Below are 56,304 nucleotides of genomic sequence, written 5' to 3' on the forward strand. Positions count from 1 at the left end.
GAGGGTGTTGCAAAACTCATAAATATCCAAAAATGAATGCATAAAGAAACCCGTTTTCCTGGAAGAATGATAGTATCCTAAAACTATCTCCAGAAAGGACGGATTTACTAGTATGATAACCAATTTTGATCAAAATCAATCCATTTTACAAATTTTATTTGCCTACGTAGACAGTTTAACCATTGGAGGCGTTCCGCCTATGACAGGCCGCCCACCCATCTGTAGAAAAGCTTTACTCAAATGTTTTTTTATAAAAACGGTATTCCAGATCAATTCATTACGTAAGTTAACTCGTTTTTTACATCAATATCCTTCATTTCGTGTATCTTGTGGCCTTTCGCTTGTTCCTCATATATCTACTTTTTCACGTGTAGGCACTTGGTTTCGCAACGAAGAAATTCCGTTGCTTCATAAACAAATTCTTCAAGAAAAGAATTTAGGGTTAATTCCGTGCGTTTTAATTGATAGTACAGCCTTACGGAGTAGTTTATATGATTCTCAAGCGAAATGGGGAAAATCTACTCGCTATGGTTGGTATAAGGGATATAAAACTCATGTCTGTTCTACACCAGAAGGTGTTATATTGTCGTATGCATTTACAACCGCAAATGTACATGATAGTAAAATAGCTCCTGCATTGCTTCGGGATATACAAAACCAAAATGTGTTATTTTCCGTTGCAGATGCCGCTTATGATAGTCAGCACATTCATGAAATTGCCGGAGCATGTGATATCTTTGCGATCAATCCAATTAACCCGCGTAATAGCGGACCAATCAAAAGTACACATCGTCGTGTAGTGTCTCATTTTCTACAAACTACCTTTGGCAAACAGTTGATGAAAGAGCGTGGAAAAATTGAACAACAGTTTAGTCATCTCAAAGATAAAGGGCTGGAACAGCCACGTTGGTATGGTCAAAATCGCTATCTATTGCATGTTCAGCTAGTTTTTCTGATTCATAACATTGCATATTTATTTTAGTTTTGCAACACCCTCGAACTAATAGTGGAGATTTTTCTAGTAGTTCAATAGAAAAAATTATGTCTAGCAAGTGGTACGGAACCATAAATAATAGCACTACGGGGGGGAGTAATGGAAATTCAGGAGATGGATTGAGCATTGGAGATATTCTTTTAATGCTTGCAACGAAAGGAACAGTTATAACTGGAAAAATGGGATTCGTATTAGGAGCATTAAATTTTGTTCAAAATGCTAAACCTAAACGTACTGATCTTATTGATATTCAAAAAGGTTTCTTAGCGAATGGAAAAATCGCGAATACATGGAGTAAATGGCTTAAAGGGGTAAATTCAGCGTTCTCTGTAGCAAGTTCTAAGAGTCTTTTTGGGAAAGGGCTAAAGGAAATTCCATTAGTCGGGAAGGCAGTTACAACTATGGGGAAAGTTGCACAAGAATTTTCCACAATTGAGAAAGTAGCTGCAAAAGTAGGGAATTTAAATCACTCATTACCTGAGAACAGTATTAAAGCAATTAATGTTCCAAAACATATAATAAAAAATTTGAAACCTTTTGGTATACCGGCGGTATTAATAAACTCTGCATTTGAAGTAGGTGAACTTCATACAGCTCTTAAATCAGACAAAACCGGGGTTGAGCAGGCAACCGACGTCACTTATTCTGTAGCAAAAGTTGCAGGTAATACTTACTTTTCGTGGGCTGGAGGTGTAGGTGGTGTAGAAGCGGGAGGTGCATTAGGTACACTAATTTGCCCTGGTATCGGTACTGCTGTTGGAGCTATTGCAGGTGGAATAATTGGAGCTACTGTAGGAAGTACAGTGTTTAGTAAAGCATTTGAATATATTGCACCACGAAAAAAAATGAAAGAATATGCATCGAATTTTACAAAATCTATAAAAAAATGGTTTGAATAAACTTATTAAAGAAAAGAGGGGAATAAAAGTCTTTTAACTAGACTTTTTAACAGTTATGGAAAAAAAATATACGTTTTCTTTAGAAGAATTAGCATTCCTATTAAATTATAAAGATAATCAACCCTTTGCCAAATCACTATTACAAATAGTTTATGATGAGCTTAAAGAAACGGAAACAGAAAAGATCTTTTTAACAGCAGCACATTCCTTATTAGCAAGGAATTTACTAACATTTGATGAACAAAAACAAGAAGTATTCCCAAAGCCTGATGTAGAAATATTATTTAATATTTTTAATCGTCCATCTATTTCTATTTTATTGCAAAAAATTGATTTTCAAAATGATATAACAATCACTGGTAATATTTATAATCAAGGTGACTTTAATATTTCATATCAAAGTACGAATGGAATTGTACATACAATTAAAAATTTATCAGATTATGAATTGTATGCAGAAGCAAAAAATCTATTGCAAATTGAGATTGAAAAACAAAATATAAATATTGATTTAGAAGAAACTTTACCAAATCATGTAGTACAAGAAATTGGTAATCTTATTACTTTGTCTATTGAAGAGGGGAAAAATATTTTAATTGAGAACGGTGTAAAACCTTCACATGCAGAAGTTTTCCTAAATGATATAAAAACAACAAAAAGTATATACAGTGTTATGCGACTTGATACACAAGACAAAGGTGAGGTTATTTCAGATAAAGGTTTCTTTATTATTGAAACAGCACATACACAATGGATATTATCTCATTTAGAAGATAGTACTATATTTGATTTATCACAACTAGACGATAATAGTACATTTACTTTATCTCAATTATCAAAAGGGAATTTTGAAAATGGAATGAAAACATTATTTATAAGTTAAATAGTAGAGAGAGGAATGTAACGCCTTGGATAAAGATCCTAAAACTGCAAAAACAGAAAAAGGTTTATTTGAAAGTGTAATAGCACCTATTATTGTCGGGATTATGTTTATTTTTTTAATTTTATATAAAGTAGCAGAGTTTCTGGGGAAATGGCTCATTATCTTGTCAATACCGAGCTTTATTGTTACTATGTTTATTTTTTTATATCAGAAAGAATATGGAGGTGTATTGGTTGGTGGGATAGGCTTAATAATAATGCTATCGATGTATTTTGTGTTTGTTAGAAAAAGTAAAAAGGGTTAATTCTATGTTGCAAACTAAAAAAGCTTTTTGTGTGGCGTTAAATTTATCTACAAAAATATAATTATTACATGAACGAAGTGAAAATAAAAAAAGTCTATTAAAAGACAGATAATCACCTATTATTTGTGGTTGATTATCTTCTTTTGTCTGTATATCGGTTTGGCTTTTAATCATTATTTAAAGTATGTCATACACCCTACTGTCCAGCTATACGTATCTGATCTTAGCCCGTTCCTTCATTTTTTATCTTAGAAATAGCATGGGCAGAAAGAGCGATAGTTTAAACATGTCGGGAGATTAAGTAGGAGTTACATGATGATAGGATAAATCAAGAACGTGTTGTGATGTAGAGGCACAAATCAAAATAGATTTATAATACCGAAATTAATAGGAGAATCATATGGAAAAATATTATATTTATGAATCGAAAGTTAAATTAATCAGAAGGTTTTTTTTATTCGTTGTAATTGAAGTTTTGTTGCTTATTTTTGTTATATTCACTTTCTCGTCTGAGGAAGCTTACTATGTAAGGGGGGCTATAGTTGGGATCGGTGCATTAATCATGTTAGTTGCTTTGTGGAAAATATTTAAGAAGATTATGAATAGAACACCAGTAGCCATTTTAGAATCAGAGTATATTACGGTTATTAATGATGCTAAATATCCTGTGAAAATCGCTTTAAAAGATGTAAATAGTATTTTACCCTATAAAATTCGCAGGCAGTCGTTCTTAGGAGTTTTGATAGAGGATGATGTTGAAGAGCAATATATAGCTTCTTTACCAACGAAAGCGCAACGGATGTATCGAATTAATAAGCGTACTGGATTTGTACCGTTTAATATTCATATGAACTTATTAGAAATAGACAGAGAAACATTAGTTGCTAAGCTAGAAGAATATCATATGAACGTTTTAGCTCCAGAAGATGAAGCGCAGTAATATAATAGGAGCAGTAACTTGATTTCATTTTTGAAAAATTTTTTATCTGTTATAAATGAAGCATCTCAAAAGAGATAGTTTTGAATAGTATAAAGCTATATGGTGCCAATAGAACCTTCTCTTTTCATGTAAATGAGAAGGTTTTTATTTTAAATCTACATGATTTAAGTAAAGGTAGTTAAAGGTGGGAAACTTGGATGTGGGATATAAAAGAAGAAGATTTAGATGAATTTAAAATTACATGTAGAAATCGTTTAAGTCCTGAGGCTGCTGTAGGTTTTATGTTAGGTTCAATCATATACACCTCATTAATAATGTTAGGTGTAATTTATGGTTTGGTGAAATTTGGTTGGTCCGTATATCCTAGTTTACTAGATGAAGCAATTATTAAAATAGAGTTATGTTTGTATAGCATACAAATCATTTTTCTTATTGTATATTTATTTCCCAAAACTCGTTTTAAATTGCAAAAGTTACAAGCTATAGTTATATTGCTATATGCACTTCAACTTGCGACTATAGGATTTGTAACAGTAGTTGTTTCGAGTATTTTCGGTTATTCAAATGATCGTGTTACATTGACTTATGGAGCCTTATTATTGTTAGGAGCCTTTATTATTCATATTTTTACAACAATTAATACCTTTAAGCAAGCTAGCGAAGGCGCATTTAGTAAGTGGGAAAATTCAGTTTCATTTTTTAGTAAGACAAAAGATTTATTAATGATTGCCTCTATACTATATGTATTAACTCTCTTAATCTTAATTTATATTAATAATGATTATACGATGGGGCAAATAGGTTGGTATGCCATATTGACCCTTATACTATATTCGGTAGCCATAGGCGCAGCTGAATTCCAATTATTAGCCTATTGTAGATTTAAATTTCCATCATTTTATATTTCGTGGGAGGAACATGAAAGGGAACGTCAGAAAAGACTAAAGCTTTATGAAGAGAAGGAAAAAAGAAAACTAAAGAAATAAAATAAGTTTTGTGTCGAAATGAGGAAAGATGAATGCTTAAAATAAAGGAAGAAGATTTAGGTTTTTTCAAAATTGAAAATAAAAATCGATTAAGTCCGGATTATATAAGAATCTTTTGTGGGGGAGTTTTTGCATATACTTCTATACCCATGCTTATTATGTTTTTAGCTTTTTTGTTGAACGGTGACAAGATTTCTCTAAATCCTTTTGAAAAGATAGTTGTACAAACTGAGGTTAAGTTGTATGTTTTGGAGTTCATTTTTTTAATATTATTCATGTCTAAAAAGATTGCTTTTAAATTACAGAAACTACAAACAATCGTAACTGTATTTTATGCTTTTCAGTTAGCGACATTACCTTTCATAGTTATGGTTGTTGAAGGAATATATGATTTTCCATGTGACAATAAAACATTGGTTTATATCGGTTTAATACTATTAGGAGCAATCTGTACCCACATTGTAGCAACGATCGATGTTTTTAGAAAAGCAAAGCATGGAGGATATAAATTAGAAGGACCGGCTGTCTCATTTTTTACTAACACGAAATTATATTTATTGATCGGAATAACGATCGGTGTAATAGTTCTACTTGTATTAATTTTTTTAAACCTTAATTATACATTTGATGAAATGGCAATTTATGTGACACAAACAATAATATTATATATATTCGCTGTAGTATCAGCAGAATTCGTCCTATTGGTGTATTGTCGCTTTAAATTTCCATCATTTAATATTACGTGGGAACAACATGAAAAGGAACGCCAAGAATTTATAGCAAATAGAAAAAGAATAAGAGAGAAAGAACAAAAGCGAAACAAAAACTGAAAAGAAAGTTATAAATGATACTCGTAAACTTATATTGAAGATAGAATGAATACATTATTCATAAATTAACTAGTAAAGGGAGGAATGTAATATCTTGAATAAAGATTCTAAAGCTGTAAAAAAAGAAAAAGGTTTATTTGAAAGTGTAATAGCACCTATTATTGTTGGGATTATATTTATCTTTTTAATTCTATATAAAGTAGTAGAGTTTCTGGGGAAGTGGATTGTTATCTTCTGAATAATATTTTTTATTGGTAGTATATTTCTTGCATATATCTAGAAGAATATGGAGGGGTGTTGGGCGGTGGGACAGGGTTAATATCGATGTTATTGTTATATTTTATGTTTATTAGAAAAAGTAAAAAAGGCTAGTTTAATATGAAATGCCAAAAAATTTATTCACTCCTAGTTTGTTTACAAATATAGAGTTATTACATGATTTTAGAAAAGATGGTGTAATTATATGTGGAAAATAAAAGAAGAAGATTTAGATGAATTTAGGATGACATGTAATAATCGTTTAAGTCCTGAGGGTGCTATGGTTTTCTTTATTGGAGGGATAGTTTATACTTCAGTATTTATGTTTTTTATTTTTATGGGGGGCTTGGAGTATTATAATGCTTTCTTTGACAAAACAATTGTTAAAATTGAAATTGTTTTATATAGCTTACAATTCATCTTTTTAATTCTATATTCATTTCCAAAAGCACGTTCTCATTTTTCAGTAAAACAAAAGGCAATGTGATGAAGTGGGCTACAATATATGCGCTAATCCTGCTTATTTTGATATATATTCATAATGGTTATGGAATTGATGTTTTAGTTCTTTATGCGGTAGGTATTGTTTTACTATATACAGTAGCCATTGGTGCAACTGAATTTCAGCTATTAATGTATTGTAGATTTAAATTCAAGTCATTTCATATGTCATGGGAAGAGAATGAGAGAATGCGTGGGAGAATTCGAAAGCGAAATAAGAAATTCAAAACGAAAAATAAATAAGAGTGAAATAGAATTGAAGTGAATGAAAATTATTTAAACTGTATAGAAGGTGAAAAGTCAGGATGTGGAATATAAAAGAGGAAGATTTAGAAGCATTTCGGATGACATGCAGAAGGCGTTTAAGTCCTGAAGGTGCGACGGGATTTATGATAGGAACAATAATTATCGATTCATTAATGATGCTATTTATTATAGGAGCATTAGTGAAGTTTGGTTGGGGTTTTTATATTACTATGTTTGAAAAAACACTGGTTAGTATTGAAATTGTGTTGTATGGCTTGCAGATAATTTTTCTAATACTATATTCCTTTCCAAAAGCACGTTATAAATTTCAAAAGTTACAAACGCTCGTTGTATTATTATATGCATTTCAATTAGGAACAATTACATTTACAATGTTAGTTCTTCCTGGAATGACTGACTATTCAATTGATCGAATGACTTTAATTTGTGTAGGGTTATTATTTATAGGAGCAGTGATATTTCATATTGTGACAACAATTGATACGTTTAAGCAAGCAAGTGAAGGTGCGTTTAGCATGGATGAGAGGTCTCGTTCATTTTTTAGTGAAACAAAAGGAAGAATGATAAAAGGTAGCATGATATATATATCAGTTCTTCTTATAATCATTTATTTTCATAATGATTATAACTTTAATACATTAATTTTATATGTTGTAGGGACAATTTTAATGTATGCAGTGGCCATAGGAGCAGCTGAATTCCAGCCTAAGGGCTGCTTCTTCTTTTAGATAAGCGAATACTTGTTCATGATCTTTCTTTGTTAATTTTCGCATCATAACGAATCGACCTCTTTTTTTATTTTTCTAAATATTACAACTTAAGTTTTTTGAAATCAATATAAAATTTTATGTTTAGTTCACAAACTTTCGGAAAAACTAGGAAAGATATGACAAAGGAGGTTATGAACGGTGGATCATCCAATTCAAGGGTTAATGAAAGCAGCAATGGAAAATTTAAAAGAAATGGTCGATGTAAATACGATTGTTGGAGAGCCTGTTCAAACGGCTGACGGTGGTGTAGTGTTAACGGTTTCTAAAGTAGCGTTCGGTTTTGGAGCAGGAGGTTCTGATTTCCAAACGAATGATGGACAAAGAGCGAACGGTAACCCTGCATTTGGTGGCGGTAGCGCGGGTGGTGTTTCGATTACACCAGTAGCATTTCTTGTGGTGAATAAAGATGGAGTAAATATTCTACATCTACAAAATGCGACACATTTAGCAGAAAAAATGATTGAATTAGCTCCACAAACAATTGATAAAATTCAATCGATGTTCCAAAAAGAAGAAAAGAAAGAGGGAAATCATCATCCTCAAAACCCTGATGAAATCCTTTAAAAACGCCTGCTTATGAGCAGGCGTTTTTTCTTGTAATCACTATGTAATAAAACACATGAAATTGTAAATAGTTTTTGAAGTTTTTTCTATGTTTCTAAAATTTTTCATGTTAAAATATGCTATAGAATTGAAACATATAAAACGAAGGTGGCTAGGTGCTTTGTCTGGAGGATCTGACCAAGTAAAGAATATGATATATATTAATGGTAATCGTCGAGGTCATTGTTTTATTACATCAGGAATTACGTTTAAAGAGTTTGCGAGTAACATCCCTTCACCGCTTCATCAAGTGTTGCTTTTGAAGCACAACTTTGAATGGACGGATTTTCATTATCATACTTTATTTGAATATGTTGAGGAAGAAAATATACATAAGTTAATTCAAGCAGAGATTGATGAATTTGATGAATTTTGTTGGGTAGATTTTGATGATGCAAGCGATTTAGATGAATTAGAGCCGAAAGAAATTGCAGAATTATTATATTTGGCTCACAAAAAAGAACCACTTGCAAGAACATTCTTTCCGCTGTTGAAAAATAGATTTGTTTATTTTTCACATGATGACGGATGGTACAACAAAGTGTATTATCGTAGAATTGCTGATTTTGTAGGAATGTTAAGTAAAGTCATTCCGTATAAACTCGGTGCTTTCGGTAAGAAACGTTTTTCTTTCTTCCAAAAATCAAAAATTTTCCCAGCGATTTCAAAAGAATTGATTATGGGACTTATTCCACTAATGGAAGATGGTCTTTACATAGATTTAGCAGGGAAGATTGAGTCAAGAAGAGGTCTTGAAATTCCGGTATATGTAGTTGGTTCGTATGAAAGTACGGATGAGGTGTTAGATAATATCGATGAATTGAAAGAGGAAGCAACAGAAACAGGTTGGCTCATTTTTGATAAGAAAGAACAAGAGTGGCAATGGGTTGTTGACTAAGAAAACTTGGCGTATGAAGTCAAGTTTTCTTGTCATTTGAAAGGAGTACAAATGAAGAAATATTATACAATTGTGGGTATTATAAGTATTATTCTCGTGGCAATATTACTTATAACTTGTCCGAAAGAATCAGATTTTAAAGTGTATGTACAGGATAAGTATGCGTTGAATTGTAATGAGAGTAGTTTTGAATGCACGCAAAATGTAGATGGTAAAAAAGAAAAACTACAATTTGAAAGTACAGATGCACGAAATGGTGTATTCTTTATGACTGTAAAGCAAACATTTAAAACAGAAGCTGGTGTTTCAAAAGAATATAGCGGAGTAGGAATGTTTGGTACATTTCTTTTTGTTTCAGAGAAGACTTTCTAGTAATAGAAGGTCTTTTTTTTATGCTTATGTTCATATAGATGAAGTAAGACAAGCATAGGAGGGGTATTGATGAAGAACACATGTATTGTTTGTGGCGGTGAGGAGTTTTTTTCCTCAACGTTATATGCACGTACGAAACAAGATTGGGCATATGCACCAAACATGTATCGATTTGAAAAAGTATTTATTGAGCATCGAGATGAAGAAAATTATCCAGTGTTTCAAGAAATTACAGCGAAACATTGTTGTGGATGCGGCCATATTATGTTGTATCATGAATGAACACACCAAGCATAACTTGGTGTGTTTTTTTAAAACGCTGACAAAGCAAGCGGATAAAATAAAGTGAATAAAACAGAAAAACTACCAAAACCAATTGCTGTATATCCAAGTGTTCTTGCTCCGAAATTGACAGCTAATAGGCCAACTAAAATTGCTAGGGAGCCGAGCGTAACTGGATAAAAAGCAATGGAGAATAACGAAAGAAATAAAGCGACATAGCCTACCATTGCACCGGTATTTGTACCTTCTATCTCATTTGTAATTTCTTTACGCTTATGTCTAATTGGAATGCCAGCTGGTGATATTTCAGCTGCATACTCTTCGTTTTTTTCACCACTTTTAAAATGATGATTTCTTTTTCTTCGCATGTACATCCCTCTCTTTCAATTGGGTGTACCTATAGTATCTTTCATAAAGAGAAGAACATGAGTATGAGTTAAACCCAAGTAAAGCAAAAAATGGAGAATACGTATTCCATCGTTAACATATCCATCTCCTATTGAAGATAAAGTGAGGGATTTTTTCCATCACGACTGATTATCAGCCAGCAACAATTGGATTTTTATGAGCAGTTCTCTCCCATTAACTGGTCCGCATCCATTGAATTTTGAGGTAGGTGTCTTACTGCAAGCGGGATAAAACAGGAATTTTGGAAAATGATGTAGAATGAAATGAGTGATAAAGCGTGAAGGTAGGGGAATGCATGACGAAATTTAATTGGCATGAATCAGCAGAAAAGAAATGGGATAGTAGCGCAGAGTTTTGGAATCAAAATAGTCAAGAGATGTGGGACAGTGGTAGCAGAAGTACAATTATTCCGTTTTTTGAACAATACGTAAAGAAAGAAGCACAAGTGCTCGATGTTGGTTGTGGTGATGGGTACGGTACATATAAATTAAGTAGCGCAGGCTATAAAGCAGTGGGAGTAGATTTATCGGAAGTGATGATTCAAAAAGGTAAGGAGCGCGGAGAAGGACCGAATTTATCTTTTATAAAAGGCGATCTTTCTGCATTACCATTTGAAAATGAGCAATTTGAATCAATTATGGCAATTAATTCTTTAGAATGGACGGAAGAGCCATTACGAGCGTTAAATGAAATAAAGCGTGTGTTAAAGAAAGATGGATATGCATGTATTGCAATTTTAGGACCGACAGCAAAGCCACGAGAGAACAGTTATCCTCGCTTGTATGGAAAAGACGTTGTTTGTAATACGATGATGCCTTGGGAATTTGAACAGTTAGCGAAAGAACAAGGTTTTAAAGTTATAGATGGCATCGGCGTATATAAGCGCGGAGTAAATGAGAAGATGTTAGGTCAACTACCTACAGAGTTACAACAATCGTTAACATTCTTATGGGTATTTATGTTAAAAAACGTATAAAGAAATGAAAGAATTTTTAGGAGGTAAATAAGTGCAGAAAATACAAAAAACTGATACAATATCATCAGAACCAATTAAAGGGGGACTAGGGTATATGACAACTACTACAACAGTGAAATCCGATATTGAAATCGCACAAGAAGCGAGTATGAAGAAGATTCAAGAAATTGCAGCTGATTTAAATATTTTAGAAGATGAATTAGAGCCATACGGACATTATAAAGGTAAGTTATCTCTTGATATTTTTAAGCGCTTACAAGATGAGGAAGACGGTAAAGTTGTTTTAGTAACAGCGATTAACCCAACTCCAGCTGGAGAAGGTAAATCAACAGTAACAGTTGGTTTAGGTCAAGCTTTTAACAAAATTGGTAAGAAAACAGTAATTGCACTTCGCGAACCATCTCTTGGACCAACGATGGGATTAAAAGGCGGAGCAGCAGGTGGCGGTTTTTCACAAGTCGTACCAATGGAAGACATTAACCTTCACTTTACTGGAGATATCCATGCGATCACAACTGCCAATAACGCATTAGCAGCGTTTATTGATAATCATATCCAACAAGGAAACACACTTGGAATTGATACGCGTAAAATCGTTTGGAAACGCTGTGTTGACTTAAATGATCGTGCCCTTCGTAACGTAGTAATTGGTCTTGGTGGACCTGTACAAGGTGTACCACGTGAAGACGGTTTTGACATTACAGTAGCATCTGAAATTATGGCCGTGTTCTGCCTTGCAACAGATATTCAAGACTTAAAAGCGCGTCTATCTCGCATCGTAGTTGCTTATAACTTTGCAAATCAACCTGTAACGGTTAAAGATTTAGGTGTAGAAGGTGCGTTAACACTATTATTAAAAGACGCATTAAAGCCGAACTTAGTACAAACGTTAGAAAATACACCAGCTATCATTCATGGCGGACCATTTGCGAATATCGCTCACGGTTGTAACAGTGTTATCGCTACAACAATGGCAGCAAAATTAGGTGATTATGTTATTACAGAGGCTGGATTCGGTGCTGATTTAGGCGCTGAGAAGTTTTTAGATATTAAAGCTCGTGCAGCTGGCATTAAACCAGAAGCAGTTGTTATTGTTGCGACGATTCGTGCGCTTAAAATGCATGGCGGCGTTGCAAAAGATCAATTAAAAGAAGAAAATGTAGATGCATTAGCAAAAGGTATGGAAAACTTACAGAAGCATGTTGAAACAATTCAAAGCTTTGGAGTGCCTTTCGTAATTGCAATTAATAAATTCATTACAGATACAGATGCAGAAGTTACATACTTACAAGAGTGGTGTAATGAGCGTGGCTATGCAGTATCCTTAACAGAAGTTTGGGAGAAAGGTGGCCAAGGCGGAGTTGACCTTGCTGAAAAAGTACTAAAAGAAATCGAAAAAGGTGAAAACAACTACGCACCACTTTATGAATTAGAATTACCATTAGAAGAAAAAATTCGTACAATTGCTCAAAAAGTATATGGCGCAAAAGATATTGAATTTGCTCCGAAAGCACGTAAGCAATTAGCTCAATATGAAGGAGAAGGTTGGAGTAATCTACCAGTTTGTATGGCGAAAACACAATACTCTCTTTCTGACGATGCAACAAAATTAGGTCGTCCATCTGACTTTATCGTTACAATTCGTGAGTTAAAACCATCTATCGGTGCAGGCTTTATCGTTGCGTTAACAGGTACAATGTTAACAATGCCAGGTCTTCCAAAACAGCCAGCAGCACTTCAAATGGATGTAAATGAAGATGGAAAAGCAGTAGGTTTATTCTAAAAGGTTGTAATTCATCTCGTTTATCTGTAAACTATATATACATCAAGTGGCGCCTTTCCATCGAAAGGCGCCTGTTTTTTGGAGGAAATTATGTTTGATCCAACTGCTTTTGACAATTTAAAAGTAATCGTAGAAGGTGCTGTGTATGATTTTGATCTACATGGAGATATTCTTGTAACAGATCGAAAAGATATGATGGATCTTGCTTCATTAAGTCGTATATATCATATCTCATTTCAATTAACAGAACCGTTTGAACCATTAGTAGAAGCAACATTTTCATTATCTGTGGATGCAAAGAACTTGTCTGGTGAAATACTAGAAGTGCCTCAGTTTACACCAGGTTGTGAAATGAAGCTAGCATTTTCATTCCCGTTAGAACAACCAGAAGTAAAATGCGAAGAAATTGAAACATTAATGCGTTCTATATGGGGAAAAGAAAGAATGATTATGCAGAAAGTTTCATACGAATATAATAAGCAAGCGATTTCATATCATAATAAGGTAGAGGTTCTATTTCAAAAAGCGATTACAGAAGACCATGTTGATGATTTAATAGCTGTTATTTCACACATGATAGAAACGGTGCGAACAATACAGCATTTTCTTCAAAAATAGAGATAAAGGAGAAAAACAAATGATAAAAGATATGCAACCATTTTTACAACAAGCTTGGGAGAAGGCTGGTTTTAAAGAGTTAACTGAAATTCAAAAACAAGCGATTCCAACTATTTTAGAAGGACAAGACGTTATAGCTGAATCTCCAACTGGAACAGGAAAAACATTAGCGTACTTATTACCCCTTTTACATAAAATTAATCCTGAAGTAAAACAGCCACAAGTTGTTGTTTTAGCGCCAACACGTGAACTTGTAATGCAAATTCATGAAGAGGTTCAAAAGTTTACAGCAGGAACTGAAATTTCAGGTGCATCTTTAATTGGTGGTGCAGATATTAAGCGCCAAGTTGAAAAATTAAAGAAACACCCAAGAGTAATTGTCGGTTCACCAGGCCGTATTTTAGAATTAATTCGTATGAAAAAGCTAAAAATGCATGAAGTAAAAACAATTGTATTTGATGAGTTTGATCAAATTGTAAAGCAAAAAATGATGGGCGCAGTGCAAGATGTAATTAAATCAACGATGCGCGATCGTCAATTAGTATTCTTCTCGGCGACAATGACAAAAGCGGCAGAAGATGCGGCACGTGATTTAGCAGTGGAACCACAATTAGTACGTGTAACACGTGCAGAATCAAAAAGCTTAGTTGAGCATACGTATATCATTTGTGAGCGACGCGAAAAAAATGATTACGTAAGAAGAATTATGCATATGGGCGATGTAAAAGCAGTTGCGTTCTTAAACGACCCATTCCGTTTAGATGAAATTACTGAGAAATTGAAATTCCGTAAAATGAAAGCAGCAGCTCTTCATGCAGAAGCAAGTAAACAAGAGCGTGAAGCGACAATGCGTGCTTTCCGCGGAGGGAAATTAGAAATTCTACTTGCTACTGATATTGCAGCACGCGGTATCGATATTGACGATTTAACACACGTAATTCATTTAGAGTTACCAGACACAGTAGACCAATATATTCACCGCTCAGGACGTACTGGACGTATGGGTAAAGAAGGAACTGTCGTGTCTCTTGTAACACCACAAGAAGAGCGTAAATTACTACAATTTGCGAAAAAACTAGGCATCGTATTTACGAAGCAAGAAATGTTCAAGGGATCATTTGTAGAAACGAAACCGAAAGCACCAAAGAAAAAGAAACCAGCATTTACTGGGAAGAAAAAGCCTAGATAAATGATAGGGAAGGCGTAACTATTTGTAGTTACGTCTTTTTTGTTTGTAAACAAGCGATAATGGGAATTGTATTAGTGTTTTTAATGTGCCTATCATATATATGCTTCTACTGGGAGTATCGAAAAAAGGGTAGTTTATTTATTTGGTTTATACGAGGAAATAATATAAAAAAAGTCGAATATTAAACTGACACGAAATAATAAAAAGAAGGTACACATATGGATAGGAAATTAGGAATGTTTTTAAATACGAAACATATTGAAGTAAACGAAGGAATACAAAAAGCAAGGGAATGGGATTTAGAATATATTCAATTATATGCTATGAATCCGACTTTCAACTTAGCTAACATCTCAAAGATACAATGGAATACATTAAAAGAAAACTTATCTTTTAATGAGATTCAAGTCCCATCATTAGCAATTAGCTTCGGAGAAAATGGAATAATAGGAACTGAAGCTGAATGTGTAATAGAGAGTTTTAAATATATTACTGATAAAGGGTTAAGGTTAGGAGCTAACATAGTAACAGCTCATATTGGGAAAGTTCCAGATGATGAAAAAAGTGCCTACTATGATAAAATGCTACGTGTTTGTTATGAGATAGGGGAATTAGCGTTCAAATTTGGAGGATTCTTCGCCATTGAAACGGGATCTGAAAAAGCAATAGTATTAAAACGATTTTTAGAAACTGCAAACTCGAAAGGACTAGCTGTTAACTTTGACCCAGCAAATTTAATAAGTGATGTAAATGAAAATCCGGGAGAAGGTTTATTACTATTAAAAGATTATATAGTACAAACTCATATTAAAGATTGTAAAGAAGTGAAAAGTGATCGTTCAACTAAGTATATAGAAGTCGCAGCAGGGAATGGTGAAGTAGATTTCGATATATTCTTCAAAGTATTAGATAAAATTGGATTCGACGGATATAACATGATTGAAAGAAATGATTATTTTGATGAACTGGATGGGATGAGTCAGTCGATAAATTTTGCAAAGAAGTACATACCAACTCAAAAGGAATAACGATAGCATCTATAGAAAGTTACATAGAATATAAAAACAATAGGAGGAATACAAATGATTCATAAGGTCGGACAAATTATGTTATATGTAAATAATCAAGATGAGGCAGTAAATTTTTGGACGGAAAAGGTAGGGTTTCATGTAGTTGCAGAGGAAGATAATAAGCAAGGAATGAGATGGATTGAAATCGCTCCGAAAAGCGGTGCGGAAACGAGCATTATATTACATAATAAAGAAGTTATTTCGAAAATGAGCCCAGAATTGAATCTTGATACACCGTCTTTAATGTTCTTCTCAGAAAATCTTGATCAACTATATACAGATTTAACAAATAAAAATGTTACTGTTGGAGAAATGGTAACTATGCCTTCTGGTAAAGTGTTTAACTTTGCTGATAGCGAAGGGAATTATTTTGCGGTTATGGAGAAGAACCAATAATAATATTGCTATGTGAAAATCCCCCTCAAATATATTTGAAGGGGATTAAATTTTTGAAGTGGATTTTTCATTAGAGAGTTGTTTAATAAAAAATACTCCTTTTTCAATAGCTGTCTCAATATAGCCAACAATTTGGTCAAACGTAAATACTTGTAAGTCTTCATGCAAGTGTTGCTTTGGATATAACATATCTTCAAAAAGATACTTTCGAAATTCTAAAACGTTTTCTTTAGAAACCTCTTCAATATCCACAATGTGAGCCTCTTGATTGAGAAGAGAGAAAAGCTGTTGTTCTTGATCGTAATGATGAAGCAACTTTGCATTTAACAATTTAAAATCGTTATAGTACAGGGGTGCGATCGTTTCGTCATTCTCTATTCTATTTTTTAGCCAAGGTAGAAAAAATCCACTTAGCCAATTATCATCGGCAATGAGGTGGGTATAATAGCCTAAAATAAACGGGGAATCTATATGTGATTCATATTTATGAAAAAATGAATCATAATCTATTCTTCTCGTATAGTTGTTCGTTGTACCGTCATAAAAATGTGAGGTTCCTTTTTCTTTTTTTGAATGAACAGCATCAGGGGCTACAGCTCCAAGTAAGAAAGAAGTCTTATCGTGAATAGATAGTTTCTCAGCAATACCGTTAGCGATAATAACATGCATAATTCGTGATCCCATGAATGCCACCTCTGTTTCCAGTATTCATTTCAGGAAGAGGACTGAACAGTTAGTATTACTTTCCCTGTACTTTTTCTACTTTCGACCCATTCATGTGCTTTCCCTGCATCTTGAAGTGGAAAAGATTTCGTAGCCTTAATTTGTAAACGTCCGTCACGCAAATAACGGAAAACTTCATTTGCAGTTTCTTGGAGCAGTTCAGGACGCTTTTTTCGTGTGGTTCCAAAGCTAAAACCGAGTATAGAGCGGCAACTTGCATGTAAATCTTTCGTTTGAAAGTTACCAATTTCACCGCTAGCATTACCGAAATGAACGAGGCGACCGTAAAAAGCAAGGCAGTTTAAACTTCTTTCAGAAACAGTTCCAGAAATAGAGTCCAAAATAATATTCACTCCTTCTCCGTTTGTCAGCTCATTGACTTTCTCTACAAAATCTTCAGTTTGATGACAAATAACATAATCAGCTCCAGCATCTAAAGCGATTTTTCTTTTCGTTTCACTTCCGATAGTACCGATAACTGTTCTAGCCCCTAATAGTTTTGCAAATTGAATTGCGGTAGTACCAATCCCGCCAGCAGCTGCATGAATGAGTACAGATTCACCTTTTTGAATCCTTGCAACATTTGCGAGTAAATTATAGCTTGTAAAAGATACGATCGGACAAGCGGCTGCAGTGTGAAAGTCAACTTCATGGGGTAATACGAAAGTAAGATTTTCATTTGCAACAACGTATTCTGCGTAAGATCCATTTTGAGGAAAAGCAATGACACGTTGTCCAGGGTGAATATTTTTCACATGAGAACCGACACGTTCTACAATACCAGTGGCATCTATACCTGGAATAAAAGGTAGTGCTTTATTTCCTTTTTTACCATAACGTGATTTAATATCAGCGAAATTTACACTAGTAGCAACTACGCGAATTAAAACTTGATCTTCTGAAATAGCCGGTATATCAAAATCTGTATATTTCATCACTTCAGGACCACCGAACGACGTTACAACGATAGCTTTCATTATATGTCCTCCTAAATTTGACTATATAAATTATTTTAAATCTTTATCAGAAATTGGAAAATTATATAATAGTTATGTGTGGTTATAAGTGAAGCTTATGAACTCAGTGGATCATTATATTAATTTATATAAAAAACTTTTTCGGAAAAATCGAACGAAATATGAATTACCTGCCAATATATAGTGTAAGACAAAGGAGGGCTGGAATATGAAGGATGAAATAGATTACGCACATTTAATTCAATTAACTTTATCAGGCAATAAAGAAGCGTATAGCGAATTGTATGATGTAACGATTCAAGAAGTATATAAAACAGCACATTTTTTAATTGAAGATAAAACGGATGTAGATGATGTCGTTCAAGAAGTATACATACAGCTATATGAATCGCTTCGTAAATATGATAGCGAGAAGCCATTTCGCCCTTGGCTAATTGGGCTTGCGATTAAACAAATTCATTCTTATAGAAGAAAGAGGTGGATGCGACTACGAATTATAAAAAAAGCAGAAGAGCAAAGAAAGCCAGTGCAAATTGATTTTTCTAACGATGTTGTAAGTAAAATATCAAACCAAAAACTAATCGAACTCATTCATAAATTACCGTATAAATTGAAACAAGTTATTATCTTAAGATACTTACACGATTATTCAGAAGAAGAAGTAGCACAAATATTACATATTCCAATCGGTACAGTGAAATCTAGAATTCATGCGGCATTAAAGAAACTACGTCAAAAAGAGCAAGTAGAAGAAATTTTTTTAGGAGAGGTAGGGAATGTGAAATGAGTTTAGATTGTAGAGTTAGGGAATCTATACAAGAAGAAGCAAAGGGTATTGTTGCCCCGCCGGATTTAAAAGAAAAAGTAATCGTGCAAATAAAAATGAAGCACGGCGAGAGTAAGAGGAAGAAACGCCTTATCGCAGGAGTACTTGCAGCAGCTCTTTTAATCCCGACGACAGGTTTTGCGTATCAATCTATTATGGCGGATGGTATATATGGATCTTTTGAGAATTTAAAAAAACATGCCGGAGCAATGACATTAGAAACGTATATGCGTTTTAATGCAAAATTATCAGAAGCGAAAGATGAAATGGGTGCAAAGGAATATGAAGAGTTTACAAAAGAACTGAAAAAATTAACTAATGCAAAGCTTGCGTACGGAGATTCGAACGGTAATATAGATTATGATCAATTATCACCAGCTAAAAAAGAGGAATTGAAAAAGGTAGTAATGGAGCTTCATCCGTATTTTGATAAATTAAATGGCCATAAATCTAGTAAAGAAGTACTAACTCCTGAAGAGTATGAACAATATATGGAGGCATTAATGTCACATCAAACTGTGTTAGTAAAAACGAAATCGAGTGGAGGGATAACAGTAGAAGAAGTACCTGAGGCGTACAAAGAAAGATTTATTAAAGCAGAGCAGTTTATGGAGTATGTAAATGAAAAGGTGCGATAAGTAAAAAGCTCAAAGCTTTAGCTTCGAGCTTTTTTTATTGAAAGAAAATAAAGTATTCAATTATATTTTTTCATCGTTGCATGATCCTTTTGTATAAAACAATCTAAAAGGGAATAACCAGCTATTAAACTAATAATCGTAACAAAAGTTGTATTTATTAGAATAATATTAACTAAATAAGGTAGGTATTCGGCAAGTGGTGAAAAGAGTAGTGCTGGGGAAAAGGAAATGAATAGTGTAGGCACTGTAATAGCAATAAATTTATCCGGTTGAAAGCTCCAGTTTTGTTTACTCGTTTCGCGATTAATAGATTGAAGGAATCGTAATAAAATGCCAACTATAAGAGGGAAGAGTGTAAAGTAGAATAATCTTGGATAAACGTTAAAGTTCACTTGTGCATCTGTATCTAAATAAAATTGAATTTTTACTCCTACAAATAATAATAAGACGATAAATAATGTGAAGCAGAGGTATAGCATCAATTTTTGCATTATATTCCACCATCCTTTACTCAAAATATATTCAAAAAAAGAAGAGATATACAATAACTACTGTTGTATATCTCTTCTTTTACTGTTAGTTAATAGTGGAGTTTGCTTTTTCTTGCTTCGTGAAATAATCAATAATGCCCATTGCGCTAATTTCTATATCTAAATGTAAAATATTATAAACGGAATGATCTGATGGAACGTTTAACTTTGTAAGATGAGAAGAGATTTTATCCATTAACAAAGTTTGTAAAGCTTTAGTCGCTTCATCGAAATCATTATACTTTTCAAAGACTTCCTTACCAGTCCGAACGAAAATAGGTAGCCAATGTTCCAATTGATTGTATACTTCTGTAACATGAGAGGATGCGCCGTAATGACCGAAATAAATAGTATCTACATTCATGCTTTGAATGTGATTTTTAGAAGCAATCATCGCATCTGGTTGGAATTGTGAAGGGGACGTTGATGGTAGATATAACTCTACATCAACGTCTGCGAGTTCTCTATAATAAATTCCAATTGTATCGCCAGTAAAAATCCCGTTTGTTAATGAATCGTGAATGCTAATATGGTGCTTCGCATGTCCTGGTGTATCATAAAATGTAAGGGTGCGGTCTTTTGCAATTTTTAACGTATCACCATGTTGTACAATATGAACACGTTCTTCTTCAATTGGAAGAATTGGGTCAAAGAGTTTATCGAAATCTTCTTTGTAGACAGCTTTTGCACCTAAAATAAGTTTTGTTGGATCAATCATATGACGAGCACCACGAGAATGCACATATAACGTAGCATTTGGACACTGTTCCATCATTAAACCAGCTGCGCCAGCGTGATCTAAATGCACATGTGTAACGATAATGTTTTTAACATCGTTTAAATCAATATGTAATTGTTGTAAGCCGTCTAAAATATACGGAAGAGAAGGGGCTGCACAAGTTTCAATTAAAGTAATATCGTCACCTAATAAAACATACGTACCTGTTCGTTCATTATGCTGTAAATCGAAATCATCAATAAGATATAGGTGAGAAGATAATTGCTCTACTTTTTTCATATTTACCACTCCTTATATACTGCATGTTTCTATTATACGCTAAAATAGAAACAAGGCAGAAAACGAAAGCTCGTCTTCTGCCTTTTTGTAATATTATTATTTCGTTTGTTGTTTATTAATAGACATAATGAACAGTCCAACAATCCCGCCTACTAATGGAAGCATAATTTCTCCTGCTAAATTAAAGTAGGAGCTTAAGAATAAACCATTAACATCGATTACCCAGCCAGTAACATACAATAACATCATATATAGTACGAAATAAAACTCGCGATTTGAAATCGTTCCATGTTGTGCAGTTTTCATAATGGACACCATCCTTTTCTTTTATAATGGAATATAAACTGTCACATTTTGTTCACATTTCAATTGTAAAACTTTCCATCATAAAAGTCTAGTGGTATGTGTCGAATTTTGAATGGAAATAAAGCGCTATCATTATATCTTATAAGTACGTAATAAGAGCTGTATATTCACGAATATAGTATAGTATAAATATAGAATGATAATGAAGAGAGGGGCAAAGACAATGACAGTTTATGATTTTTCAGCTAAAACAATTACAGGTGAAGAAAAATCGTTAAAAGATTACGAAGGAAAAGCACTTCTTATTGTCAATGTAGCTAGCAAATGTGGTTTTACACCACAATATAAAGGATTACAAGAGGTGTATGATAAATATAAAGACCAAGGACTCGAAATACTCGGATTCCCTTGTAACCAATTCGGGGGACAAGAACCAGGTACAGAAGCGGATATTACTAGTTTTTGTGAATTAAACTACGGTGTAAACTTCCCAATGTTTGCAAAGGTTGATGTGAAAGGTGATAAGGCTCATCCTTTATATACATACATGACAGAACAAGCACCAGGTTTACTCGGTATGAAAGCAGTAAAATGGAATTTTACGAAGTTTTTAATCGGAAAAGACGGGAAAGTAGTAGGGCGTTTTGCGCCGCAGACGAAGCCGGTAGATTTAGAAGTTGAGATTGAGAAGGTACTTGGAGAATAATTAGGAGTTTCACTTTATTAAAAAACGTCTCAAAGAACAATGTAGTTCTTTGAGACGTTTTCTTTAAACTCACATTTTCAAGATTAAATAACTGTATCAAAGCCATCTGATTTAGGTAGAGAAGCTGCTTTTTTCATAAGCACTTCCCATAAGTGTACAGATTTCTTCCATTCTTCTGCAGCCTGCCCATGTTTATACATAGCGTTCTCATAACTGGCAGTAAGTTGTTGCATATCGGCCGAGTTGTAAAGTGTATCGATATGGAGAGCGTATTCTCGGAATGTTTGACTTTCACTCCGTGGTATGCCAATTCTCGCAAATTGTTTTAAAAGTGCACCGTAAGCTTTTTGATAAACAGCATCATTTTTTCGGTATTTATAGAAATGAATAATAAGAAATGTCATCCATTTCATTCTAGTGGTGAAGAGAATGTATCCTATAATACTAATTAGTATCGTAGAGAGGAATACGTACCACCAAGAAAAACTAGTTTTAGAATTTGTGACCTTTTTAGTAGAAGCTTCTTCTGTATTTTCTATTAAACTTTTAAGTTTTGCTTCATTATTTCGTTGTTGTATTTGCTCGTTATTAGAATTATTTGCTTCGCTATTTTGTGAAATAGGAGCAGGCGTATTATTTATAAAATTATAGGGATTGGTAAAACCTTTTGTTGGTTCGAATGGAATCCATCCGTATCCTGGGAAATATACTTCGACCCAAGAGTGTGCGTTATCGTTCGTGATTGTATAAACATCCGCACCTTCTGCAGAGGCAAGCGTATTGTCAAGAGTTCCTTCTGTATAGCCTTTTACCCAGCGAGCAGGAATCCCGGCAGAACGAAGTAGTACAATCATAGACGTCGAAAAATTATTACAGTAGCCGCTTTTTGTATCGAAAAGGAATTGATCTACATAATCTTGGCTTTTGGCAGGGAATAAGACATTCGTTGATTCGTATGTAAAAGAGTTGTCTGTGAAGTAATTTTCAATAGCTAATACTTTATCATATCGGTTGTCTTTATCATTTGTAAGATTGACAGCCAAGTCTTTTACGCGCTGTGGTAATGACTCGGGAAGTTGTGTGTACTTTGTCATAAAATAAGGGTTTGTTTCTTGACCTTCATTTGTTTTTACAGCTTTCAAGTTTTCTATGGAAAACTCAGGGATCTCATATGTTACTTTATACGAATGTAAAGTAGTAGAAGAGTCTCCATTCATTGTATAAATTTTTTCTGAAAACGGGTCAACACTGTATGATACATCAGAAGAAGCCTCAACTGATACTAATCCTGCTGGATAGGTAAGGTGAGGGTAACTTTTTTGCATGGTAATTGTTGCCTCAGTCGTTTCCGTTTTTGTATTTTGTTCGTACCAGCTTACGACGTCGTTTTTATTTTTAAAAGAAATCTTTTTCGGATTTTCAGAAATTTCCCAGCCTTTTCCTGTATAGAAATCTTTTGTTTCTACTCTCCAATATTGTTTGTTTTGCGTTCGTGCTGTGAAAACAATTGTAGGATCCGCCTTAAAAGGACCACCTAATCGCGAGTCATCTAAACCATACCCAATTGTAGAAACTTTTTGTTCTTTACTTGCTTCAGATGTGTTGAATTTTAAAAAATCCATTGGGTTTGGCCATTGAGGGCCAAATTTTGGAGCAAAGTATGCGATGGTTGCTAATAATACAATAAATATTGTAAGTGGTCTAAGTAATTTTGAGATTTCCCTAGCATAATTTTGTAAGTGTTCACGCTCTTTTATTCGTTCTACTTGAAGAAGACTAAGCATAAAAAATCCGATGACAACAGTTCGAATAATAGCGTAGTTTGCATTGTATAAATGTAAGTTATGAAAAGTTGCGATATAAATAATAGTCAATACAAGAAATAGAAACCCACGTTTTTTATGAATAATCCAAAATGAAGTGAAAGAACTCAAAAACCAAAATGAGAGAAAAAATAAAACCGTCGGAAAAACTGGAGAAATATCTAGTAAATTCCCTTGGAAAAATAGGGAGGAATTTCGAGACATATCAGAAAAGAATGTTGTTAGCCAAGATGGATTTATAAAAGCATTTTTATAATATAGGGAATGAATGATAAATAGGACTGTGACAATTTTTATTGGAATCTGCCACCTCGTTTGAAAAAAAGAGAGAGCGAAGCAAATTCCTATAAATGTTACGAAAATATCTAATCTACCTACATTTGTAATACCTATAAGAGGTCTTAGCCATTCTAGTAAAAGAAGAAATACACATGCATGCATAAAGAATCTGTTCGTATCCCACTTGTATTTTGTTTGTAATGTTATCATTTGCTCACCTCAAAAAACACGTTTGTATACCGGTTTTCATAAACCGTGTTTACAAATATTTGTCGTTTTTTTAGAGTTTCTATTATACTGATTTCTCGGTGTGAAAGTTGATTCGCTTTTTCTTTCACGACAAAAACCATACATTTTCTATTTTTTATAGCAGCACAATCAGCCGCCTTTTGAATATCGGGAGAAAGATTACTGGTCACGAGTATAACCGTGACGGGCTCATAAATTTTTCTTAGTTCCATGTCTACACTCTGGGAGAGCGGGAATACACTGTCTGCTTGCACTTTTGCTAAATGACAAAGGATTTGTTGTAACTGCGTATCTCCATTGTCTAAAGGGAAAATAGTTTGTTCTTTTCCGATAGACACGAATGATGCTGGTGAATTTTGTTTCAAGACAGCCCTTACGATAGAGGCAGTAAATGTGACGACTGATTCGAATAGAGGAGACTCGGTTCTGTCTATGAATATCATGACATTATGGCTGCGCTGTTGTTCAAACTCTTTTGTCATAATATTGCTTGTTCGTGCAGTTGCTTTCCAATCAATCCATGAAAAGCGATCACCAGGTTTATAGTCTCTGACACCGACAGAGATTGTAGAGTCTTTTGCTGAATTTATATTTGCTGAAAGCGCTCCTTGTTCGAAATGATTTTCCAATTGTCGATATGCTATATCTACATACTGGGGATAGACTAAAAATGTATCTGGAACTGAAAAAGTTACTTCTTTCTCTATCATGCCGAATAAATCGCCAGTTTTGACACGAACGCTTGAAAAAGCGTGCTCGCCTCTAGAGATTGTGTCAATAACATATTGAAACGAAATATTTCGTTTCAATCCTGGGAAGAGTACTACCTTATTCATCTTTGTTTGTTTACAACTTATAAATTGTGGTGGCAGTTCATCTTCTATAACTAAATAAAGTAAGGGAAAAGGAAATTTTCTTTTTATTGTAATCGTGCTTACAAATTGTTCTCCTACTACATATCCATTCTGATTTGTTATTCGCTTTACTTCAGCGTCCCGTAAAGCGTAGAAGGGGAGTAGTAGCGAATAAAGAGCAATGGGAATTATGCTGTAAAACAAAAACCAACTGACAAACCCGCCTTGAAACATAGCGTACACAAATGTTAAGACTAGGCATAAAGGGAGTAGCAATAACTTCATAACGTGATATAGCGCTCGCAGCATTCGTTTCATCAAGGGTTCATCGTCCTTTGAGTAGGCACGGTAGTTCGTGCAACGATTTTTGCGATAACTTGTTCGCCAGTTATTCCTTCAAATTTTGCTTCCATTTTTAGAATGAGTCTATGTGCTAAAACGTAAGGAGCTAAAAATTTAACATCGTCTGGAATAACATAATTCCTGCCATGGATAAATGCATAAGCTTGTGAAGCTTTCATTAAAGCAATCGAGCCACGTGGACTTGCACCTAACTGTATAGAACTGTACGTACGAGTCTGATTAACAAGCTTTACAATGTAATGCTTAATTGCTTTGTCCATACTTACTACCCGTACGCTTTGTTGTAAATAAAGTAAATCTTTTATTGTAGTAATGGTTTGTAATTGAGAGAGTGGATTTGTTTTTTCCATCCGGTTTAAAATTTCAAATTCTTCCTCTGGTGTAGGATATCCCATTTTTAGTTTCAATAAGAAACGATCGAGCTGAGCTTCTGGTAGAGAATATGTTCCTTCATATTCGACCGGATTTTGTGTAGCCATGACAAAGAACGGCTTTGGTAAAGGTCTTGTAATACCATCTATTGTAATATTGCCTTCTTCCATACATTCAAGTAAAGCAGATTGTGTCTTTGGAGATGTACGATTAATTTCATCAGCAAGTACAAAATTCCCCATAATTGGTCCAGGCTTGAACTCAAATTGGAGCTCTTTCGGATTATAAATAGAAACTCCTGTTACATCTGACGGCAATAAATCAGGTGTAAATTGAATTCGCTTATAATCAGCATCAATGGATTTAGAAAGAGCACGTACTAGCATTGTTTTCCCGACACCAGGAACATCTTCTAATAGCACATGACCTTCAGCTAAGAGAGCTGTCAAAGCTAAGATTGTTTCTTTTCGTTTTCCGACCATTATTTTTTCAATATTATTGATTATTTTTTCTACAGTGGGATGTAATGAATCAAGCTGGGGCATCGTAATCCTCCTAATGTTATTATCGTTTTCTAATCAATTTAGTGGACATATTTCTAATTCTATATGTAGATAGTAAAACTTCTACCTTTAATTCTGAGAATATTCAGATTATTTATTTCGATTACATCTAGTATAATTGTTTCCGTAACTAAGGGCAATACAGTAAATAATGATTTGTAGTTTTATGTAAAATAAGACTCGATATAAAATAATAACATTGGGAAAAATATTTTTACATACAATTTATACTCTTTTCCTTATGGCAGTTTTGAAATAATATCAAAACTCTTTTTCTTTTGCAAAATAGTCGATACCTCAAAATACCATTCTCCTAATAATTAAGATTAACCATAATCTTCACAACGGAACACAAGATTTTCTCACAAACTTATTTTCTACTGAATTTTTGACAATCTCTTGAACTGTGCGAAATGTCACATCTGTATTTTACAACCTCTGTTATGAAGTGACCTTTGTCAATAGTTTTTTACCCATAATATTTTTTCTTGATGGCATACATAAACTTCAGAAATANCGAATATCCATCAGTTTGTAAATTTGTTATATGTTTTGCTAATATCGCACCTTGTTCATAAAGAGGAGCAACAAGTCCATATGCGATACCGTCATGCTCTGCACATTCTCCAACTGCATAAATGGACTCATCATTTGTTAGCATATAGTCATTGACTACAATACCGCGATTTACAATTAGACCAGCATCTTTTGCTATTTGCGTATTTGGGCGTATTCCGACAGCCATTACGATTAAATCACAATCTACAACTTCACCGTCTTCAAATTGAATGCCCTCAACATGGTCTGTACCAAGAATTTTTACAGTTTTCTTTTCCATTAAAAACTTCATGCCTTGTGCTTCTAAATCTTCACGCAGAAGAGCAGCTGCTTTCGTATCTAGTTGTTGCTCCATTAAGCTAGGCATTAAATGAACAACATGTACGTCCATTCCTAAATCAATTAGACCTCGTGCTGCTTCTAAACCGAGTAAACCGCCACCAATAACAACGGCCTTTTTCTTTTCTTTAGCGGTATCTATCATAAATTGTGTATCTTCAATAGTTCGAAATCCTGTTACACCAGAAAGTGCGGAACCTTCAACAGGTAAAATAAAAGCACTAGAACCTGTTGCGATAATGAGCTTGTCGTATGTAAGAGTACGCTTCTTTTCTGTAATAATAATTTTTTCTTCTCGGTTAATACTTTGAACTCTTTCATTCGTATACAAAGTTATTTCGTTTTCTTCATACCAACTGTATTCATTCATAATGATATCTTGCATATTTGTTTTGCCTTGTAAAACATGAGAGAGCATAATACGGTTGTAGTTTGGATGCGGTTCATCTCCAAAAATAGTAATCTCATATGAATCACTATCATGTTTTAAGATTTCTTCCATACAGCGAATGCCAGCCATACCATTTCCGATCATAACTAAACGTTTTTTCATTTTCGTTTCCCCTTTTTATGTGAAATATTGAACAAAGGATTATATTTTTATTATAGAAAATCAAATAAGGGGGAGATGTGATATTTATCACATTTTTATAATGATTCACAAATTGTTAAAATTCGGTTTTATGTGAAGGGGATGTGAATATTTTTCGCGAAACGAAAAAGCAGGCCATAAGTATTTACACTCATGTCCTGCACTTGATTTATGCTTTCGTAATGGCACGCGGAAATAAAATATTATTTTCTAAATGAATATGCTCAAATAAATCAGACTCTAGCGCTTCGAGGCGTTGGTAAACAAGTCGATAAGTACCGCAAGCACCTTCTGGAGGAGTAAAGTCATTTGTCACTTTACGAAGTTCTTTTATAATATTTCCAGCATGATTGTGCTCATTTTCTAGTTCATTTACTACTTTACGTAACTTAGCATAGTTTTCATTAGTTGGATTTTGTTCAAATTCTAAAATTAATGGAAAATCTTCCATTTCTTCTTTAATTAAATGCTGTTCTAATTCCATTTTAAGTTCATGAAATAGCTTATGAATTTGAGCTAAATGAGGCTGACTTGCCCCATGAACACGTAATACTTTTGTCACATATGGACTTAACTGTGGTAATTCTTCATTTAAATAGCGGTGATGCTTATTTATAACATAATCAATCAATTCACGATAAGAAGCATTTTTCCAATCAATTTTCGATTCATTTAATCGTTTCGTATTATGATAAAGCGTATTTAACTCTGTAAGCACTTCAGTAGCTGATAAATTTCTTTCATGAATTGCATCAATAAGTGGCTTATTACCGCCACAACAAAAATCTATTCTATATGATTAAAAAAGATCACTAGCTTTCGGAAATTGTGTAACAATCTCACCAACAATTGAAGTTTCAGTAAATGTATGTTCCATATGAATGCCTCCATAAAGTTTTAATGTAATATCTGAATTAAAAATAGCGATAAATGAAAAACAATGTGGTGATTGAAATCACTTATAATGTGTCAATTTTGAGGATAATAAGATGAGTTTTATAAAAGGAAGAGGGGGAGGGGGAATTCGTCATAATAGTTTCTGATAATAAAAAAGAAGCTTACTAGAAGCTTCTTTTTTACTACTATTTTTCACATGCAACTCCATCGCCATCACGATCAAGATGTGAGTCATAACCTGGTTGTCCTTTATATAGAGGAGCTTTCCCGGCAGCTCTAACTGCGGCACAATTTTTGTAATATGCACTACTAGTATTTCCTGAAGCAGGTTGTGTTTGAGCTTGCTGTGCTTTTGCTCTTCTTGTTGTTTACGAGCTTGTTCATCAGCCTGACGTTTTTGTTCTTCTTGTTGTTTACGAGCTTGTTCATCAGCCTGACGTTTTTCATCCTCTTGCTTACGAGCTTGTTCTTCGGCTAGACGCTTCTCATCTTCTTGCTTTTGAGTTTTTTCGTCCGCCTCTTTCTTTTCTAGCTCTTTTTTCTGTTCGCTATCTTTTGGCTCTTCATTATTAGAGGCAACTTTTGTACTAGTTGCTGTCGTTTTTTCAGAAGAAGGATCTGAAATACCTGATAGCGCAACAAAAATGACAAATAATACGGCTGTAATAATAAATTGTTTTTTCGCTACACCTGTTTTCTTAATAACAGATAAGATTGCTAGAACAAGGAAGAATATAAATAGAATGAAACTTAAAGTAGAAAAAAACTCGACGACGGGGTGTTCCGATTTTGTTGTACCGGCCGTTATTAATATAATAGAAATCATAAAAAGAATAACGGTAGGACGTCCATATTGTTTTGCTTTTCCATTTTTCTTAAAGAATGAAATGATACATAAGATTAAAAGAATAAAAGCAATAAAAAATAAAGCTGCACCAATATTACTTAAAATCGACATTTTCATACCTCCATTTGTAAGATTCTTCTTATTGATTATATAGGAATTTATTGGATATTACACGTTTTGTATAAATTTAGAAAATTAATATTTTTAATGGACTTATAAACATTTATTTTATATATAAGGAAAAATGGATGTATTTCCTATTACTTTTTGAAAGAGATTTCATAAATTATAGTATATCGATTGAAAGGAGGAGATTTGAATGGAATTTCAATTGTTGGTAACTTGTATATTACAAGAAGGTAATGCTTACTTTTTAGTAACGAAGGTAGATGATGTTATTACGTTAAAAGTACCGATTACTGCGGGAGTAGCAGGTTTATTTTTAGCTTTAGGTGTACCAAGATGTTCTTAATTTAAATCTCTATAGTAGAAGGGGAAGGGACATGCCTTCCTTTTCTACTATTACATAATATAATTATGTAAACTCAAATATCATATTTGTGATAGCACGTTTGAAATGGACATGCATATACTATAATGTTTCATTGGATGTTAGCGGTGAAAGGTAGTTTTAATAAGTGCATCCAGTGATGTTGTTAAGCTATGAAAATAAAGAGGTGCTATTATATATGAAAAGAAAAACATTGGATATTCCAGTTACATTGCGAAGAGAGTGGTTTTTAATAGAGTTAGCTCATTTAACGAAAAAATATGGAATTGAAATTGCAACTAGCAAAATGGATGCTGCACCGTTTTTAAGAGATCAAGTTACGGAGTCAAAGATAGGGGAAGGGCTACAATATGATAAATATGATGATGAATATATAATTGAAAATTAAAGGGTAACAACAAAATTAAATTAATTTATAACAAAGTATAAAATAAAGCAGATTCTAAATATAGAATCTGCTTTATTATGAAATACTTGTAGTCAACTAACCTCTTTCTAGTGTTTTTCCTACATATTTCTCTTGCGTTATTCCAAAAGATTCACGAAGAATGCGAGCATAATCTTTAGATTCTATTGGTCGTTTATTTTTAGTGCCTTTAAAGGTTTCTGTATAATTTTTATTTGTTAATGATATGTGACCATAAGTAGTTAATTTACAAGTGATAGCCCCTTTATTAAAAGGAGATTCTTTATGCTCTACAATCACTTTTTGAATGTTATTCACTTTTTTCTCATCTATTGGATCTACAGTGAAAGCATAGCCTATTTTCCATTCGTTTGAAGGTTCAGATTGTAAGAAACTTGTAGATTCCCCGTTAGCTCCTTTTCTCATTTCTAAAATATGCGTACCTTTTCGAGTATTTCGCTTACGAATCCGATATTCTCCTGTTTGAGAGGAGATGACTTCTCCGTTAAAAGGGACTGGATGTAAAGGGAGATGAGATGCAAAACCTGCATCCACAACATAATCTTTATCCTCATGACTTAATATGATAATGACATGACCATCATCGGGTTTCCATTTATTATCGTACAGATCATAAACAGTACCGGCTACTTTGTATACTTGAAACCCACAATCAATTAAAAAATAATACAATAAGGAGTTTAATTCATAACAAAGTCCACCTCGTTTTTGAATAAGTAACTTTTCTATTAAGTTATCTTTTGAGATATTTTTAATAGTACCAGCCATAATATCAAGATTTTCATAGGGGAGAATCATTCCCATTTTTAAGAGAATTTCATCTAAATCATCAAATGTTATTTCTTTTGCAGGAATTTTTAAGCGTTTAAAAAACTCCTTTTGTAAATTGGTCATCATAAAGTATTCTCCTTTCTTTTTACAGAATTTTCTTCTGCTCACCGATAGGTTAGTACTTCTAAAAAGTTAATTCAAGTGCGCGGAAATTATCATAATATATGTTTCTGGAAATGTGATTTTCTATTCTGAAATTTCAGTTTAATTTTTAATCGTAGGAAAGTCTTATAATATAAGCTCCTTTAAAATTAGTTTGTATTTAATGAAAAGAAAGTACATATCTTTATTATATTTTTAAATAACTAACTAGTAATAAAATGTTTTTTCACTAAAATTTTTTTCAAGATTTGTATGCTTTATATAAACAATATTGATTTAAAAAATATCTGGATGTAGCTAAGTAAACAATTATTGAGAAACTTTTTTGTCGTATTCTATCAAAAGGAAGAGGTAGAAACAAAGAGAATAACGAGAGTTAAGAAAGAGGGTATACAACTAGTAACCTTCTAAAAATAGGGCTAACATCTTTTTAAAATAAAAGATTAGCTATTATTAAGGAAGGGAAAATATAAAATATTATAAAGAACACCTTCTTTCAAAAAAATAGGGGGAGTAATATGCGACTGATGAGAAGATGTGTGGCCTTACTAATTGTATTTTTTATCATGGCTCCAACGATTAGCACAAATGTACAGGCAGAAGTTGTAAAAGAGCTTGGAAAGGGGTTTCCTGATACAGAAGTATTCACACCTGGAGAATGGTTTTTAGGCCAAAAACCTGCTAATTATGATGAGAATAAACCGCCAATTCTCTTTGTACAAGGAAGAAATGGTAATGCTGATAGTTGGTATGGAAAGACAGTATATCATGATATAAATGATATGTATGATTATGCTTTAAAAGCAGGCTATCAAACAGTGTTTATACAATTGTATGATGCAGCGGGGAAAGGTTCGGCTAGTCAGTGGGATAACGGAAAATTGTTGGCACAAAAACTTGAAGAAATATATAATCATTTTGGTAAGAAAGTTAATATTGTAGCGCATAGTAAAGGTGGAATTGATACACAAGCTGCATTAGTTGAATATGGTGCGAATCGATTTGTTGGAAATGTTATTACACTTGCTACACCGCATCATGGCTCAAATTTAGCAGATTTGTCATATAGTTGGTGGGCAGGGTGGCTTGCTTCTATATTAGGTCAAAAAGATGATGGTACGTATTCGTTACAAATAGGTGAAATGGCAAAGTTTCGTTCAATAATAGATAACAACCCAGCAGCTAAATTAAACCGTTACTATACGGCTACTGGGACTAGCTGGGGACCAACATTTTCTGCATTATCTATGGGCGGGTTATATTTATCATCGTACGGTTCAAATGATGGACTAGTAAATGAATGGAGTGCGAAGCTATCGTACGGTACACATTTATTTACAGATTCCAGATTTGATCATGACAATATAAGAAAAGGATCAGCTGTTTTTGCACGAATTGAACCATATTTACGTACGACAAATGTGGGGTTACCAGCTTTAGTAGCATCCAGCACTAGTTCAAATGAAAATCTAGAACAATTAAATACAACTTCAAATCAAAATATTTTAGGAGGCGAATTACCACAAAATCAGTGGATAGAGCAAAGTATTTCTGTTGATAAAAAGGCTGAAGGAATAGTTTCTGTACTAACTGCTTCTTCTGATGTAGAAGTACAAATGGTATCTCCAAAAGGAGAAATCTATGCAAACAAAGATAGCGCTATAACTACTGGTGAAGGCGAATCTTTCTTTAATGGGGCGACAATTAGAACATTTAAGTTTGATAAATTGGAAGTAGGCGAATGGAAAATCAAAATGATGGCGAAGCAGTCGAAAGATGCATATTTAGTTGTAAGCGATTACAATAATAGCGCGCCATTTGTTCTTCAAATGCCTACAAAAGTTAAAGTAAATAAACCTGAGTATAAACTGAAAAAATCACCAGTGGCACCTGAAATGAAAGGGGATCTTTCCATAACAGTAAGAGTCGTTAATAAAGAAGGTAAGTTAGTCTCTGAATTTAATGAATTACAAAATGTTAATACGAATACATTTACAGGTGCTTTGAAAGATATAAAACAACCGGGAGTATATAACGTTACGATGGATATAAAAGGGATGAATAAAGAAGGAAAACCATATAATCGTACGATTGTTAAGTCGGTTTATGTAGAGAAATAAGGAAGAATAAATAAGCATAATATAAAAGTGCAGAAATCTTGTGTTAGAAAGAATTCTGCACTTTTTTTGCGTGATGAAAGATAATAAAAGTCGAAGAAAACTGTTATTCAATAAAAAAAGATGCTGAAATAGCATCTGAATGTAAAGAAATAATATTAACTTAGTTTTGTAACTGTTAATTCAACTGAATTTATACCATTGTCACAAGTTACAATACTTTGACGATTAAAGCCACTATTATTTCTAAGTTGAAGAGTTGAATTAGCTGGCACTGTAACAATCGTTTCGCCAATGAGTTGAAGACATTCGTTATTTGATGAAGTATTCATTTGAATAGCGAAGTCACCTTGACTATTAGCAAGTGGATTGTTATTTAAAAATATAGTTATGACTGGGATATGTGGAAATACAGGATTTAAAGTAGTATTAATACTGGAAATGAACGAAACTCTATAATCACCAGCTTGTCTAAATTGTATAGTAGTAGGGTTTAGTAAGGAAACGCCTCCTGCTAAAGGTCCAACGTGATTAAATGGAAAAGGGTTGCCAAAAGGAACAGTTATAAATTCAGTTTGCCAAAAAGTTCCGTATGCAGGACAGCTTCGTTTATGTGAATGGTCACATGAACATTTTTTATTTGAACTGGAAGAAGATTTACATGAGCATTTTTTATACGAGTTTGAAGAATGATAGTATGAACCCAATATATTACCTCCTATTCTTAATAAATGTAAAACACATAATAGTTTATGAAAATGAATCAAAATTGGCGTGTATGCTTGTACTATAAAAGGAGATAGATGTGGAATATAAAGTGCTCAAATGATGAAATATAGTATTGGGGTATTACCTGTAACACTTTTTGAAGATGATAAGGTTCATGATTTGATAGAAAAATGAATGGGATTTCTAAATGGATTAAAGTAACGAGGAAACGTTTATCCCGCTATTTTCCGAGCAGTAAGACCCCACCTCAAAATTCAGTGAAAGCAAAGAAGTTAGTTGGGGGATGAACAAAACCCCCACTGAGTAAAGTTTCACTTTACTATATTAATTTCGTCTGACAAACAGCAATATTATCTTTTGCTGTATGGATGTTATTGTTTGGTGAAGTTATGATATTTAATCGTATATATATTAGATTATTTAGTTTATTTTTTTATTTGTGTAGCTGGGCAGGAAGAAGTCAGAAAATATAGAATAAATGTACATATGAAGCATCGTTTGTTTTTGGTGTGAATAGTAATTAAAGATACGCTAAAATATTTAAAATTGTAACGAAAGAGAGATTAAATAATAGAAGGAGCAACTTACATGGAAAATATATTAAAGGTATCTTCAAAATCAAGCCCAAATTCAGTCGCGGGTGCAATAGCAGGAGTGCTAAGAACAAGTGGTAATGTGGAAATTCAAGCGATTGGGGCTGGAGCTATAAATCAAGCGATTAAAGCAATTGCGATTGCAAGAGGGTTCGTCGCTCCAAGTGGTATTGACTTAGCCTTCGTACCAGCATTTCAAGAGATTTCTATCAATAATGAAGAAAGAACAGCGATTAAATTAATTGTAGGTCCTAGAAAGAAAAGGTCTTAGTAGAAGAGAGTGTTACTATAAGGGGAAAAGACCAATAGACTTCCCATGTTAGATACGTTATTTTATGTAACCGATCCTTGGGTGTGGACATGGCATTATGCCGGACGCATGTCTGTTAATTTCTCCTTAAATTTAGCGTGTGTTCTAGATACTTAAAAATGCCAAATCCTTTGTGATATAAGGGATTTGGTATTTTTGATGTTTTTAAAAATAAACAACCCTAAAACTGCTCATTTAGAAGATTTAGTTTTAGTAGCGGCCATTGAACGTTTTTATGATAGTTTACCTGATAAATAGAAGAGTTTACCAATGAAAAGTAACTGGGGGATTCAAAAAATGAATCAAACTATTTTAGAGAAAGTCCTAAAATTTCGGGATGATAGGAACTGGAAGCAGTTCCACAATCCTAAAGATTTAGCTATTTCTCTTTCTTTAGAGGCGAGTGAGTTGTTGGAGAATTTTCAGTGGAAAAGCAGTGAGGAAGCTGTAGAAACAAAAAAAGAAGACATGAAAGATGAGTTGGCAGATCAATTGGATATTGACTTAGAAGAGATTATTATAAACAAAATAGAAAAAATAATAAAAAATATCCAGTAGAGAAATCTCGAGACTCTAAAAAGAAATATAATGAAATTTAAAAAAGGTGGAATTAAATATGTTATATCTTTTTACTGCAAGTAATGATAGTGCTATAAAAAATTTGGAAGCTACTATTGAAAAAACATATCCTATTTCTACATGTTTAGCAGATTTAGATGCCGATACAGTAACTAAACTTAAAGATAATGAATTACATGAGAATGTATGTATGTGGGGAGCAACTCCTGGTTCTTCAAATGTTGATAGATGGGAAAAGTTAAAAGAGGGTGACGGGATTTTAGCATATTCTAAAGGGGAATTTAAGTTTTTCGGGACAATTTTTGCTAAGACTCATAACCCAGATGTGGCTAGAAAAATTTAGAAAACAAACGATAATGATGAAACTTGGGAATACATCTATTTTATTAAGGACCTAAAACCTGTAAACATTAAAGCAATCGAATTTGCAGCTTTCTTTGGCTACAAATTGAACCATACACCACAAGGATTTACTAATATTGATTCGGATTTTAGTAAAGTAAAGATTGCAGAAGAAGAGAAATCGGAAAATCGAAAAAAAACTAAAATGGAATCTGGTAGGGAAGTATGGCCTCGTGATCCGAAAAAAGCTAAACAAGCTATTAAACAGGCAGAATTTAAATGTGAAATAGATGACACACATGAAACATTTGTATCGGAAGCCAGCCGAAAAAATTATATGGAGGCCCATCATCTAATACCGTTAAGAATGCAACATGATTTTGAAAATAGTTTAGATGTTGTTGGAAATATAGTTAGTATATGTCCGAACTGTCATAGGTTGATTCATTATGGAAGAGACAAAGATAAGAAAAAAGTTTTAGAACTTCTCTTTGAACAAAGAAAAGATTCTTTGAAGAAGTTCGGTATTGAGGTATCTCTCAAAGAGCTATTTGGATACTATGGAATTCTAAAATAAGAATATTCATAGCTATAGTGAAGGTAGAATGTTTCATACTTAAACATAGCTATTATTGTGATGGAAATTTAAATTTCGTCTTTTGAAAGTATCAATAATTTGTATTATTTTCATAGGGTTATATATTTTTCTTTTGCTCTGCTGTATAGCAGAGCTCTTTTTTTGTCGTACAAAAGCCACTTCAGTCCTGTCGGGCGGCTTCTTTTAATTTATATTCACCAATTCATCAAACTTAAACTTAGTATTCAAACCAAAGGCATCTGTACAATATATAGTTTTCGTCATCGGTTCAATATGTAATACATTTATGTACATGTCTTGCACCATTCCATCACGATAGTATGAGATATGTATTTCTTCTTCCTCGTGAAAAGATTGCATTAACGCTCTTTCTATTCGTTCCATAGTATCTTGTGTTAAAAAAGGTTTAGGTACTTTATATTGTTCCTCAAACATTCTATGTATTTCCTCGTATTGCTCCGGTATTGAAGCAAACGGATTCCATTTCACCATACCTCTTCCACGTACTACAGGAAAGCTGTTATATCCCATGATGTAATACCTCACTTTTGTTTTTTTAACTCCACTACAAACAAACGTGTGTTCTTTTTTAAGGTTTGAAAAGGGACCATTTTGTTAACATGAATATTCAAAAATAATTTTTTCAAGTTAGAATATTCAAAAACTTATTTATGCAAACAAGCATGTCATGATAACATTTAACAAAAGGGGGTAGAAGTAGATGAGTGTTGACATTATTTCTAAAGAAGAAATCACAAAATTATTAAACGAATGGTATCAAGCTATGATTTCACAACGTGTATTACAGTCTCAGAAAATAAAAGAAGATATTGCAAATAAAATCAATAATATTAAGGAAGACCAAACAATATTAGTCTACTACGCTTTATTGAATGCACGGTATAAACTGCTAATTCGGGATATGGATAGTACAAAAGATATTCTGGACAAAATCGAGCCTTTACCAGAGTCTACAGAAACATTTTTAGAGTACTATCATCATTTGAGGGTGTTGCAAAACTCATAAATATCCAAAAATGAATGCATAAAAAAATCCGTTTTCCTGGAAAAATGATAGTAACCGAAACTATCTCCAGAAAGGACGGATTTACTAGTATGATAACCAAATTTGATGAAAATCAATCCATTTTACAGATTTTATTTGCATACGTAGACAGTTTAACTATTGAAGGCGTTCCGCCTGTGACAGGTCGCCCACCAATCTGTAGAAAAGCCTTACTGAAATGCTTTTTCTTGAAAACTGTATTTCAAATTGATTCTTTACGCAAATTAACACGTTTTTTGCATCAATATCCTTCATTTCGNATTTATGAAATTGCACGAACATGTAACATCTTTGCCATGAATCCAATCAATCCTAGGAATGGTGAACAAAATAAGAGTACACATCGTCGTGTATTATCTCATTTTATACAAACTATCTTTGGTAAACAATTGATGAAAGAACGTAGGAAAATTGAACAACAGTTTAGTAAACTCAAAGATAAAGGGTTGGAACAGCCACGTTGGTATGGTCAAAATCGCTATCTATTGCATGTTCAGCTAGTTTTTCTGATTCATAACATTGCATGTTTATTTTAGTTTTGCAACACCCTCCATTTATTTAAAGCAATTTACGCTATTAATAAAGCAAACCATAGTGAAGCAAGAATGCAATTTGAAAAAGCTGAAACGTTTTTAGAATACATGCATGATGAAATTGAAAAAGCAGAATTTAATTATTGGCTTGCAGTCCATTACTATCACGTATTAAAACCGATCCTAGCAGTTCAATTTGCTACAAAGGCGAATGAAGTATTTTCAATTAGTCCAGGGTATGAATTAAAAACTGCAGCATGCTTAAATACTTTAGGAATGGCACACATTCGACTAAATGAATTCGAAAGTGCAGAGGAATATTTACTTTCAGCACTAGGTACCTTCCAAAAATCTAATGATGAACTTCTTATTAAACGAGTTAAGCATAATTTAGGACTTTTATACGCAAGTCAAAACATGCCAGAGTTAGCAATTAAACACTTAGAGGATTCATTAGAAAATAACGCTAAAACTATGTTTCTTTTAGCAAGAGAACATTTTAAGTTAGGTTATAGTGATATCGCTAATGAATATATTGAGAATGGCTATAAGATTAGCGACTTATGTTATCGTCATCATTTCCGAATTTTAAAAGCAGTACATAACTATGTACCGCAAGAAGAATTAGAAAATGTGGTTATAGAAGGTATTTCATATTTTGAAAAAGAAGAATTATATGATTGGGTAAAAGAATATGCTTCTCTTTTAGGTGAAATATTCTATGGTTCAGAAAATCATAGAAAAGCAAGCAAGTATTTGCACATCGCTTTAGATGCAGACAAAAAGAGCATAGAAAGAAGGGCGCTAAAATGAAAAAAGCAATCTTATTAATGATGATGTTATCCGCTGTTTTTACTTTTGGTCTTACTAATGCAAAAGACATACCACAAAACGAAGCAATTGAAGTGTTTATGGATCATGGAGAACATATTTAAAACCTAAGGAAGAGGGCGCTTATAGTGTCCTCTTTTTAATATCTATTATTTATATGATGAGGTTGCAGGTACGTCTTTTGGTTATTGTTTGATAAACGTAAGATGTTTCTAAAAATGTGTATACAAAGGTGTATTTTTGTACTGTATATGTTCACGTACTATATAAAAAAGTATGAAAATCTATAAAAATAATTATTTCAATAAAATTTGTTTTAGATATTAAAAAGTGCCAAAACCCTTGTGGTATAAGGGGTTTGGCACTTTTGTGTTTTTTATATTTTATCAAATAAACAACCCTAAAACTGCTCATTCTTCTCCCAAGATTCAACGATATAATGTGCAATCGTCGGATTGAAGCCTTTACCAACTAAAAACATAATCGCAGCAACTTCTGTTAATGCGTGTTCGTGTGATGTATGTTTTGCTTCATTTAAACCGTAATCTACCCATGGTTTTACGAAATCTAGTACAGGTTTCTTGAAAGGTAAAAATTGTGTACCGACAACTTGTTGAATTTGTGGTTGTGTTGGTTCAGTAATTGGTCCAGGTGGTAAGATTTGTGGTTGTGTAATGTCTAGTGTTGGTCCGGGCGGTAAAATTTGTGGTTGTGTTGGATCTATTGTTGGTGGTTTAGGTGGTGAGACACGTGCGTCGTAGTTTGGTTGATACATTTGTTGTTGATATTGCGGTTGTTGTGGCTGAGTTGTGTATGGGTTTTGTGGTGCTACATATGGATTTTGTGGATATTGTTGTTCTTGGTTTTGTGGTGCTACATATGGATTTTGTGGATATTGTTGTTCTTGGTTTTGTGGTATTACATATGGATTTTGAGGATATCGCTGTTCTTGATTTTGTGGTGCTGCATATGGATTTTGAGGATATTCATAATTTGGACGTGTGTCATATGGATTTTGTTGAAATTCAGTTTCTTGGTTTTGCGTTGTTGCATATGGGTTTTCGTCATGTTGTTGCTCTTGCTGTTGTAACTCTTGTTCTTCGTATTGTTCTGTGTATCTCTGTTCTTGTTGTTGAGGATACAATGGTTGCCTTGGATAAGGCGGTTGATTATTATAGAACATGTTTATTCCTCCTTCATGATGATGCCTACCACCTAGTGTATGGGCGGACAAGAAAATATGTGATGAAAAAATGCGGGCGTGTTACAATAAGTAACTGGGTGAAGATAAAATGACAAAACAAGAAAAAATTCAAAAAACAATTACTTTTGTAAAACATATTTTAGAAAAAGATGCGAGTGGGCATGATTGGTATCATATTGAACGTGTACATAAAATGGCGATTTCTTTATCTGAGCAAGAAGGTGGAAATCGTTTTATAATTGAAATGGCAGCATTACTTCACGATGTGGCAGATGAAAAGCTAAATGAAAGTGAAGAAGCAGGAATGAAAAAAGTTTCTGATTGGTTAGAAGAGCTACGTGTTGAAGAAGAGGAAAGTAAACATATTCTTCATATCATCGCCAATATGTCTTATAAAGGTGGCCATGGCGGCACAGTAGAGTCACTTGAAGGGAAAATTGTTCAAGATGCGGATCGTTTAGATGCTCTTGGTGCAATAGGAATTGCTCGTACATTTGCATATGGCGGGGCGAAAGGGAGATTAATGTATGACCCAACTATTCCGCCGCGTGAAGAAATGACGAAAGAAGAGTATAGAAAAAATAATGATCCATCTTTAAATCATTTTTATGAAAAACTTTTGAAATTAAAAGATTTAATGAATACGAATGCAGCAAAACAAGAGGCTGAAATTCGTCATCTTTATATGGAACAGTTTATTGAACAATTTATGAAAGAGTGGAATGCACAAATATGAAAATGTTAACTGTGGAGAACTTATCAAAATCATATGGAGAAAAGCCGTTATTTGATGGATTATCATGTAGTATTACAGAAGGACAACGTGTCGGAATTATTGGTGTAAACGGAACTGGTAAATCGACATTATTAAAAATTATTGCGGGATTAGAAACTCCTGATACAGGTGATATGACGCATTCACGTGGGTATACAATTAGTTATTTATCACAGCAACCAGAGTTTGATGAAAAACTGACAGTATTAGAGCAAGTGTTCCATGGCGATACACCTTTAATTCGTCTTCTTCGTGATTATGAAAAAGCACTATTAAATATTGAAAAAGATCCAAGTAATGAAAAAGTACAGGAACAATTATTTGCAGTGCAGCAACGTATGGATGCAATGAGTGCATGGGAAGCAAATGCAAATGCGAAATCTCTTTTAACGAAATTAGGAATTACGGACTTCACTGCAATTGTTGGGAATTTATCTGGTGGACAGAAAAAACGTATCGCAATGGCACAATGTTTTATTGAAACACCGGATTTATTAATTTTAGACGAGCCTACGAACCATCTTGACCACGAGACAGTTGAATGGTTAGAAGAATATTTAGCGAGATATACAGGTTCGGTATTACTTGTAACCCATGATCGTTATTTCTTAGATCGTGTGACGAATCGTATTTTTGAATTAGATAATGGTAAACTATATAGCTACGAAGGAAACTATAGTACATTTTTAGAAGCGAAAGCACTTCGTGAAGAGCAAGAATTGGCACAAGAATCGAAACGCCAAAATTTATATCGTCGTGAACTTGCTTGGATTCGTCGTGGTGCAAAAGCCCGTTCTACGAAACAAAAGGCGCGTATTCAGCGTTTTGATGAGCTAAAGGCACAAGAAGGACCAGCTGCAAAACAGTCAGTTGATATTGCACTAAGCGGAAGTCGTCTAGGAAAGAAAGTACTTGAGTTAAAAGATGTAACGAAAAAATTTGGCGATAAGACGGTATTACATAATTTTAATCATATTGTGAAACCGGGTGATCGTATCGGAATTATTGGGGCGAATGGAAGCGGGAAATCTTCCCTATTAAATATGCTTGCAGGTAAGTTATCTCCTGATAGTGGTGAAGTGGAAGTAGGGCAAACTGTAAAAGTTGCTTATTATACGCAAGAAAATGAAGAGATGAATTTAAATCAGCGTATGATTGAATACATTAAAGAGATTGCAGAAGTTATTCATACGACAGATGGAAAAGTAATTGGTGCATCTCAAATGTTAGAACGTTTCTTATTCCCGACTCATTCACATGGTACACCGCTTGGTAAACTATCTGGTGGTGAAAGAAGACGTTTATATTTATTACGTATTTTAATGGGAGAACCAAACGTACTTTTACTTGATGAACCTACGAATGATCTAGATACACAAACATTAACAGTACTAGAAGATTATTTAGAAGATTTCCCAGGTGTCGTTTTAACTGTATCGCATGACCGTTACTTCTTAGATAAAGTAGTAGATGAACTGTTCATCTTTACTGGCGGAGGCGAAGTGCGTGAGTTTCTAGGTAGTTATACAGATTATTTAGAAATGGAAAAAACGAGAGAACTTATGGAGAAAGCGGAAGTTCAAAAAGAGAAAAAAGTTGTAGAAGAAGCGCCAAAACAACAACGTAAACGTAAACTTTCATACAATGAACAGCGTGAATGGGAAACGATTGAAGATACAATTGCCGAACTTGAAGAGAAAATTGAGTCAATTGGAGAAGAACTTGCGAAAGTTGGATCTGACTTCACAAAGGCACAAGAATTATCTGAAGCACAGCAGAAAACAGAAGAAGAGCTAGAAAAAAAGATGGAAAGATGGAGTGAACTATCAGACATCGTTGAAGGATTAAAATAAAAACAAGCTGCATATATTGAAAAGTAAAGAGAAAAACTTTACACTATTGGTAGAACCTATTTTAGGAGGGGAAAAATGAGAACATCTAATCCAATGTTGAAAAAAGAGGCATTCCGTAAAGAGGGAGCAAGTGCTTCTGCGATGACGATTGGCGGAACAGTAGGCAAAACGTTCATTATGCTTATCTTGCTACTTGCAACGTCTGTCTATTCATACATACAGATGATGCAGGGGACGATGAAGATGCCAGTATTAATTGGTGCTTTAATCGTTGCGGCAATCATCGCATTTGCGTCTATGTTCTTCCCACGTATTTCACCTTTTGGTGCACCAATCTATGCAGCGGTAGAAGGGGTTGTGTTAGGAAGTATTTCAGCAGTTTATACAATGAAATTTGGCGATTCTATCGTTTTAAATGCTGTATTACTAACAATCTCAATTCTATTTGCAATGTTAGTGTTATATGCAACACGCGTAGTAAAAGTAACGGATAAATTCCGTACAGGCGTGATGGCAGCAACACTTGGAATTATGGTTATGTATTTAGTCGTATTCCTACTAAATATGTTTGGTGTAACTGTTCCATACATTCACCAAGGTGGTACAATCGGTATTATTATTAGTGCAGTTGTTATTGTAGTTGCTGCATTAAACTTATTACTAGATTTCGATTTAATCGAAAATGGTGTACGTAGTCAAGCTCCGAAATATATGGAGTGGTATACTGCGATGGGACTAATGCTTACATTAGTATGGTTATACTTAGAAATTCTTCGTTTCGTTTCTTACTTTACGAAAAATGACTAATAAAAAAATCCTGCATGAAAAATGCAGGATTTTTTTATTTTCAAAGATATATTGAATGTATGGTATAATATGGATGATAGCAACTTGAAGTGAAGGAGATGGAATATGATGAAAGAGAAGAAGGGGATTATGAAAAAACTATTTTCTAAAAGTTTTTTCATAGAACTAGATGAAGCTTTAACGTATCCATCATCAAAAGTTATTACTTCAGCGATTGAAGGATATGCAGCTGAATGCAATGAAAGACTAAAATTTGAGAGTAAAGTTAAACCGATTACTTTCTACTTAGAAAATGCAATGTACCGTGCTGAAATAAAGATGGCTCGCGGAGGATATTACATATCTTGTACTGAAGTGTAATAAATTTTGAAACCATACATGTTTGAACTATGTATGGTTTCTTTTTTTGTTTTGTAAGGTCTAAAATAATACTTTTTACTTACGGATATATCATTTTGTGCTTTTTACCATTCAAACATTTCTCCTTACAATGAAGAAAAACATGTGAGGTGGTATAACTTATGATGAATCGAGTTGTATTAATCGGTAGATTGACAAAGGAGCCAGAATTATACTACACAAAACAAGGCGTCGCTTATGCACGAATATGTGTTGCGGTGAATAGAGGATTTCGAAATAGTTTAGGTGAACAACAAGTCGATTTTATTAATTGTGTCATATGGCGCAAATCGGCTGAGAATGTAACTGAATATTGTAAAAAGGGATCACTCGTTGGGATTACAGGGCGTATTCAGACTAGTAATTACGATAATGAACAAGGCAAGAGAATATATAGAACTGAAGTTGTGATTGAGAGTATTACCTTTTTGGAGAGAAGGCGGGAGGGGGCATCGTAATAAAAGGTGATTTGAAGTAATAGCTTCGGAAAAAATTGTGGAAAGTATTTTAATAAACTTAAAGAGGGGATACCGCCAGCTTTTTTGAAAAAACAAGTAAAGAGTATACAAAATTTTATAACGTTTTTTGGCTAATCCAGTAACAAACGAGAACCGTAAAACCCATCACAGGATAGGAATGTATAAAAAGATGAATCGAGTGATAGAAAATAAAAAAGGGATTCCTTCTGAGAGTAAGGAATCCTCCTTTTTGTTGCTACCGATAATAGGACGTTATGTTAATTAGAAATGTATACGATATTCATAAAATCCGAACTGTTCAATTTGTTAAAAAAAACTATAGTTGAAATTCTTTCTTTATAATTTCAGCTACTTCTGTAGCATTTAAATTCGTATTATTGATCCTTATATAATTTTTCTCTGTAATTTCTCCTTCTCTTGAATTTAATCTAAAATTTTCAAATGTGCTTAATAAATTTTGTTCAGATTGTTCAATCTTTCTTTTCGTTGGCTTATGTTCAAGTCGATGAGGTGTTTTATTTCGTTGAAGTCTTTCTTCTACATCAGCTTCTAATTCAACAAAATAAATATCAACCCCTTGGGAACGAAAAATATTACATATACTTTCAACATCATCCCAATCTTTCTTTTCATTAAACGCCCATACGTATGTAAAAATCATTCCATAATGTTCACTCTTTGAAAATGATTGAAATATTTCCTTTCGAAAAAGATGTGTTAATCGCCACATTTCCGAAGAGAATCCATACAATGGCTCCAATAAATCAATTGTCATATGGTTATGAAATAATTTTAAATCAGTCATCTTTGCTAGTTCTTGTCCAACTGTCATTTTCCCAACTGCTTGTGGCCCAAATATCAAAACAAACTTTTTCATCGAATTCCCTCCAAAAAATAATAAGACATTAATTACAAAATAAGAGATTCTGTAAATGTATCACAATCAAAATATTTTGTAGAATCTATATACTTTTCTGCCTTTTGTATTTATAAAAATAGTTGTCTTCCAATAACGAAAATTATGTAAATAAGCTATCCATATGGATAGCTTAATATATTTTTTTGCTTAGCGTGTTTTTTTTTTATACTGGTGGTACCTCAAGAAATGGATAAAAAATAAAAATCATCGGAAACGAAAGCTTTTAAAATCCCGTTCCTAATTTAAAATGTAAAAAGAATGAAATAGTATGGTAGCGGGAAGAAAGTAGTAAAATTAAGCATCCCAGTAGGAGTATAGAGTGATAACATGTTACAATACAGCTAAGAACACGCAATAAAGGAGAGTTTTTTACGTGAAGATTAAAGCAATTGAACCGACGCCAAGTCCAAATACAATGAAAGTTATTTTGAATGAAGTATTACCATCAGGAGCACGTAATAATTATACAAATGAAAATAAAGAACAAGCACCAATGCAAGTGCAAGAAATTTTGAAAATTGAAGGCATTAAAGGTGTATATCATGTAGCCGACTTTTTAGCAGTGGAGCGAAATGCGAAGTATGACTGGAAAGTTTTATTACAACAAGTTCGTGCTGTTTTCGGCGAAGAAGTATTGGAAGAAAGTGAAGAACAACAACTGTCTCATTTTGGAGAAGTGAAAGTGTTTGTTCAAATGTTCTTTACAATTCCAATGCAAGTAAAGTTAACAGATGGAACATCGGAAGAACGTGTTGGCTTACCAGATCGTTTTAAAGAATCAATTATGAAAGTGCAAATGTCTGCACCAAACGTTGTAAAAGAGCGTAAATGGGTAGAACAAAGTACACGTTACGGTAATTTTGAAGAAATTGGGAAAGAAGTAGTGGAAGAGATTGTTGCTGCTTATTCAGAAGAACGTGTAAATGAAACGGTTAAAGAATTATTAAATCAAGCAGGTGCTGTTGAAGTAACGATTCAAAAGCGTGAGCCATATAAAGTAACAGAAGAGATGATGAAAGATTCTGACTGGAAAAATCGTTTTGCAGCATTAGAACAAATGGATCCTACTGAAGAAGATATTCCAGTGTTGAAGATGGCGTTAGATGATGAAAAAGTTTCAATACGCCGTTTAGCAACAGCTTATTTAGGTATGGTAAAAGGTGATGAAGTATTACCGTTATTATATAAAGCTTTGTTAGATCGCTCTGTAAGTGTTCGCCGTACTGCAGGAGATTGTTTATCAGATGTAGGTGATCCGGCAGCGATGTTCGTTATGATTAAATCTCTGAAAGATCCAAGTAAATTAGTACGCTGGCGTGCAGCGATGTTCTTATTTGAACTTGGAGATGAAAGTGCGATTCCAGCATTAAAAGCAGCGCAAGATGATCCAGAGTTTGAAGTAGCCATGCAAGCACGTCTAGCATTAGAGCGTATTGAAGGCGGAGAAGAAGCAAAAGGTTCTGTATGGAAACAAATGACGGAGTCTCGTAAAGGGGAATAATGTATGATTGTTTTCTATGATAGTTGGTGTCCGATGTGTACGGCCGTTGCAGAACGTACGAAAAAATTAGATAAAAAGGGTAAGATGAAATTTGTTTCATTTCGAAATGAAGATGTAGTTGAGAAGTATGAGCTTTCTCAAGAACTACAAAGTAAGATGGAACAAAGACTGTATATTTTTAAAAATAATAAGTGGTATGACGGTATTCAGAGCATAGATGTATTAGCAAAGGTCGTTCCATCTTATTGGTTTGCAGTTCCTTTTATAAAGCTATCTATCGTACTTGGTTTTGGAAGTAAAGTATACGATTATATCGCTAATAATAGAAAACTTGTTCCAGTGGGACATTGCCGCGGTGGGGTTTGTGAAATCCCTACAAAAAAATGAAATCATCGTTATCTTTCTTTTGCACCTATTAATAGAGCGTGATATGATGAATTTGGAATGAAAGTTGAAGGAGAGATTACAAGATGTCAAATGCTTATGAAGAATACATGCGCCAAATGGTAATCCCAATGCGCCAAGAGTTAGTGCGTTCTGGGTTTGAAGAGTTAACTACAGAAGAAGCTGTAACAGAATTTATGGAAAATACATCAGGTACAACTTTAGTAGTTGTAAACTCTGTTTGTGGTTGTGCAGCTGGTTTAGCACGTCCATCAGCAGGTCAAGCGGTTGTTCGTGCTGAAAAACAACCTGATCATCTTGTAACTGTATTCGCAGGTCAAGATAAAGATGCTACTGCAAAAATGCGTGAATACTTCGGAGAAATTCCTCCATCTTCACCATCTATGGCATTATTAAAAGGAAAAGAAGTTGTTCACTTTATTCACCGTCATGAAATTGAAGGTGCAACTATGGACGAAATTATTACGAACTTAGAACAAGCTTTCGAAAAGAATTGCTAAAGAAGGGGGAGAGTAAATCTCCCTCTTTTCTTTATATAGAGGTGAAACAATGATCGTAACAACAGCAGGAAGAACGAACAAAGAAATGACAGATTATGCAAACGAGGTAGCAGCAGAATTAAATGCTTCTTTCGTTAAACGTAATGACATACCGGTACATAAGCTACATGAGCAGTATGAACAAGATGTGCTTGTCGTAGGGAAGAACCGATTAGCTATTTATCCAAAAGGTACGGAAGAATCGTTTTTCTTTCATCCGAACTCAGCGATGTTTCGTGTGAAAAGGTTAATGCGTGGAGAACACGATCCGTTTGTACAAGCCACGCAATTAGAGAGAGGAATGACAGTGTTAGATTGTACGCTCGGGATGGCATCAGATAGTATTGTAGCTAGTTATGTTGTTGGGGAAAGCGGAAAAGTAACAGGACTTGAAGGCAATGAGTATATGGCTTATATTATGGAAAATGGTTTGAAAACATGGTCTTCATCTGTTTCTGAAATTGATGAAGCAATGCAAAGAATCCAAGTAAAGCAAACGGAGCATTTTTCATTTTTAGCGCAATGTGAAGACAATAGTTACGATGTCGTTTACCTTGATCCGATGTTTGAAGAAACTGTCATAGAATCCGATGGAATTAAAGGATTAAAACACTTCGCTTTGTATCATGATATTACTGACGAAACAATTGCGGAGGCAAAACGAGTGGCGAGAAAACGTGTCGTTTTAAAAGATCATTTTCGTAGTTCTAGATTTGAAAAACACAATTTTTATGTATACAAAAGAAAAAGTGCTAAGTTTCACTTTGGTGTAATTGACCCTTGCTAATTGTTTGAAAAGATGTATAATAAGCAATAATTAATTAAATATACTGTCTGTGATGAAGAGAGTAGTCTTTTTTAGAAGGAAAGCGAGCTAGGGATGGTGTGAGCCTAGTACGGAAGAAAAAGATGAAGCGCACTTCGGAGATGCTTCTTGAACGAATAGTAGAGAAAGCCGAGGCCCCCTGTCCTCGTTATAAACGGGAAAGTGGTTCGTAACGAACAACAAGGGTGGTACCACGGGTTAAAACTCGTCTCTTTTTTAGAGACGAGTTTTTTGTGTTTTAAAAAATAAGGAGGTTGTATCATGGATTATAAAATGCAGTTTGCGGAAAGTTTATCTAATATTTTCACGAATGAATTAACGCAAAAACAAATTTTAGATTTAATTGAAACACCGAAACAAGATGAATTTGGAGATGCAGCGTTCCCATGCTTTTCATTAGCGAAGCAATATAAAAAAGCACCAGCTCTTATCGCAAAGGAAGTTGCTGAGAAATTCAATGATCCGTTTTTTACGAAAGTAGAAGCCGTTGGTCCTTATGTAAATGTATTTTTCAATCGTGAAACTGTAAGTGATGCAGTATTAAAAACAGTTTTAGCGGAGAAAGAAGAGTTCGGTCAAAACCACTTTGGCTGTGAAAAAACAGTAGTAATTGATTATTCCTCTCCTAATATCGCGAAACCTTTTTCGATGGGGCATTTACGTTCTACAATGATAGGAAATTCGCTGAAACATATCGCTGAAAAATGTGGCTATGAAGTTGTAGGGATTAATTATATAGGAGATTGGGGAACACAGTTTGGAAAGTTAATTACGGCTTATAAAAAATGGGGAAATGAAGCAGTAGTTAAAGAAGATCCAATACGTGAGCTATTTAAGTTATATGTCCAATTCCATGAAGAGGTAAAAGACGACGAAGAACTAGAAGAAGAAGGACGTGCTTGGTTTAAGAAACTAGAAGAAGGTGATGAAGAAGCGGTAGAACTTTGGAATTGGTTTCGTCATGAGTCCCTTAAAGAATTTTCTCGCATTTATGAACTTCTCGGCGTAGAATTTACTAATTTTCAGGGAGAAGCATTTTATAATAATTTAATGGAAGATTTTATTGGGATTTTAGAAGAACATGAGTTGCTTGAACAATCAGAAGGTGCATTAGTCGTTAATTTAGAAGAAGAAGGAATGCCGCCTTGTTTAATTAGAAAATCAGATGGTGCGACGATTTATGCAACGCGTGACTTAACGGCAGCTTTATATCGTCAAAACACTTATGGGTTTGATAAAGCGCTATATGTTGTTGGTCCAGAACAAAGCTTACATTTCAATCAATTTTTCACCGTATTAAAAAAACTTGGCTATACTTGGGTTGATGGTATGGAACACGTACCGTTTGGCTTCATTTTAAAAGATGGTAAGAAAATGTCGACACGTAAAGGAAGAGTTATTTTACTTGAAGAAGTACTCGAAGAAGCAATCGAACTTGCAAAACAAAATATTGAAGAGAAAAATCCAAACTTAAAACAGAAAGAAGAAGTAGCAAGGCAAGTCGGTGTTGGTGCAGTCATCTTCCACGATTTAAAAAATGAGCGTATGCATAATATCGAATTCTCATTAGAAAATATGCTGAAATTTGAAGGAGAAACAGGACCTTACGTACAGTACACACATGCACGTGCTTGTTCTATTTTAAGAAAAGAAAGTGTAGAATTTGAAACATGTACATTTGCTTTAAAAGACGATCATAGCTGGAGTGTCGTAAAATTACTAAATAAATTCCCGCAAATAATTGAAGCAGCTTTCAATAAAAATGAGCCATCGATTATTTCGAAATATATATTAGATGTAGCACAATCATTCAATAAATATTACGGTAATGTTCGTATATTAGAAGAGAGCAAAGAAAAAGACAGCAGACTCGCATTGGTTTATGCTGTGACGGTTGTATTAAAAGAAGGATTACGTTTACTTGGGGTGGAGGCACCTGAGGAAATGTAACATAGTAGTAAACTGACAAACTGGGTCTAGTATAAACCTGGTTTGTTTTTTTATTGGATATATATTTTTTTTGCAAAATCAATTAAAATCTTTTTAGAGAGGGTGATTCATATTGATTCGAACTTTTATTTTACAAATTCCTTGTCATAGAAGATTAGATAGGAGTTTTTTTAAACTACAAAAGTACATACCTTTATGTGCGCGTTGTACAGGCATGCTTATTGGTATTTTAATGTTTCCAATTTATTTTTATATGACACCTTCATTTCTTTTGGCAATCATACTATCATTTTTCGCTCAAATTCCGTTACTTATCGATGGGTTCACCCAAAAGTGGAAATGGAGAAGTAGCTCAAATTTGCTAAGAATAACTACTGGTGTATTAAGCGGTAATGGTATGGGATTATTCATTTCCTCTAGTGTTATATGGATATTATCTTAAGATATATAGTAATGGAGGTATTTACATAGATGTTCTGGATTTACTTAATTCTAATTTTTATTTCAGGCGGAAGTGGAATTGGTTTTATGATTCAAAATAAGTATACAGAAGCAATAATAGCTTTTGTTATTTGTATACTATTGTTTGGGCTACTGTATTATTATCTTAAAAGAAACAAAAGAAAGAGAAAAGCAGATTGTGACGATTTAGACTGTACGGATTGTTTTGATTGTGATTGTACTTGTTAAATTTTTCTTCCAAATAAAAAGCTAGTGTATTATTAAAAATACGCTAGCTTTTTTGCTTTGAAATTTTAAGAAAAGTGTAGGAATACGGCTATTATATAGAGAACTTTAGTTTTGTATATAAAAGGAGGCGTTAGATGTTGGAAACGTATGATTGGAACAATAAACTAACATATTTAAAAAACACGAGAGATTTATATTACAACGACGATTATGTAAGCTTTTTAGTAAATACAGTTTGGAAGATTACTAAGCCTGTACATATCGTTGATTACGGTTGTGGATATGGTTATTTAGGATTAGTATTAATGCCATTGCTCCCAGAAGGTTCAAAGTATACAGGTATTGATAGTGGAGAAACATTATTAGCTGAAGCCAGAGAGTTGTTTCGTTTACTTCCGTATGATTCAGAATTTCTTGAAGGAGATGCTACAGAAATTGAACTGAACGATAAATACGATATAGCAATCTGTCATGCTTTCTTATTACATATGACTACTCCAGAAACAATGCTAGAAAAAATGATACATTCAGTTAAAAAGGGTGGAAAAATAATCTGTTTTGAACCACATTGGATTTCTAATATGGCTTCTTATTTACTAGATGGGGAGAAACAATCGGAATTTATTCAGCTAGGTGTTTTGCAGAAATTATTTGAAAGTGATACGCAAAGAAATGGTAAAGATGGCAATATAGGCATGAAAATACCGATATATTTAAGTGAATTAGGTGTGAAAAATATTGAATGTAGAGTAAGCGATAAAGTGAACTTTTTAGATTCAAATATGCATCACAATGATAAAAACGATTTGTATCAATCATTAAAAGAAGAGGGGATTGCAGGTGATCCGGGCGATAAGCAACAATTTGTAGAACGTTTAATAGCCAGAGGATTAACATATGATAATGCGCTAGCTCAATATGAAGCTGAACTACGATTTTTTAACATATTTCATGTGTATTCTTCTTTTGTATACGCTCCTAATATGAAAATTACATTTGGTAACATAGTTTGTTAAAAGGTATGATGTATAAGGATTGTCGTTTAATGTCGATAAGTCGATATTCGACATATAATCGCTGATAAATGTTAAGAATCGGTCGATATAATTTGAAAATCGCCGATAAAATGAAAGAATCGCTGATATATTTGAATTATCGCCGATATAATTTTATGTACTAATTTCAGCTTCTACAAGATAAAAACCGCATGTTACGTTATTCCATATAATTAAACAAAATACGGAGAAAAACAATCGTTTTTACTATATTTTGTTATAAATTTGAATAATATTAATTAATACCATTCATTTTAAGAGATTTTAGTTGAATACATACTATATGGTGTGTAAAATCTAAGCAAGTAGCAGTTTAAATATAAATTCGAGGTGAATGCATGCTAGATTTTAAGCAATTAGAAACTTGTTTAAAAGACAAGAGATTTGTAGATGGATTACAGGAAATAAATAATGAAATTGCATATATAAAAGAAACGAATACTTTATCCTATGTGAAGAATTGGCTTGCCAATATTCCTTCGCATAAGGAGTTCGATATATTAATTCGCCTTACTGATGAAGGGCTTATGCACCAATACAGTTCATTCCTCATTCGTTACGCTTATAAAAAATTCCCAAATATGAGAACGCTCTCTTTATATTGTGATGAGTTAATTGATGAGCGGAAAATTCTTGAAGCAGAGCAGTTGTTAAAATCTTCTTTAGAAGAGTTAAGTAAAGAAGAAATAGATGCAGATTTTTTAGCGAAAACATATTTTACGTTAGTACGATGTCTTTTAGAAATGAAACGAAACGAAGAAGCGTTAATGTATATGCAAAAAGCAGAGGAGTACAGTGCGCGCGCAGTGTTTGATAAATGGGGCTACGTTTATATGCATACAGGTGAATGGGAGAAAGCGGAAGAACAATTTATTGCTGGCATGCAGCATGAAGATTGTGAAGAGTTATCTACCTATTTATTATCACAATTGTATGCGAATAAAGGAGAACAAAAACGCGCGATACAGTTAATCGATGATGCGATTGTAAAATTCCCACAAGTACCATATTTTCATTTTGAGAAGATAAAGTATTTATTAGATTTAGAGCAATATGAAGAGATGTTAGCGGTAATAGATAACATAAATACTCAGCTGCCATATCATGCCTATAATACTTACTTTGTACATTTACGTGCAGAAGCACTGTACAAAATGAATAAATTTGCAGATTTACAAAAACTATTAAAAGAAGAAAAGAGTTTAAAAGAATCTTTATATCATAATTTAGAAAAAAATCCGGATGGAAAAAAGGTTCACTTGCCGATAGTTCCAATTGTACAAAAGGATAATTATTGTGTTCCGACAAGTTTAGAGATGATGTTGCGTATATGGGGAGAGAAACGTACACAAGATGAAATAGCAGAGTTTATTTTTGATATGACAGGATCGAAGTTTTCAGATACTGTTTCTTATTTAGAAGAATTAGGTTATGAATATCGTTATTTTAAAGGGAACGAAGAGAATTATAAGAGACTGATTGACGAAGGAATTCCTGTTTTATTAAGTATAGATATTGAGCATGCTTCACACGTACAAGTTCTATCTGGATATGATGATACATTGCAAGCTTTCTATGTTCAAGATCCAAACTTTATAGAACCAGTTCTTGTGGAATATAGTAAATTACAAGAAAAATATCGTTATACAGGCTGTTTAGCAATCACGTTTGTTCCGAAAGAAAAGAAGGAGCAACTAGCGTTTCTAAGTGAGGAAGAAAATCGTTACTTTAAATCTATTTTTTCTCTTACGGATCATTTAGATGAACATGACAAAGAGGGAATTAGTAACTTAGTACAATTTTTAAAAGAAACGAGTGATAATCCAAATACGTGGTTATATACGATAAAGCACTTAGATGTTGAAGTAGATAAAAAATTTATTTTATATTGTATCGATAAGTTAATGGAAAAGTTTCCGAACTCGGACTTTGTTAAATTGCATGGTGCACAATGTTTTATTCGTCTTCAAGAAGTAGAGAAAGCGGAGCAAATGCTGACAAGCGTTGAGAAGAAAAATAATCGTGCTTTATATCATTTAATAAACGGAAGATATGCGTTTGAACAGGAAAGTTATCTAGAAGCGATTTCAAGCTTTCGTTTATCGTTACAATTAGACGCAGATCAGCCTATTGCTTGGAGTTTTCTCGCTTTATCCTATATGTATATTGATCAATCTGAAAAAGCATTGCAATACTCTCAAGTTGCGTTAGAGCGTAGTCCTGAAAGGTTCACTTTAACAAATCACGGTTTAATATTAATAGATTTAGAAAGATATGAAGAAGCATATGAAATCTTTAATGACTTGTTAAAAGAGTACAAATATGAAGCGCATGTATGGTATGAACGAGCGAGATGTGCACATCAACTAGGGAAATTATATTTAGCAATAAAAGGGCTTAAAGTAGCGATTCATTTGGATAGTAATGCACCTTACATTTATACGAAACTTTCGGAAATATACGAATCTGATTTGAAGGATGAGGAAAGTGCGAAAGAAATTTTATTAAACGGTATTGAGAATTGTGATGATAAAGCACCTCTTTACGTAAAATTAGGTGATTATCATTTTCAAAATGATAGCTTGGAAGAAGCAGAAGTATTGTATAAGCGTGCTTTAGAAGAAAATGATGAGGATGTTTATTCTCACTTCGGACTTACACAAGTTTATATGGCAAGAGAACAATATAAGGAAGCAAAAGAATATATACTTGGTCTTGAGAAGCAAATTGAAAAGAGCCAAGATTTCCTCATGAATGCAGGAATGGTTTTATGGGATGCTGAAATTGAACTTGGTGGAAATGAAGAAGGGTTTAAAGTAGCACTATCTAAGTTAGAAAGTGGTATAAAGAAAAGTGATTATAATGTAGCAAGTGCGTTAGATGAATATGTGAATCGAATTAAAGGAACGGCATTTGTACAACGAGGTATAGCATTTTTAAGAACGTTACACAAAGAAAGAAATGAAGTAAGTGAGTACGGTTGTTATGCAGGTATTTTATATGAATCTATTGGACAGTACGGCCAAGCGATGAAAAGATATAATAAGGCGATAGAACAAATGGAAACGGCATTACCGTATTACCGAATTGGTGAAACACTTATGGCATTAGGGCAATTGACGGAAGCAAAACAAGCGTATGAAACATGTTTAGAGCTTGATGGGAATTTCGTAGGTGTACATTTACAGCTTGCGGAAATATACGAAAAAGAAGAAAACCGTTCTAAAGAACAAAGTCATATGGTTCAGGCGATGAAAGAAGAGCCGTTGCATATTAATATGGAGGGTGTTGCAAAACTAAAATAAACATGCAATGTTATGAATCAGAAAAACTAGCTGAACATGCAATAGATAGCGATTTTGACCATACCAACGTGGCTGTTCCAACCCTTTATCTTTGAGTTTACTAAACTGTTGTTCAATTTTCCTACGTTCTTTCATCAATTGTTTACCAAAGATAGTTTGTATAAAATGAGATAATACACGACGATGTGTACTCTTATTTTGTTCACCATTCCTAGGATTGATTGGATTCATGGCAAAGATGTTACATGTTCGTGCAATTTCATAAATACGTTGACTATCGTAAGCAGCATCTGCAACGGAAAATAACACATTTTGATCTTTTATATCCTGAAGCAATACAG

At 33.6% G+C, this 56,304-nt stretch carries 57 protein-coding genes, 10 pseudogenes and 1 other annotated feature; of the genes and pseudogenes, 48 read left to right on the forward strand and 19 right to left on the reverse strand.

Going from position 1 to position 56,304, the window contains the following annotated elements; all coding sequences use genetic code 11:
* The first annotated feature begins 112 nt into the window (after nucleotides 1-112).
* The 10 genes and pseudogenes from V6946_RS10740 to V6946_RS10785 form a co-directional block, all read left to right on the forward strand.
* A complete protein-coding gene (locus V6946_RS10740; RefSeq protein ID WP_023520903.1) occupies nucleotides 113-982 on the forward strand; it encodes an ISNCY family transposase in 870 nt (289 codons plus the stop codon).
* A gap of 131 nt (nucleotides 983-1,113) precedes the next feature.
* Nucleotides 1,114-1,893 carry a hypothetical protein gene (locus V6946_RS10745; RefSeq protein WP_241745537.1) on the forward strand — a complete coding sequence of 260 codons (780 nt, stop codon included), beginning with the start codon at nucleotides 1,114-1,116 and terminating at the stop codon, nucleotides 1,891-1,893.
* Between the two features lie 55 nt (nucleotides 1,894-1,948).
* Entirely contained in the window at nucleotides 1,949-2,776 is an 828-nt protein-coding gene (locus V6946_RS10750; RefSeq protein ID WP_003193393.1) for a hypothetical protein, read from the forward strand.
* Nucleotides 2,777-2,801: 25 nt separating this feature from the next.
* Nucleotides 2,802-3,080 carry a hypothetical protein gene (locus V6946_RS10755; protein WP_003193391.1) on the forward strand — a complete coding sequence of 93 codons (279 nt, stop codon included), beginning with the start codon at nucleotides 2,802-2,804 and terminating at the stop codon, nucleotides 3,078-3,080.
* Between the two features lie 400 nt (nucleotides 3,081-3,480).
* Entirely contained in the window at nucleotides 3,481-4,020 is a 540-nt protein-coding gene (locus tag V6946_RS10760; RefSeq protein ID WP_003193390.1) for an STM3941 family protein, read from the forward strand.
* A 197-nt stretch (nucleotides 4,021-4,217) separates the two neighbouring features.
* Entirely contained in the window at nucleotides 4,218-5,006 is a 789-nt protein-coding gene (locus tag V6946_RS10765; RefSeq protein WP_006923827.1) for a hypothetical protein, read from the forward strand.
* Between the two features lie 32 nt (nucleotides 5,007-5,038).
* Nucleotides 5,039-5,836: a hypothetical protein gene (locus V6946_RS10770; protein ID WP_006923828.1), complete on the forward strand. Its 798-nt coding sequence runs from the start codon at nucleotides 5,039-5,041 to the stop codon at nucleotides 5,834-5,836.
* Nucleotides 5,837-5,930: 94 nt separating this feature from the next.
* A pseudogene (locus tag V6946_RS10775) lies at nucleotides 5,931-6,208 on the forward strand (hypothetical protein).
* Between the two features lie 91 nt (nucleotides 6,209-6,299).
* A pseudogene (locus V6946_RS10780) lies at nucleotides 6,300-6,838 on the forward strand (hypothetical protein).
* Nucleotides 6,839-6,900: 62 nt separating this feature from the next.
* Nucleotides 6,901-7,566, forward strand: a pseudogene (locus tag V6946_RS10785) (hypothetical protein); the annotation flags it as partial.
* Here V6946_RS10785 and V6946_RS10790 read toward each other — a convergent pair.
* Nucleotides 7,564-7,638 (reverse strand): annotated as a pseudogene (locus V6946_RS10790) (GCN5 family acetyltransferase); the annotation flags it as partial. The pseudogenes V6946_RS10785 and V6946_RS10790 overlap by 3 nt on opposite strands.
* Before the next feature lie 132 nt (nucleotides 7,639-7,770).
* Between V6946_RS10790 and ytfJ the strand changes: the two are divergent.
* From ytfJ to V6946_RS10810, 4 genes are all read left to right on the forward strand, one after another.
* A complete protein-coding gene (gene ytfJ, locus V6946_RS10795; protein ID WP_000349991.1) occupies nucleotides 7,771-8,196 on the forward strand; it encodes a GerW family sporulation protein in 426 nt (141 codons plus the stop codon).
* Between the two features lie 160 nt (nucleotides 8,197-8,356).
* Entirely contained in the window at nucleotides 8,357-9,133 is a 777-nt protein-coding gene (locus V6946_RS10800; protein ID WP_000014087.1) for an oxalate:formate antiporter, read from the forward strand.
* 51 nt (nucleotides 9,134-9,184) lie between these two features.
* Nucleotides 9,185-9,505 carry a hypothetical protein gene (locus V6946_RS10805; protein ID WP_000761174.1) on the forward strand — a complete coding sequence of 107 codons (321 nt, stop codon included), beginning with the start codon at nucleotides 9,185-9,187 and terminating at the stop codon, nucleotides 9,503-9,505.
* Nucleotides 9,506-9,574: 69 nt separating this feature from the next.
* Nucleotides 9,575-9,787 carry a hypothetical protein gene (locus tag V6946_RS10810; protein WP_000798747.1) on the forward strand — a complete coding sequence of 71 codons (213 nt, stop codon included), beginning with the start codon at nucleotides 9,575-9,577 and terminating at the stop codon, nucleotides 9,785-9,787.
* 29 nt (nucleotides 9,788-9,816) lie between these two features.
* Here the strand turns inward: V6946_RS10810 and V6946_RS10815 are convergent, their stop codons facing one another.
* Nucleotides 9,817-10,155, reverse strand: a complete 339-nt coding sequence (locus V6946_RS10815; protein WP_366982042.1) for a permease — start codon at nucleotides 10,153-10,155, stop codon at nucleotides 9,817-9,819.
* A 335-nt stretch (nucleotides 10,156-10,490) separates the two neighbouring features.
* Here V6946_RS10815 and V6946_RS10820 point away from each other — a divergent pair, with 335 nt between their 5' ends.
* From V6946_RS10820 to V6946_RS10845, 6 genes are all read left to right on the forward strand, one after another.
* Complete coding sequence (locus V6946_RS10820) at nucleotides 10,491-11,171, forward strand: class I SAM-dependent methyltransferase (RefSeq protein ID WP_000160049.1); 681 nt, start codon at nucleotides 10,491-10,493, stop codon at nucleotides 11,169-11,171.
* Between the two features lie 94 nt (nucleotides 11,172-11,265).
* Entirely contained in the window at nucleotides 11,266-12,954 is a 1,689-nt protein-coding gene (locus V6946_RS10825) for a formate--tetrahydrofolate ligase (protein WP_013141915.1), read from the forward strand.
* A 90-nt stretch (nucleotides 12,955-13,044) separates the two neighbouring features.
* A complete protein-coding gene (locus tag V6946_RS10830) occupies nucleotides 13,045-13,572 on the forward strand; it encodes a hypothetical protein (protein ID WP_000460219.1) in 528 nt (175 codons plus the stop codon).
* A 19-nt stretch (nucleotides 13,573-13,591) separates the two neighbouring features.
* Nucleotides 13,592-14,761, forward strand: a complete 1,170-nt coding sequence (locus V6946_RS10835; RefSeq protein ID WP_000588613.1) for a DEAD/DEAH box helicase — start codon at nucleotides 13,592-13,594, stop codon at nucleotides 14,759-14,761.
* Between the two features lie 218 nt (nucleotides 14,762-14,979).
* On the forward strand, nucleotides 14,980-15,789 hold the full coding sequence (locus V6946_RS10840; RefSeq protein ID WP_006923862.1) for a sugar phosphate isomerase/epimerase: 810 nt from the start codon (nucleotides 14,980-14,982) through the stop codon (nucleotides 15,787-15,789).
* 54 nt (nucleotides 15,790-15,843) lie between these two features.
* Entirely contained in the window at nucleotides 15,844-16,227 is a 384-nt protein-coding gene (locus tag V6946_RS10845) for a VOC family protein (protein WP_000581462.1), read from the forward strand.
* A 45-nt stretch (nucleotides 16,228-16,272) separates the two neighbouring features.
* Here the strand turns inward: V6946_RS10845 and V6946_RS10850 are convergent, their stop codons facing one another.
* Together V6946_RS10850 and V6946_RS10855 are read right to left on the reverse strand one after the other, a co-directional pair.
* On the reverse strand, nucleotides 16,273-16,911 hold the full coding sequence (locus V6946_RS10850) for a zinc dependent phospholipase C family protein (protein WP_006922477.1): 639 nt from the start codon (nucleotides 16,909-16,911) through the stop codon (nucleotides 16,273-16,275).
* Between the two features lie 29 nt (nucleotides 16,912-16,940).
* A complete protein-coding gene (locus V6946_RS10855; RefSeq protein ID WP_000644623.1) occupies nucleotides 16,941-17,927 on the reverse strand; it encodes a quinone oxidoreductase in 987 nt (328 codons plus the stop codon).
* A 208-nt stretch (nucleotides 17,928-18,135) separates the two neighbouring features.
* Between V6946_RS10855 and V6946_RS10860 the strand changes: the two genes are divergently transcribed.
* Nucleotides 18,136-18,714: a sigma-70 family RNA polymerase sigma factor gene (locus V6946_RS10860; protein WP_366982039.1), complete on the forward strand. Its 579-nt coding sequence runs from the start codon at nucleotides 18,136-18,138 to the stop codon at nucleotides 18,712-18,714.
* Nucleotides 18,711-19,391 (forward strand): DUF3600 domain-containing protein, encoded by a 681-nt coding sequence (locus V6946_RS10865; RefSeq protein ID WP_006922473.1) that lies wholly within the window; start codon nucleotides 18,711-18,713, stop codon nucleotides 19,389-19,391. Before V6946_RS10860 ends, V6946_RS10865 begins: the two co-directional genes overlap by 4 nt.
* Before the next feature lie 56 nt (nucleotides 19,392-19,447).
* Here the strand turns inward: V6946_RS10865 and V6946_RS10870 are convergent, their stop codons facing one another.
* The 3 genes from V6946_RS10870 to V6946_RS10880 all read right to left on the reverse strand — a co-directional run bounded on the left by V6946_RS10870 (nucleotide 19,448) and on the right by V6946_RS10880 (nucleotide 21,245).
* Nucleotides 19,448-19,882, reverse strand: a complete 435-nt coding sequence (locus V6946_RS10870) for a hypothetical protein (RefSeq protein ID WP_001170913.1) — start codon at nucleotides 19,880-19,882, stop codon at nucleotides 19,448-19,450.
* 85 nt (nucleotides 19,883-19,967) lie between these two features.
* A complete protein-coding gene (locus V6946_RS10875; protein WP_006922471.1) occupies nucleotides 19,968-20,939 on the reverse strand; it encodes an MBL fold metallo-hydrolase in 972 nt (323 codons plus the stop codon).
* Between the two features lie 96 nt (nucleotides 20,940-21,035).
* On the reverse strand, nucleotides 21,036-21,245 hold the full coding sequence (locus V6946_RS10880) for a DUF3925 family protein (protein ID WP_006922469.1): 210 nt from the start codon (nucleotides 21,243-21,245) through the stop codon (nucleotides 21,036-21,038).
* A 223-nt stretch (nucleotides 21,246-21,468) separates the two neighbouring features.
* Here V6946_RS10880 and bsaA point away from each other — a divergent pair, with 223 nt between their 5' ends.
* Entirely contained in the window at nucleotides 21,469-21,951 is a 483-nt protein-coding gene (bsaA, locus tag V6946_RS10885; RefSeq protein WP_000219434.1) for a glutathione peroxidase, read from the forward strand.
* Nucleotides 21,952-22,034: 83 nt separating this feature from the next.
* Here the strand turns inward: bsaA and V6946_RS10890 are convergent, their stop codons facing one another.
* From V6946_RS10890 to V6946_RS10915, 6 genes and pseudogenes are all read right to left on the reverse strand, one after another.
* The gene (locus V6946_RS10890) at nucleotides 22,035-24,263 is read right to left on the reverse strand and encodes a transglutaminaseTgpA domain-containing protein (RefSeq protein ID WP_000631797.1); all 2,229 of its coding nucleotides are present in this window, start codon (nucleotides 24,261-24,263) and stop codon (nucleotides 22,035-22,037) included.
* Nucleotides 24,260-25,474 carry a DUF58 domain-containing protein gene (locus V6946_RS10895; protein ID WP_006922466.1) on the reverse strand — a complete coding sequence of 405 codons (1,215 nt, stop codon included), beginning with the start codon at nucleotides 25,472-25,474 and terminating at the stop codon, nucleotides 24,260-24,262. The genes V6946_RS10890 and V6946_RS10895 overlap by 4 nt, the downstream gene beginning before the upstream one ends.
* Nucleotides 25,474-26,436, reverse strand: coding sequence for a MoxR family ATPase (locus V6946_RS10900; RefSeq protein ID WP_366982038.1), 963 nt, complete (start codon nucleotides 26,434-26,436; stop codon nucleotides 25,474-25,476). The genes V6946_RS10895 and V6946_RS10900 overlap by 1 nt, the downstream gene beginning before the upstream one ends.
* A 535-nt stretch (nucleotides 26,437-26,971) precedes the next feature.
* A pseudogene (locus V6946_RS10905) lies at nucleotides 26,972-27,904 on the reverse strand (NAD(P)/FAD-dependent oxidoreductase); the annotation flags it as partial.
* A gap of 208 nt (nucleotides 27,905-28,112) precedes the next feature.
* Nucleotides 28,113-28,820 (reverse strand): annotated as a pseudogene (gene ric / locus V6946_RS10910) (iron-sulfur cluster repair di-iron protein).
* A 205-nt stretch (nucleotides 28,821-29,025) separates the two neighbouring features.
* Nucleotides 29,026-29,798, reverse strand: a pseudogene (locus V6946_RS10915) (excalibur calcium-binding domain-containing protein).
* Between the two features lie 208 nt (nucleotides 29,799-30,006).
* Here V6946_RS10915 and exsG point away from each other — a divergent pair.
* Together exsG and V6946_RS10925 are read left to right on the forward strand one after the other, a co-directional pair.
* On the forward strand, nucleotides 30,007-30,159 hold the full coding sequence (gene exsG / locus V6946_RS10920; protein ID WP_000395679.1) for an exosporium protein ExsG: 153 nt from the start codon (nucleotides 30,007-30,009) through the stop codon (nucleotides 30,157-30,159).
* A gap of 217 nt (nucleotides 30,160-30,376) precedes the next feature.
* Entirely contained in the window at nucleotides 30,377-30,586 is a 210-nt protein-coding gene (locus tag V6946_RS10925; protein ID WP_000824206.1) for a hypothetical protein, read from the forward strand.
* A gap of 96 nt (nucleotides 30,587-30,682) precedes the next feature.
* Here the strand turns inward: V6946_RS10925 and V6946_RS10930 are convergent, their stop codons facing one another.
* Complete coding sequence (locus tag V6946_RS10930) at nucleotides 30,683-31,522, reverse strand: arylamine N-acetyltransferase (RefSeq protein WP_000988903.1); 840 nt, start codon at nucleotides 31,520-31,522, stop codon at nucleotides 30,683-30,685.
* Between the two features lie 554 nt (nucleotides 31,523-32,076).
* On the opposite strand from V6946_RS10930, the gene V6946_RS10935 reads away from it, so the two are divergent.
* Nucleotides 32,077-33,678, forward strand: coding sequence for a triacylglycerol lipase (locus V6946_RS10935; protein WP_048567931.1), 1,602 nt, complete (start codon nucleotides 32,077-32,079; stop codon nucleotides 33,676-33,678).
* A gap of 155 nt (nucleotides 33,679-33,833) precedes the next feature.
* Here V6946_RS10935 and V6946_RS10940 read toward each other — a convergent pair whose 3' ends face one another.
* Nucleotides 33,834-34,382, reverse strand: coding sequence for a hypothetical protein (locus V6946_RS10940; RefSeq protein ID WP_006929626.1), 549 nt, complete (start codon nucleotides 34,380-34,382; stop codon nucleotides 33,834-33,836).
* 610 nt (nucleotides 34,383-34,992) lie between these two features.
* On the opposite strand from V6946_RS10940, the gene V6946_RS10945 reads away from it, so the two are divergent.
* From V6946_RS10945 to V6946_RS10960, 4 genes are all read left to right on the forward strand, one after another.
* Nucleotides 34,993-35,268 (forward strand): stage V sporulation protein S, encoded by a 276-nt coding sequence (locus tag V6946_RS10945; RefSeq protein ID WP_000427801.1) that lies wholly within the window; start codon nucleotides 34,993-34,995, stop codon nucleotides 35,266-35,268.
* A gap of 309 nt (nucleotides 35,269-35,577) precedes the next feature.
* Entirely contained in the window at nucleotides 35,578-35,865 is a 288-nt protein-coding gene (locus tag V6946_RS10950) for a hypothetical protein (RefSeq protein ID WP_002025705.1), read from the forward strand.
* Between the two features lie 58 nt (nucleotides 35,866-35,923).
* Nucleotides 35,924-36,229: a hypothetical protein gene (locus V6946_RS10955; RefSeq protein WP_000966113.1), complete on the forward strand. Its 306-nt coding sequence runs from the start codon at nucleotides 35,924-35,926 to the stop codon at nucleotides 36,227-36,229.
* Nucleotides 36,230-36,334: 105 nt separating this feature from the next.
* The gene (locus V6946_RS10960; protein WP_006929631.1) at nucleotides 36,335-36,805 is read left to right on the forward strand and encodes an HNH endonuclease; all 471 of its coding nucleotides are present in this window, start codon (nucleotides 36,335-36,337) and stop codon (nucleotides 36,803-36,805) included.
* A 204-nt stretch (nucleotides 36,806-37,009) separates the two neighbouring features.
* On the opposite strand, the gene V6946_RS10965 is transcribed toward V6946_RS10960, so the two are convergent.
* On the reverse strand, nucleotides 37,010-37,357 hold the full coding sequence (locus tag V6946_RS10965) for a YolD-like family protein (protein WP_000541073.1): 348 nt from the start codon (nucleotides 37,355-37,357) through the stop codon (nucleotides 37,010-37,012).
* Nucleotides 37,358-37,547: 190 nt separating this feature from the next.
* Here V6946_RS10965 and V6946_RS10970 point away from each other — a divergent pair.
* The 4 genes and pseudogenes from V6946_RS10970 to V6946_RS10985 all read left to right on the forward strand — a co-directional run.
* Nucleotides 37,548-37,832 (forward strand): annotated as a pseudogene (locus tag V6946_RS10970) (hypothetical protein); the annotation flags it as partial.
* A gap of 110 nt (nucleotides 37,833-37,942) precedes the next feature.
* Nucleotides 37,943-38,428 (forward strand): transposase, encoded by a 486-nt coding sequence (locus V6946_RS10975; protein WP_406622311.1) that lies wholly within the window; start codon nucleotides 37,943-37,945, stop codon nucleotides 38,426-38,428.
* Nucleotides 38,429-38,443: 15 nt separating this feature from the next.
* Nucleotides 38,444-39,238, forward strand: a pseudogene (locus V6946_RS10980) (tetratricopeptide repeat protein); the annotation flags it as partial.
* Nucleotides 39,235-39,360 carry an aspartate phosphatase gene (locus tag V6946_RS10985; protein ID WP_000709201.1) on the forward strand — a complete coding sequence of 42 codons (126 nt, stop codon included), beginning with the start codon at nucleotides 39,235-39,237 and terminating at the stop codon, nucleotides 39,358-39,360. The pseudogene V6946_RS10980 and the gene V6946_RS10985, both read left to right, overlap by 4 nt.
* A 296-nt stretch (nucleotides 39,361-39,656) precedes the next feature.
* Here V6946_RS10985 and V6946_RS10990 read toward each other — a convergent pair whose 3' ends face one another.
* On the reverse strand, nucleotides 39,657-40,439 hold the full coding sequence (locus V6946_RS10990) for a hypothetical protein (protein WP_366982232.1): 783 nt from the start codon (nucleotides 40,437-40,439) through the stop codon (nucleotides 39,657-39,659).
* Between the two features lie 109 nt (nucleotides 40,440-40,548).
* Here V6946_RS10990 and V6946_RS10995 point away from each other — a divergent pair, with 109 nt between their 5' ends.
* From V6946_RS10995 to V6946_RS11015, 5 genes are all read left to right on the forward strand, one after another.
* The gene (locus V6946_RS10995) at nucleotides 40,549-41,196 is read left to right on the forward strand and encodes an HD domain-containing protein (RefSeq protein ID WP_000165965.1); all 648 of its coding nucleotides are present in this window, start codon (nucleotides 40,549-40,551) and stop codon (nucleotides 41,194-41,196) included.
* Nucleotides 41,193-43,088, forward strand: a complete 1,896-nt coding sequence (locus tag V6946_RS11000; protein WP_000783169.1) for an ABC-F family ATP-binding cassette domain-containing protein — start codon at nucleotides 41,193-41,195, stop codon at nucleotides 43,086-43,088. Before V6946_RS10995 ends, V6946_RS11000 begins: the two co-directional genes overlap by 4 nt.
* Nucleotides 43,089-43,163: 75 nt before the next feature.
* Nucleotides 43,164-43,895 (forward strand): Bax inhibitor-1/YccA family protein, encoded by a 732-nt coding sequence (locus V6946_RS11005; protein ID WP_001260655.1) that lies wholly within the window; start codon nucleotides 43,164-43,166, stop codon nucleotides 43,893-43,895.
* A 105-nt stretch (nucleotides 43,896-44,000) separates the two neighbouring features.
* Entirely contained in the window at nucleotides 44,001-44,255 is a 255-nt protein-coding gene (locus V6946_RS11010) for a DUF4318 domain-containing protein (protein WP_000975137.1), read from the forward strand.
* Between the two features lie 161 nt (nucleotides 44,256-44,416).
* Nucleotides 44,417-44,752 carry a single-stranded DNA-binding protein gene (locus tag V6946_RS11015; protein WP_006922711.1) on the forward strand — a complete coding sequence of 112 codons (336 nt, stop codon included), beginning with the start codon at nucleotides 44,417-44,419 and terminating at the stop codon, nucleotides 44,750-44,752.
* Nucleotides 44,753-45,089: 337 nt separating this feature from the next.
* Here V6946_RS11015 and V6946_RS11020 read toward each other — a convergent pair whose 3' ends face one another.
* Nucleotides 45,090-45,650 carry an AAA family ATPase gene (locus V6946_RS11020; protein ID WP_000714950.1) on the reverse strand — a complete coding sequence of 187 codons (561 nt, stop codon included), beginning with the start codon at nucleotides 45,648-45,650 and terminating at the stop codon, nucleotides 45,090-45,092.
* Nucleotides 45,651-46,065: 415 nt separating this feature from the next.
* Between V6946_RS11020 and V6946_RS11025 the strand changes: the two genes are divergently transcribed.
* The 9 genes and pseudogenes from V6946_RS11025 to V6946_RS11065 all read left to right on the forward strand — a co-directional run.
* Complete coding sequence (locus V6946_RS11025; RefSeq protein ID WP_000692566.1) at nucleotides 46,066-47,193, forward strand: virulence factor; 1,128 nt, start codon at nucleotides 46,066-46,068, stop codon at nucleotides 47,191-47,193.
* Between the two features lie 3 nt (nucleotides 47,194-47,196).
* Nucleotides 47,197-47,580 carry a DCC1-like thiol-disulfide oxidoreductase family protein gene (locus V6946_RS11030; RefSeq protein WP_366982231.1) on the forward strand — a complete coding sequence of 128 codons (384 nt, stop codon included), beginning with the start codon at nucleotides 47,197-47,199 and terminating at the stop codon, nucleotides 47,578-47,580.
* 83 nt (nucleotides 47,581-47,663) lie between these two features.
* On the forward strand, nucleotides 47,664-48,098 hold the full coding sequence (locus V6946_RS11035; protein WP_000063706.1) for a BrxA/BrxB family bacilliredoxin: 435 nt from the start codon (nucleotides 47,664-47,666) through the stop codon (nucleotides 48,096-48,098).
* Between the two features lie 49 nt (nucleotides 48,099-48,147).
* The gene (locus V6946_RS11040) at nucleotides 48,148-48,924 is read left to right on the forward strand and encodes a class I SAM-dependent methyltransferase (RefSeq protein ID WP_000637459.1); all 777 of its coding nucleotides are present in this window, start codon (nucleotides 48,148-48,150) and stop codon (nucleotides 48,922-48,924) included.
* A gap of 40 nt (nucleotides 48,925-48,964) precedes the next feature.
* Nucleotides 48,965-49,179 (forward strand) — a binding site (T-box leader).
* 45 nt (nucleotides 49,180-49,224) lie between these two features.
* The gene (gene argS / locus V6946_RS11045) at nucleotides 49,225-50,913 is read left to right on the forward strand and encodes an arginine--tRNA ligase (RefSeq protein ID WP_006922712.1); all 1,689 of its coding nucleotides are present in this window, start codon (nucleotides 49,225-49,227) and stop codon (nucleotides 50,911-50,913) included.
* A gap of 112 nt (nucleotides 50,914-51,025) precedes the next feature.
* Nucleotides 51,026-51,355, forward strand: a complete 330-nt coding sequence (locus V6946_RS11050; RefSeq protein WP_000621475.1) for a DUF2085 domain-containing protein — start codon at nucleotides 51,026-51,028, stop codon at nucleotides 51,353-51,355.
* 29 nt (nucleotides 51,356-51,384) lie between these two features.
* Nucleotides 51,385-51,603 carry a hypothetical protein gene (locus V6946_RS11055; RefSeq protein ID WP_000498601.1) on the forward strand — a complete coding sequence of 73 codons (219 nt, stop codon included), beginning with the start codon at nucleotides 51,385-51,387 and terminating at the stop codon, nucleotides 51,601-51,603.
* A 137-nt stretch (nucleotides 51,604-51,740) separates the two neighbouring features.
* A complete protein-coding gene (locus V6946_RS11060) occupies nucleotides 51,741-52,619 on the forward strand; it encodes a class I SAM-dependent methyltransferase (protein WP_033692535.1) in 879 nt (292 codons plus the stop codon).
* A gap of 377 nt (nucleotides 52,620-52,996) precedes the next feature.
* Nucleotides 52,997-55,957, forward strand: a pseudogene (locus tag V6946_RS11065) (C39 family peptidase); the annotation flags it as partial.
* Here the strand turns inward: V6946_RS11065 and V6946_RS11070 are convergent.
* Nucleotides 55,955-56,304 (reverse strand): transposase (locus V6946_RS11070; protein WP_406622056.1); only part of this gene is annotated, 350 nt, incomplete at its 5' end. The pseudogene V6946_RS11065 and the gene V6946_RS11070 sit on opposite strands and share 3 nt — an antisense overlap.

Origin of the sequence: Bacillus sp. PPSBB_2, assembly GCF_045291115.1 — a bacterium.
Taxonomy (GTDB): domain Bacteria; phylum Bacillota; class Bacilli; order Bacillales; family Bacillaceae_G; genus Bacillus_A; species Bacillus_A cereus.

What these genes read in the sequence shown, in the direction of transcription:
- V6946_RS10740 (WP_023520903.1), top strand. Translation starts at nt 113, where the DNA reads ATGATAACCAATTTTGATCAAAATCAATCCATTTTACAAATTTTATTT.
- V6946_RS10750 (WP_003193393.1), top strand. Translation starts at nt 1,949, where the DNA reads ATGGAAAAAAAATATACGTTTTCTTTAGAAGAATTAGCATTCCTATTA.
- V6946_RS10760 (WP_003193390.1), top strand. Translation starts at nt 3,481, where the DNA reads ATGGAAAAATATTATATTTATGAATCGAAAGTTAAATTAATCAGAAGG.
- V6946_RS10765 (WP_006923827.1), top strand. Translation starts at nt 4,218, where the DNA reads ATGTGGGATATAAAAGAAGAAGATTTAGATGAATTTAAAATTACATGT.
- V6946_RS10770 (WP_006923828.1), top strand. Translation starts at nt 5,039, where the DNA reads ATGCTTAAAATAAAGGAAGAAGATTTAGGTTTTTTCAAAATTGAAAAT.
- V6946_RS10805 (WP_000761174.1), top strand. Translation starts at nt 9,185, where the DNA reads ATGAAGAAATATTATACAATTGTGGGTATTATAAGTATTATTCTCGTG.
- V6946_RS10810 (WP_000798747.1), top strand. Translation starts at nt 9,575, where the DNA reads ATGAAGAACACATGTATTGTTTGTGGCGGTGAGGAGTTTTTTTCCTCA.
- V6946_RS10815 (WP_366982042.1), bottom strand. Translation starts at nt 10,155, where the DNA reads ATGCGAAGAAAAAGAAATCATCATTTTAAAAGTGGTGAAAAAAACGAA.
- V6946_RS10820 (WP_000160049.1), top strand. Translation starts at nt 10,491, where the DNA reads ATGACGAAATTTAATTGGCATGAATCAGCAGAAAAGAAATGGGATAGT.
- V6946_RS10825 (WP_013141915.1), top strand. Translation starts at nt 11,266, where the DNA reads ATGACAACTACTACAACAGTGAAATCCGATATTGAAATCGCACAAGAA.
- V6946_RS10830 (WP_000460219.1), top strand. Translation starts at nt 13,045, where the DNA reads ATGTTTGATCCAACTGCTTTTGACAATTTAAAAGTAATCGTAGAAGGT.
- V6946_RS10835 (WP_000588613.1), top strand. Translation starts at nt 13,592, where the DNA reads ATGATAAAAGATATGCAACCATTTTTACAACAAGCTTGGGAGAAGGCT.
- V6946_RS10840 (WP_006923862.1), top strand. Translation starts at nt 14,980, where the DNA reads ATGGATAGGAAATTAGGAATGTTTTTAAATACGAAACATATTGAAGTA.
- V6946_RS10845 (WP_000581462.1), top strand. Translation starts at nt 15,844, where the DNA reads ATGATTCATAAGGTCGGACAAATTATGTTATATGTAAATAATCAAGAT.
- V6946_RS10850 (WP_006922477.1), bottom strand. Translation starts at nt 16,911, where the DNA reads ATGGGATCACGAATTATGCATGTTATTATCGCTAACGGTATTGCTGAG.
- V6946_RS10855 (WP_000644623.1), bottom strand. Translation starts at nt 17,927, where the DNA reads ATGAAAGCTATCGTTGTAACGTCGTTCGGTGGTCCTGAAGTGATGAAA.
- V6946_RS10860 (WP_366982039.1), top strand. Translation starts at nt 18,136, where the DNA reads ATGAAGGATGAAATAGATTACGCACATTTAATTCAATTAACTTTATCA.
- V6946_RS10865 (WP_006922473.1), top strand. Translation starts at nt 18,711, where the DNA reads ATGAGTTTAGATTGTAGAGTTAGGGAATCTATACAAGAAGAAGCAAAG.
- V6946_RS10870 (WP_001170913.1), bottom strand. Translation starts at nt 19,882, where the DNA reads ATGCAAAAATTGATGCTATACCTCTGCTTCACATTATTTATCGTCTTA.
- V6946_RS10875 (WP_006922471.1), bottom strand. Translation starts at nt 20,939, where the DNA reads ATGAAAAAAGTAGAGCAATTATCTTCTCACCTATATCTTATTGATGAT.
- V6946_RS10880 (WP_006922469.1), bottom strand. Translation starts at nt 21,245, where the DNA reads ATGAAAACTGCACAACATGGAACGATTTCAAATCGCGAGTTTTATTTC.
- bsaA (WP_000219434.1), top strand. Translation starts at nt 21,469, where the DNA reads ATGACAGTTTATGATTTTTCAGCTAAAACAATTACAGGTGAAGAAAAA.
- V6946_RS10890 (WP_000631797.1), bottom strand. Translation starts at nt 24,263, where the DNA reads ATGATAACATTACAAACAAAATACAAGTGGGATACGAACAGATTCTTT.
- V6946_RS10895 (WP_006922466.1), bottom strand. Translation starts at nt 25,474, where the DNA reads ATGAAACGAATGCTGCGAGCGCTATATCACGTTATGAAGTTATTGCTA.
- V6946_RS10900 (WP_366982038.1), bottom strand. Translation starts at nt 26,436, where the DNA reads ATGCCCCAGCTTGATTCATTACATCCCACTGTAGAAAAAATAATCAAT.
- exsG (WP_000395679.1), top strand. Translation starts at nt 30,007, where the DNA reads ATGGAATTTCAATTGTTGGTAACTTGTATATTACAAGAAGGTAATGCT.
- V6946_RS10925 (WP_000824206.1), top strand. Translation starts at nt 30,377, where the DNA reads ATGAAAAGAAAAACATTGGATATTCCAGTTACATTGCGAAGAGAGTGG.
- V6946_RS10930 (WP_000988903.1), bottom strand. Translation starts at nt 31,522, where the DNA reads ATGATGACCAATTTACAAAAGGAGTTTTTTAAACGCTTAAAAATTCCT.
- V6946_RS10935 (WP_048567931.1), top strand. Translation starts at nt 32,077, where the DNA reads ATGCGACTGATGAGAAGATGTGTGGCCTTACTAATTGTATTTTTTATC.
- V6946_RS10945 (WP_000427801.1), top strand. Translation starts at nt 34,993, where the DNA reads ATGGAAAATATATTAAAGGTATCTTCAAAATCAAGCCCAAATTCAGTC.
- V6946_RS10950 (WP_002025705.1), top strand. Translation starts at nt 35,578, where the DNA reads ATGAAAAGTAACTGGGGGATTCAAAAAATGAATCAAACTATTTTAGAG.
- V6946_RS10955 (WP_000966113.1), top strand. Translation starts at nt 35,924, where the DNA reads ATGTTATATCTTTTTACTGCAAGTAATGATAGTGCTATAAAAAATTTG.
- V6946_RS10965 (WP_000541073.1), bottom strand. Translation starts at nt 37,357, where the DNA reads ATGGGATATAACAGCTTTCCTGTAGTACGTGGAAGAGGTATGGTGAAA.
- V6946_RS10985 (WP_000709201.1), top strand. Translation starts at nt 39,235, where the DNA reads ATGAAAAAAGCAATCTTATTAATGATGATGTTATCCGCTGTTTTTACT.
- V6946_RS10990 (WP_366982232.1), bottom strand. Translation starts at nt 40,439, where the DNA reads ATGTTCTATAATAATCAACCGCCTTATCCAAGGCAACCATTGTATCCT.
- V6946_RS10995 (WP_000165965.1), top strand. Translation starts at nt 40,549, where the DNA reads ATGACAAAACAAGAAAAAATTCAAAAAACAATTACTTTTGTAAAACAT.
- V6946_RS11000 (WP_000783169.1), top strand. Translation starts at nt 41,193, where the DNA reads ATGAAAATGTTAACTGTGGAGAACTTATCAAAATCATATGGAGAAAAG.
- V6946_RS11005 (WP_001260655.1), top strand. Translation starts at nt 43,164, where the DNA reads ATGAGAACATCTAATCCAATGTTGAAAAAAGAGGCATTCCGTAAAGAG.
- V6946_RS11010 (WP_000975137.1), top strand. Translation starts at nt 44,001, where the DNA reads ATGATGAAAGAGAAGAAGGGGATTATGAAAAAACTATTTTCTAAAAGT.
- V6946_RS11015 (WP_006922711.1), top strand. Translation starts at nt 44,417, where the DNA reads ATGATGAATCGAGTTGTATTAATCGGTAGATTGACAAAGGAGCCAGAA.
- V6946_RS11020 (WP_000714950.1), bottom strand. Translation starts at nt 45,650, where the DNA reads ATGAAAAAGTTTGTTTTGATATTTGGGCCACAAGCAGTTGGGAAAATG.
- V6946_RS11030 (WP_366982231.1), top strand. Translation starts at nt 47,197, where the DNA reads ATGATTGTTTTCTATGATAGTTGGTGTCCGATGTGTACGGCCGTTGCA.
- V6946_RS11035 (WP_000063706.1), top strand. Translation starts at nt 47,664, where the DNA reads ATGTCAAATGCTTATGAAGAATACATGCGCCAAATGGTAATCCCAATG.
- V6946_RS11040 (WP_000637459.1), top strand. Translation starts at nt 48,148, where the DNA reads ATGATCGTAACAACAGCAGGAAGAACGAACAAAGAAATGACAGATTAT.
- argS (WP_006922712.1), top strand. Translation starts at nt 49,225, where the DNA reads ATGGATTATAAAATGCAGTTTGCGGAAAGTTTATCTAATATTTTCACG.
- V6946_RS11055 (WP_000498601.1), top strand. Translation starts at nt 51,385, where the DNA reads ATGTTCTGGATTTACTTAATTCTAATTTTTATTTCAGGCGGAAGTGGA.